The organism is Phreatobacter aquaticus (assembly GCF_005160265.1).
GTDB lineage: Bacteria > Pseudomonadota > Alphaproteobacteria > Rhizobiales > Phreatobacteraceae > Phreatobacter > Phreatobacter aquaticus.
Genome location: NZ_CP039865.1, coordinates 2,602,500 through 2,658,298 on the forward strand (window position 1 = coordinate 2,602,500; position 55,799 = coordinate 2,658,298).

The window sequence follows — 55,799 nt, forward strand, 5'->3', positions numbered from 1 at the left end:
GCCGGTCTCGACCGTCCCGATCGCGGCCGCATAACGCTCGACGACACCGTCCTGCTCGATACGGCTGCTGGCACCGACGTGCCGCCCCATGCCCGCCGCATCGGCCTGGTCTTTCAGGACGCGCTGCTGTTTCCCCATCTCTCGGTGAAGGCCAACCTTACCTATGGCCGCTGGTTCACCGATAAGGCCGAGCGGCGCATCGGCTTCGATGCGGTGATCGAGGTGCTGGGGATTGGCCATCTTCTGGACCGGCGTCCGGCCACTCTTTCCGGCGGCGAGCGCCAGCGCGTCGCCATCGGCCGTGCGCTGCTCACATCGCCGCGCCTCCTGCTGATGGACGAGCCGCTGGCCGCCCTCGACGAAGCCCGCAAATACGAGATCCTGCCGTTCATCGAGCGCCTGCGCGACGAGTTCGCACTGCCGATCCTCTATGTCAGCCACGCGGTCGAGGAGGTGACGCGGCTTGCGTCGCGCGTCGTCCGGTTCGAAGCCGGGCGCGTGGTTGCAACAGGAACGCCGTCGGAGGTTCTGGCTGCCGTGGGCCTGGGCTCCACGGCCGAGAGGCTGGCGGCGCTCTCGCTGGTCACCGGGACCATTGCCCGCCACAGGCCGGATTTCGCCGTGACCGAGATCGCCCATCCCGCCGGCACCCTGACTGTTCCGGGTCTCGTCGGCAGTCTCGGCCAGACGCTGCGGGTGGCGATCCGCGCAACCGATGTGGCGCTGGCCGTCGGCCATCCCGGGCAGGTCAGCGTGCGCACCCAGCTCGCCGGCACCATTGCGGCCGTCGATGCGGGCGAGGGGCCCGCTGCCATGGTGACGATCGCGCTCGCTGGCGGTGAGCGCCTGGTCGCTTCGGCCACGCGGCTGGCCCTCGCCGATCTCGGCCTCGATGTCGGAGACCGCGTGACGGCTCTGGTCAAATCGGTCGCGATCGACGAGCGTGGCCTCTCGCGCATCGGCACGGGAACGACAGGATGAGGCTCTGGATCTGGCCCTTGCTGGGCGTGCTGCTGGCTGGTTGCGTCATCACAAGCGATCCGGAGTGCCCGCCGGGCGGCCGCCCGCGTCTCGTCGCCGAGCTCCTGTTCGGCCGCAACATCAACGATCGGCTCGGTGTGTCGGAAGGCGATTTCCGCGCCTTCACCGATCACGAGGTGACCCCGCGCTTTCCCGCGGGTTTCACGGTCACGGATGCGCGGGGGCAGTATTGCGACAGCGCGCGCGGCGTCATCGTTCGCGAGCCGAGCAAGGTCCTGATGATCGTGCTGGAGGAGCCGGCCCGCGACCTGCCGCGCCTCGCCGAGATCGCCGAGGCTTACAAGCGGCGGTTCAGCCAGCAAGCGGTCGGCATCGTGACGCGGCGCGCCTGCGCGGCGTTCTGAACCCCAGCCTCACGGCCATTTCACCACGGGCGGGTTGCCACTTTCGTCATGCCCGCCCTTGTGGCGGGCATCCACGTCTTTGAGTTCCGCTCGCTGAGGGGAAGTCGTGGATGGCAGGCACAAGGCCTGCCATGACGCGGATGGTGCAGTCCGGAACCGGGCATCACCCTTCCGTTTCGATCCACCCCGGCCTCAGGGCCATTTCACCACGGGTGGCATGGACGAGAGGATGCTCTCGACATTGCCGCCGGTCTTCAGGCCGAAGATCGTGCCGCGGTCGTGCAGCAGGTTGAACTCGACATAGCGCCCGCGCCGGATGAGCTGCTCGTCGCGGTCGGCCTCGGTCCAGGCCGTGCCGAAATTGCCGCGCACCAGCGCCGGATAGATCTCCGCGAAGGCCGTCCCGACGTTCTGCGTGAAGGCGAAATCGGCATTGCGGTCGCCGGTGTCGAGATAGTCGAAGAAGATGCCGCCGATGCCGCGCGGTTCATTGCGGTGCTTGAGGAAGAAATAGTCGTCGCACCAGGCCTTGTAGCGGGCGTAGTCGGCTATTTCGTGCGCGGCACAGGCCTTCTCCATTGCCGCATGGAAGGCGATGGTATCAGGATCGGTCTGGGTCCGCCTGCGGTCGAGCACAGGGGTGAGATCGGCGCCCCCGCCGAACCAGGCCCGCGTCGTGACGACCATGCGGGTGTTCATGTGCACGGCGGGCACGTTCGGATTGCGCGGGTGGGCGATCAACGAGATGCCCGAGGCCCAGAAGCTAGGATTGTCGCTGGCGCCGGGGATCTGCCCGCGGAATTCCGGTGCGAATTCGCCATGCACGGTCGAGACGTGGACGCCGACCTTTTCGAACACGCGGCCGGTCATCATGCCCATGACGCCGCCGCCGCCCTTGGCGCCGGAATGGTCGGTGCGCGACCAGGGCTTGCGGGTGAAGCGGCCCGGCGGCAGGTCCGAATGGACGGTGCCCGAGGGCAGGTCGTCCTCGAGCGCCTCGAAGGCCGCGCAGATGCGATCGCGCAGCGATTCAAACCAGGCCTTCGAGGCGGCCTTGCGCGCCTCGAGGTCGAACGGCAGGGGCGAGGGATCGGGGCGGGGCGTCTGGCTCATGGCGACGGGTCTAACCCCGCCGCCATTCCGCATCAAGCCGACGCAGTGACCTCAGTGGTGGTGATGGCCGCCGGCGGCGGCGCCTGCAGGCGCGCCCGCGCCGATCGCATTGATCGCGAAATCGAGCTCGACCGAACCGGCCTTCTCGAACACCAGCGTCGCCTTGAAGCTCTGTCCCTGGGCGAGCGGCCGGGTCAGGCCCATCAGCATGATGTGCAGGCCGCCGGGCTTCAGCTCCACCGTCTGGCCGGGAGCGATCACGATCCCATTGGCCAGCGGACGCATGGTCATCACGCCATTGGTGGTCGCCATCTCGTGGATCTCGACCCGCTCGGAGACGCTGGTTGCGCCGCTCACCAGCCGGTCGGGCTCGGTGCCAGTATTGGTGATGCGGACGTAACCACCGGCAACGCGGGCGCCGCCGGGCGTGGCCCGTGACCAGGGCTGCTCGATGCGCAGGTTGCCGACGCGCACCGCAGGCGGGGCGCTCGGGGCTGCCGCCAGCACAGTCAGCGACGGAGCCGGGCTTGCCAGATGCGCCGTAGCGCCGGGAGCCGGAACCTCAACCCAGCGGTTCTCGCCATTGGCGCAGGTCTGCACCACCGGGAAATAGAGCGGGCCGGCCGGGACGCTGGCATCAATCTGGCCGACGAGCACGAATTCCTCGTAATGCTCGTTCGGCAGGTTGCCGCCGGACCAGGTGATCTCGCGCGCGCCCTGGCGGATTTCGCGGCCATGCGACGAATAGACCTTGGCATAGGCGCCATTGGTGATCGCCAGCGTCCAGCCGGTCTTCGGCTGCGGCCGGGCCGAGATGAAGCCCTCCGGCAGGGTCACGCGGACCGATGTGGTCGGCTCGCGACCGCAGCCATGGGGCACGCCGAGCACGGCCTTGTAATAGCTGCCGGCGGGCGCCTCACGACGCTCCAGCGTCACATGGGCGGAAGCGGCGGTGGCGGCGAGGCCGAGGCCTGCGAGGGCGAGCGAGAAGGCTGTCTTGCCAGTGATCGTCATGGCGATCTCCTTGTCAGCGGAAATTGATGGGCACGGTGAGGGACATGCTGCCGGGAGCGAACTCGCTCGGCAGCGGCGGGAAGGGGGAAGCGCGCCGGACCATGGCGGTCGCGGCCTGATCGATGGCGGCCACGCCCGAGGATCGAGCCAGCGACACGCCGGTCGCGGCGCCCGAGCGCAGGATGGCGAAGGAGACGACGGCGCGACCATGCTCACCCGAGCCGGCGGGTTTGGCGCGGTGGAGCTGGGCGATGACCAGCGCGAGATAGCTTGGCGGCGGCGTCGATGTGCGCTGGCTCTGTTCGGAGGACACGCCGCGCCCGGCCGATGCCGTGGAAGGCGCAGCGGCAGCACGCACCGGCGGGCGGCGCTCGGCCCGCTCGACAGGGCGGCGCACTTCGCGGGGCGGTTCGCGCCGCGGCGGAACAGTCGCGACACGACGGGGCTGGACCACCGGCGGCGGTCGTTGCACGACCGGCTTCGGTTCCGGAGGTTTGGGTTCGGGGGGCGTTGGCGGAATGAGCTCGGCCGGCAGCGGCAATTCGGCGACCGGGGGCGGATCCAGAACGATCTCGGGCGGCGGTTCCGGCACGGGCGGTGCCTCGGCCATCTGCTGCTCGACGGGCGGCGGCTCCTCGACGGGCGGTGGCGGTGTCTCGACGACCGGCTCGGGCGGCGTCGGTTGGGCCTCGGCCTGGGGCTCGGCCACCGGTTCCGGCGAGGCCTCGGCGGCAGGCGCGGGCGGCGGTTCGGCCGGTGCCACGAGCTCGATATCGACGGAGGGCAATTCCATCGCCTGTGGCGGTTTCGGCTCGAACATGTAGAACGCCGCCGCCGCCACCGAGGCGTGGATCAGAGCGGAGAGGAGAGCGCCCCAGGGGGCGAGGCGCATGGCGGCAGGCGCGATCTGCCAGGACTCGGGCTTGATCGTGAGGGCTGGCGCCAGATTTTCGTCGGCGGTTGCTCCCGGCACCAGGACGGGCAGGGGACCCTGACCCTCCCCCATCAGGTCGGCCGGCCGCAGGGCAAACAACGCGCGCAGGCTCTCGTCCACCGGGGCGGTGGCGTCGGGCACTGCTGCTGCTGCGGCGTCGGCAAACATGCTGCGGATGGGCTCCATCGGAGGGAGCCGCCAGCCCGCGAGGACTGGCGGCATTGTGATATTATTACATTAGAACTGGTAGCGCACGCCCCCATAGATCGAGCGGCCCGTGCCCGGATAATAGCCAGCCGCCGTCGTGTTGTTGTTCACCACCGGGCTGATGTCGCTGATGTAGCGGCGATCGAGCAGGTTGCGGGCGTCGACGAACAGGGTCGCATTGTTCGGCAGGTTGACGCTCGCCTGCAGGCCCAAGAGCCAGTAGCCGCCGACCTTGAACGTGTTGCGATAGTCGACGAAGGCCCCTTCCGGGACGATGTCGACGGTCGGCGTCACGCTGAACTGGGGATGCGTGTAGGTCAGCGCCGTGCGCAGCACGTGGGTCGGGACGACCGGCAGGCGGTTGTTGCCATAGGTCGGGTCATTGACCATCCGGAAGTCCGAATACGTCCAGACCTGGCGGAGCGTCAGCTTGTCGTCGGCCGAGGCCAGATTGTTGAACAGGTCGACGCTGCCGGCGAATTCCACGCCCTGCAGGCGGGTGTGGGGCGCGTTGAAGGTGGCGGCGGGAATGCTGGCCGCCGGGTTAACGCCGAACTGCAGCAACTGGTTGCGGACATCCGAGGAATAGACGACTGCCTCCCAGCCGAACCGGCCCGAGCGGCCACGCGTGCCGATCTCGAAGGTTGTCGCAGTCTGTGCCTTGAGGCTCGACTGGAAGGTGGAGATGCCGAGCGAGTTGCTCTGCACCAGGTCGGAGAAGTCGGGCAGGTCGGCGCTGCGGGTGACGTTGGCGAAGACCTGAATGTTCTTCACCGGCTCCCACAGCACGCCGACGCGCGGATTGACGCCGCCATAGGTGATCGTCTGGTTGATAAAGGCGATGTTGGCGTTGTTGAGGTTGGTTCCGCCATTGAAGCTGCGCTCCGACTGGAACAGCTTGGCCCCAGCCGTGATGGCAAAAGTCGGCAGCACGAAGAACCGGTTCTCGAACCAGGCTTCGTAGTTGCGCGAGGTCTGGCGGGCATTGGTCGTCAGCACGCCGCGCGTGGCATTGCCGAGATTCTGGTACTGCAGTGCGTCATTGGTGCCGTTGAAGATGCGCGCGCCGATGACGACATCGTTGCGGAAGCCGCCGAGATTGAACGAGCCGTTGAACCGGGGCGAGATGCCATAGGTCCAGCCATCCTGGTCCAGCACCTGGAAGATCGGGTGGTTCAGGTGCTTGTGAACGACGAAGCTGGTGATATCCAGCTGGCCTGAATCGAGCTTGAAGCTCGTCACATTGGCGAAGCGCTGGACATAGGTGTTGCGCGCCTGGTCGCCTGAGACCGCGCCCGCATTGGCCATGCGCGGATTGGTCATGGCCTGGTTGTAGGTCAGCGTGCCCGGCAGCTTCACGTCGGTGTAATAGGCGCCCGCATAGAAGCGCGTCTCGACCCGGTCGGAGAAGCGATAGCCGGCATTGGCGTTGAAATGGCCGAGGTTCTGCTGCTCGTGGGCTCGCCAGCCGTCGGAATGGGTCACCGTCCCGCCGACATGGAAATCCCAGTTGCCGATGACGCGCGACACCTCGCCATGGGCGCGGATCGTACCGAAAGAGCCGCCATCGATGCGGAAGATGTTGGGGGCCGCCGCCGTATAGGCGGTCGGCGTGACGAAATTCACCGCGCCGCCCAGCGTGGAAGCGCCGAAGGGCAGGGCATTGCCGCCGCGGAACACTTCGATGGCCCTGAGCCCCATCGGGTCGATCTGGTAGAAGTCGCCCGAGCCATCCGCGAGGTTGGTCGGAATGCCGTCCTGCAGGATCTCGACGCCGCGCGTGTGGAAGGCGCGCGCGATGCCAGAACCGCGGATCGAGAGGCGGATCTCCTGGCTGTAGCGGTTCTGCACGAAGACGCCGGGGCTCTCCTGAAGCACGTCGCGCAGGTTGCTGGCGTAGGTGTTGCGATAGGTCTGCGCGTCGATGAACGACACAGCGCCGGCGGTGGAGTTCACCTGTTCGCGCTGGCGGTCGACCCCGGGCTGGGTGAGCGAGCCACCGCCTGCGCCGGAACCGGCCGGGCGACCATCGACGTCGATCTGGGGAAGCTCAAGGCTCTGAGCGAAGGCCTGAGGTGCTGAAAGAATGGCAAGACCCGTCAGGGCCGCCCGGAGGATTCTGGACATGGGGAACATTCAACGCTGGATGAGATCATGCGCGGGGCCGGCTCACGCCGGTCAGCCCGCTGGCTGGACATCACTCAGGCGGTGAAAGGTGGTGCTCGCGGCGATCGCGTCCCGAGCCAGCCAGTAAAGGCATAGGGCGGCAGGATCGCGTCATAGGTCCTGACGAAGATCGTAGCAGTGGCGACCGGCTCGACCGTGACGCTGGCGGTAACCTCGGCGGCGGCCGGTGCAACGCTGATGCCCGAGCAGAGCAGGCAATGATCGGCCGCCAGCGGCTTGTGGGCCGGCACCGATCCGTCGTCGCGAACGGTGGTCATGCCCTCCATCGTGCAGAGCACGAGAAGGCCGCCGGGGGCCGCAACCGCCGAGGAATGGCTGACCGCTCCCAGAAGACCTGTCGCCGCGATGACATAGGCCATGGCCGCCACCACGAGGGTGCGCACATGCCGATATCGGGCGCTGCGAAAGAGGTTCATGGTCTTGATGTGCTCCGGTGTGAAACAGGAGTCAATTGTCTCTTGGGCATCAGTGCTTTTCATCTCAACCTTGCTGGTGGACGGCAGTATGCTTGCCCCCTCCAAGGCTGTTGGACAGGCGATCAATGACTCCCGACGACCCGAAGGTTCCGCCGCGCCGCCGCCTCGCCGACGCGCGCCCACGCATCCGCATCGTGTTCGGCGAAGGCCTGCGCCTCGGCCCGGGCAAGATCGAACTGCTGGAGGCGATCGACAAGACAGGCTCGATCTCGGCGGCGGGACGGTCTCTCGGCATGTCCTACCGGCGGGCCTGGCTCTTGGTCGATGCGATGAACACCATGTTTGCAAGCCCGGTGACCACGGCAGCGGCCGGCGGCGCGCAGGGCGGCGGCGCACATATTACCGACTTCGGCCGGCGCCTGATTCTCGCCTACCGGTCGGTCGAGCGGAAGACCGGCGAACTCGTGCAGCAGGAACTCGCTGATCTGGACGGGGACATGGGCCCCGCGCCCTGATTGCGAAACCGTGATCACGCGGGGGCCTGCGTCCGGTCCTGTGGGCTTGGCATGTCTCCATGCCCATGCTTGTCTCAGCCGCATAACAAACTGGGAGGTTCACCATGGCCGCTTCGCGTCGCCATTTCATCGCCGGATCGGCGGCCGCAGCCGCCGGCTCGCTTGCCACGCCGGCCGCTGCCCAGGCCGCAAAGCCGGTCTTCGCGGTGGCGCAGACCACCATCCCGATCGTCGGCACGACGGATGTCTTTCCGGTCCGCCGCATCTATTGCATCGGCCGCAACTACGCGGCTCATGCCCGCGAGATGGGGTCTGATCCGACCCGGGAGCCGCCCTTCTTCTTTCAGAAGCCGACCGACGCGATCCAGTTCGTTGCCCCCGGCACGGTCGCCGACCATCCCTATCCGACGCTGACCAGCAACTACCATTACGAGGTGGAACTGGTTGCAGCGTTGAAATCCGGCGGTCGCGACATTCCGATCGAGAAGGCGCTCGACCATGTCTATGGCTATGCGCTGGGCCTCGACATGACCCGCCGCGACCTGCAGCGCGCCATGGGGAACGAGAAGAAGCCGTGGGAAATCGGCAAGAGCTTCGATCGCTCCGCGCCGATCGGGCCGCTCCACAGGGTGGAACAGGTCGGCCATTTCGCCGATGGAGCGATCTCGCTCGCGGTCAATGGCACGGTGAAGCAGAACGCCACGCTGAAGCACATGATCTGGTCGGTGGCCGAGCAGATTTCCCGGCTCTCCGCCGCCAACGAGCTGTTTGCCGGCGACATCATCTATTCCGGCACCCCGGAAAATGTCGGTCCGGTGGTCAAGGGCGACGTGATCCTCTGCAAGCTCGACAAGCTGCCGGACCTGTCGATCAAGATCGTCTGACGCGTCACGCATGAACAACGACCGGCGGGGCCATGCATCCCGCCGGCGCAAGCGGCCAATGCGCCGCATTCCAGGAGGACGTCCATGATCCGCGCACTCGCGCTCGCCGGCCTTGCCTTGTCTGCTCTCGCCGGGCCACTCCATGCCCAGGCCTTCCCGTCGCGCGCCGTGACCATGATCGTGGTCTTCGCGCCGGGCGGCCCGACCGATGTGCTCGCCCGCATCGTCGCCGACCACATGAGCCGCACGCTCGGCCAGCCCGTGGTGATCGAGAATGCCGCCGGTGCCGGCGGGACGCTCGGCGGTGGCCGCGGCGCGCGCGCCGCACCCGACGGCTACACGCTCACCGTCGGCAGCCTCGGCAGCCATGCGGCGGCGCCCTCGCTGTACAAATCCATGCCCTACGATCCGCGCGAGCTGGAGCCGGTCGGTGTCATCGCCGGCACGCCCGGCTATGTCGTTGTGCGCAAGGAATTCCCCGCGCAGACCTTCGCCGAGCTGATGGCCTATATGCGCGCCAATCCCGGCAAGGTGACGCTCGGCCATGCCGGTGTCGGCTCGACGCCGCATCTCGGCTGCCTGTTCCTCGAATATCTGACCGGTCAGAAGACCCTGCAGACGCCGTATCGCGGTTCGGGTCCGGCGATGAACGATCTCGTCGCCGGCCACATCGACCTGATGTGCGATCTCGCGCCCACGGTGGTCCCGCAGATCCAGGCCGGGACGATCCGCGGCCTGATGGTCGCCCAGCCCGAGCGCCTGAGCGTCACCCCCAATGTGCCGACCTCGCGCGAGGCGGGGCTGGAGCGCTATCTGTTCACCGGCTGGAATGCGATTTTCGCGCCGAAGGACACACCGAAGCCGGCGATCGAGGTGCTGTCGCGCGCGCTGCAGGCAGCGCTCGCCGATCCAGCCGTGCGCGCCAAGATCCAGGAGATCGGCTCGCTGCCGCCAAAGCCCGAGGAGCAGACGCCGGACCATCTGCGCCAGCTGGTGCGCGCCGAGGTCGATCGCTGGGCACAGGTGATCAAGGCTGCCGGCGTCGAGCCGCAATGACCGCAACACCGCATCGGATGTCCGCATGACCGAGACCAGCATTCCCTTCTGCGCCGCCTATGATCCGTCGCCCCGCGCGCCGGCCTTCAAGGCGCCGCCGAAATCCTGCGACACCCATGCCCATGTCTTCGGGCCGGCGGACCTCTATCCCTATTCGCCGAAGCGGGGTTACACGCCTCCGGATGCGAGGCTCGCGGCCTATCAGCACCTCCATCAGGTGCTCGGCATCGAGCGGGCAGTGCTGACCCAGCCCAGCGTCTATGGCACCGACAACCGCGCGATCCTCGATGTCGTTGCGACCGATCCCAAACGCTATCGAGCGGTGGTGGCGGTCGGCCGCGATGTGACCGATGCCGAGCTGAAAGCGCTCGACAAGGCGGGCGCCCGCGGCATCCGCATCAATCTTGTCGACAAGGGCGGCATGCCTTTCGACACATGGGACGATTTCGAGGCGGTGGCGAAGCGCATCGCCGATCTCGGCTGGCACGTGGAATTCCTGGTCCACGTCCATTCCTTCGAGGGCCTGACCGAGAAGCTCCGGCGTCTGCCGGTCGACAGCGTCATCGGGCACATGGGCTATATGGCGACGGGGGAGGGGCTCCAGAACCCGGCCTGGCGGCGCTTCGTCGATCTGGTCGCCGAAGGCCGCACCTGGGTCAAGCTCACCGGACCCTATCGGATCACAGCCGAGAAGCAGGCGCCCTATCCCGACGTCGTGCCATTTGCCCGCGATCTCGTTGCGGCGCGGGCCGACCGCATCATCTGGGGCACCGACTGGCCGCACCCAGCGTGCAAGATTGCCATGCCCAACGATACCGACCTGTTCGATCCGCTGACCGAATGGGTGCCGGATGCACCCACCCGCCACGCCGTGCTGGTCGACAATCCCGCCCGTCTCTACGGGTTCTGACGCCATGAAGGAGCGACTGCCATGCCAAGTGCTTCGCCGTCCCGCCGTTCCTTCACCCTCGGCTCGCTGGGGGCAGCCGTGACGTTTGGCTCAGCCGGGGCCCAGCAGCCGCCGGCAAAGCTGGTGCTCGGCACCGCCACGCCCGGCGGCGGTTTCCCGCTCTTTGGCGCGGCTGTCCAGGCCGGCGTGCAGGAGGCCGATCCCACCCTGACGCTGGAGACGATCAACACCAAGGGCAGCACCGAAAATGTGCCCCTGCTGGAGGCGGGCCGCATCGATCTTGGCCTCTGCACCGGCGAAGTCGCCTATGAGGCGATGGCGGGCATCGGGCGGACGGCCTCGGGCGTGCGCATCGCCGCCGCCATGTATCCGACCGCCGGCATGTTCGTGGCGCGTGGCGACAATCCCGCCCGTACGATCCGCGATCTCGTCGGCAAGCGGGTGATCTTCGGCGCGCGGGGCTCGGGGCTCGTCGTGCTGGCCCGCTATGCCCTCGACGGCCTGGGGCTCGATCCCGACAAGGATTTCACGCCGGTCTATCTGGAACGCGCCGGCGATGGTCCGGCCATGGTGCTGGACGGCTCGGCCGCGGCGCTCTGGGGTGGCGGTATCGGCTGGCCGGGCTTCGAGACCGTCGCCAAGGGGCCGCAGGGCGCGCGCTTCATCGTGCCGGACGCCTCCGAGATCGACCGGATCACCACGAAACACGCGTTCCTCAAGCGGCTTTCCATGCCTGCCGGTGCCTATCCGGGAATTGCGGCGGACCTGCCGTCTGTGGGCTCGTGGAGCGTCATCCTCGCCCGTCCTGGCCTTGATGACGCTCTGGCCTACCGCTTCGCGAAGGCGCTGCATCAGGCCGAAGGCGGGCTCGGCCGTCGCCTGGCTCAGGCCGCGGCGACGACTGCGCGCAACACGCTCGCCGCCGCGCCGAAGCCTGACTTCATCCATCCCGGTGTCGTCCGCTACCTCCGGGAAGCGGGGATCACCGGCTGAGGGCAGATGCTAGCTGCGGCTGGCCGGCAGGAACGGCACCATCCGGCCGAGCGTACCGTCGCGCAGCCAGAACTGGTGCCCGATGGCTGCGGCCGCATGCAGGCCGGCGAGCAGCACCAGCATGTGGGCCGCAATCTCGTGCACTTCTTCCAGACCCTTGCCGAGCGGGCGGTTCGCCGCCATCGGCGAGGGCAGGGTGACCAGGCCAAAGACACTGACGTCGCGACCCTTGGCGAAGATCAGGGCGAGCCCGATCAGGGGCACCGCCACCATGGCGGCATAGAGCGCGAGGTGTGCCATGCGCGCAGCCCAGGCGATCAAGGGCTGGGACGCGGGCACGGAATCGACCTTCGGCGCCACGGCGTGCCAGCCGAGTCGCACCGCAGTCAGGCCAAGCACCACGACGCCCAGCGACATGTGGTTGCCAAGCATCAGGGCCTTGGTCGGACCCTGGAGGTCCTCCATCAGCAGGCCCAACGCATAGGTACCGACAATGGCGATGGCCACCAGCCAATGGAGGGTCTGGGTGATCGGATCATAACGGTCGCGGGTCATGGAATGTCCCCTTGGTTGTCGTCTGGCAGAGCGGCTGCCGACCGCGGGGGTGCCCGGTTCTTCTCAGCCGGGGCGCCATCCTGTCGAGTTAAACAAGTGTAATGGAGCGCCGGATGCGGCGCGGTGATGCCGATCAAGGATGCGTCGTTGGAGACGTTGCATCTTTTCGCTTAACACGTTAATCAATGACGCAAGAACAGCTCTCGGGAGGAGCGCGCATGCCCCATCTTGTCATCGAGTATTCGGCCAATCTCGACCCGCTGGTCGACATGGCCGCGCTGTGCGAGGCAGCGCGCACCGCCGCCGTCGAGGCCGGCATCTTCCCTGTCGGTGGCATCAGGGTGCGGGCGCACCGCTGCGATCATGCGGCGATCGCCGATGGCAATCCCGCCCATGCATTCCTCGATGCCACGCTGAAGATCGGCCAGGGTCGTGACCTGGCGACCAAGCGGAAGGCGGGCGACCATGTTTTCGCGGCCCTCTCTCGCGCGCTCGATCCGGCCTTTGCCGCGACCACGGTCGCGCTCTCCTTCGAGATCCGCGAGATCGACGAGCTCAACTGGAAGCGCAATTCCATCCACGATGCCCTGAAGAGGAGCGCCTGACATGGCAGCCCCGGCCCCCGCCAATGCCTTCGCCACCAACCAGGCCCGTGCCCGCGTGCTGCTCGACAAGCTGAAGGCGGACGGCATCGGCCATCACATTGCCGGCAAGCGCGTGGCCTCGGCGAAGACCTTCGAGACGTCGTCGCCGATCGACAAGTCGATCCTCGCCGTGGTGGCGGAGGGCGGCGTCGCCGAGATCGACCAGGCGGCGGAGGCGGCTCACAAGGCCTTCAAATCCTGGCGCAATCTCAATCCCGACAAGCGCCGCGCCATCCTGCACAAGGTGGCCGACGTGATCGAGGCCCATGCCGATGACATCGCGCTCATGGAATGCGTCGATACAGGCCAGGCGCATCGCTTCATGGCCAAGGCGGCCATCCGCGGCGCCGAGAATTTCCGCTTCTATGCCGACAAATGCGCCGAGGCGCGCGATGGCCTGAACCTGCCGGCGCCCGATCATTGGAATGTCACGACGCGCGTGCCGATCGGCCCGGTTGGCGTGATCACGCCCTGGAACACGCCCTTCATGCTCTCGACCTGGAAGATCGCCCCCGCGCTGGCGGCCGGCTGCACGGTCGTCCACAAGCCGGCCGAATGGTCGCCGGTCACCGCCGACCTTCTGCCCCGCCTTCTGGCCGAGGCCGGCGTGCCCGACGGTGTGCTCAACACCGTGCATGGTTTCGGCGAGACGGCGGGCCGCCTGCTCACCGAGCACCCGCTGATCAAGGCGATCGGCTTTGTCGGCGAGAGTTCGACTGGCTCGGCCATCATGGCCCAGGGCTCAAAGACCCTGAAGCGCGTGCACTTCGAGCTCGGCGGCAAGAACCCGGTCATCGTCTTCGACGACGCCGATCTCGACCGGGCGCTCGATGCCGTCGTCTTCATGATCTACTCGCTGAACGGCGAACGCTGCACCTCGTCGTCGCGCCTGCTGGTGCAGGAGGGGATCGCGGCCGAGTTCACGGCCCGACTTGCTGAACGTGTTAAGAAACTCAAGGTCGGTCATCCCCTCGATCCGGCGACCGAAATCGGCCCGCTGATCCACGAGCGCCATTTCCAGAAGGTCTGCTCCTATTTCGACATTGCCCGCACCGATGGCGCGGTCATCGCGGCGGGCGGCAAGCCTTACGACGGGCCGGGCGGCGGCTTTTATGTCGAGCCGACCCTGGTGACGGGCGGCAACCCGACCATGCGGGTGGCGCAGGAAGAGGTCTTTGGCCCCTATCTGACCGTCATTCCGTTCAAGGACGAGGCGGAGGCGGTCGCGATCTCAAACAATGTCGATTATGGCCTCACCGGCTATGTCTGGACCGCCAATATGGAGCGGGCGCTGCGCGTCGCCGACGATCTCGAAGCCGGCATGATCTGGCTGAACTCGGAAAATGTCCGCCACCTGCCAACGCCCTTCGGCGGCATGAAGGCCTCCGGAATCGGTCGCGACGGCGGCGATTATTCGTTCGATTTCTACATGGAGACCAAGAACATCTGCCTCGCCAAGGGCAGCCACAAGGTGCCGAAACTGGGGGCGTGAAGTCAAAAGTGTCCTTCGAGGCTCGCTGACGCTCGCACCTCAGGATGAGGTGTGGATGGATGGTGCAGCAAGTCTCGTTGGCCATTTTCGCAGAAGGCGGATGCTCTTCTTACCTCATCCTGAGGTGCGAGGCGAAGCCGAGCCTCGAAGGACCTCCTTCTTCGAACCAATCCGACCAACCAACAAAAACAAATCCACCCGAGGACACGCCGATGCCGGTACCCACCCACATCTTCGATCCGCCCTTCCACATCGTCCGCTGCAGCCATGTCGTGCTCGATGTCGCCGACCTCGCAGCGAGCCGCGCCTTCTATGAGGGTGTGGTCGGCCTGCGGGTGACGGACGCTGATGCAGATGCTGTCTATTTGCGCGGCGTCGAGGAGCGCCAACACCACTCTCTGGTGCTTCGCAAGGCGGCCGGCGCGGCCTGCCGGCGCATCGGCTTTCGAGCCGGAACGGAGGCCGACCTCGACAAGGCCGCGGCGCATTTCTTGAGGCTCGGCCTGCCAGCGACCTTCGTCAATCTGCCGTTCCAGGGGCGTACCCTGCAGGTGACCGATCCCTCGGGCTTCCCGCTCGAATTCGTGGCGTCCATGGAGAAGCGGCCGTCATCACTCCAGAAATATGCCGACTATCAGGGCGTGCGCGCCCAGCGGCTGGATCATTTCAACGTGCTGGCGCCCGAGGTGCAGCAAAGCCTCGATTTCTACGCGACGCTGGGCTTCCGCCTGACCGAATATGCCGAGGAGGACGGGCCGGACGGCCGCATCGCCGCAGGCTGGATGCATCGCAAGGGCAATGTCCACGACCTCGCCTTCACCAATGGCCGCGGCCCTCGCCTGCATCACTTCTGCTACTGGGTGCCGACCGCCCTCGACATCATCCATCTCTGCGATGTCATGGCGACCTCCGGCTATCTCGCCAATATGGAGCGGGGTCCCGGCCGCCACGGCATTTCCAATGCCTTCTTCCTCTATATCCGCGACCCCGATGGCCATCGCCTGGAACTCTACACCTCCGACTACCAGACCATGGACCCGGACCACGAGCCGATCCGCTGGTCGCTGCGCGATCCCCGGCGGCAGACACTCTGGGGCTCGCCCGCGCCGAAATCCTGGTTCGAGGAGGGCAGTGCCTTCGCCGATCAGCCGCAGCGCGATGCCGCCTTCGTCGCCAATGTCATCGTCGCGAGCTGAACTCGGATGAATGCCAGGCCCGCCCAGGCACCAACGAGCCGCGTGCGCCTGCGCGATTTCTCGCGTTCGCTGCCCATGGGTCTGCTGCGGGCGCGCGAGGCGGTGATGCGTCACTTCCGGTCGGCGTTGCGGCGCTACGACCTGACCGAGCAGCAATGGCGCGTGCTGCGCGCGCTGTCCTCCGTCGACGAGATCGAGGCGGCCGATCTCGCACGCTCCACCTTCCTGCTGGCGCCGAGCCTCTCGCGCATCCTGCGCGACCTCGAGGCGCGCGTGCTCATCCGGCGCCGCGTGCCGCAGGAGGATCAGCGCAAGAGCCTGATCGCCATCGCCCCGGAGGGGATCGCCTTGATGGAGATCGTCGCGCCCCATTCCGAGGCGATCTATGCGGATATCACCCGCCGCTTCGGTGCCGACAAGCTCGCGGTTCTGCAGGACCTCCTGCGCGAGCTTGAGCGCGAGATGAACAGCTTCGGTCCGAACGGCGAAGAGGGCCAATGACCATGCAGGAGAACCAGCCGATGACAGGCCCCAGGACCCGCCGCATGACCGGAGGCGAGGCGATCGTCGCGGGCCTTCTCGCCCAGGGCGTGGACACCCTCTTCGGCCTGCCGGGCGCCCAGATGTATCCGCTGTTCGATGCGCTGGCGCAGGTGCCCGACCAGATCCGCACCATCGGCGCGCGCCACGAACAGGCCTGCGGCTACATGGCTTTCGGCTATGCCCGCTCCACCGGCCGCACCGGCGTCTATTCGGTCGTGCCGGGGCCGGGCGTGCTGAACACCACGGCAGCGTTGGCCACGGCCTGGGGCTGCAACACGCCGGTGGTCTGCCTCACTGGTCAGATCCCATCGGCCTTCATCGGCAAGCGGCGTGGCCACCTCCACGAGATCGCCGACCAGCTCGGCACGCTCCGCTCGGTGGTCAAATGGGCCGAGCGGATCGAGCGGGTGGAGGATGCGCCAGCGCTTGTGGCCGAGGCCTTCCGGCAGGCGCAATCCGGCCGGCCAGGCCCCGTCGCGCTGGAAATGGCCTGGGACGTGATGGCCTCCTCCGCCGATGTGCCGGAAGCTCTCCCGGCCGTTCTCGATCCGCACCCGCAAATCGACCGTCAGCAGCTGGCCGGAGCGCTGGCACTGGTCGCCAAGGCCGAGCGGCCGATGATCATGACCGGTTCGGGTGCCCAGCATGCGAGTGCTGCCGTGACCGAACTCGCCCGTATGATCGGTGCGCCTGTCGCCGCCTTCCGCGGTGGGCGCGGCGTCGTCGATGAGACGTCCGCACTCGGCATGTCGTCCTATGCGGCCTCGCGCTACTACGCCGATTGCGACCTGGTGATCGGCATCGGTACCAGGCTTGAAATGCCCACCATGCGCTGGGGCGACATGATGCGCGTGGTCGACCGGCTCGAGAGCGCGAAGCTCATTCGCATCGACATCGACCCGGCCGAAATGGACCGGCTGAAGGCCGATGTCGGACTTGTGGCCGATGCAGCCTGCGCCGCCGAAGCGCTGGTCGCGGCCCTCACGATCTCGGGCCATCGGGCAGCCGAGAACGGTGCGAAGATCGCGGCAGTCAAGGCGCAGGCCGCCCGCGAGACGGCAGGCGTGCAGCCGCAGCTGGCCTATCTCGATGTCATCCGCGACGTGCTGCCGCCGGACGGCCTGCTGGTGGAGGAGCTCTGCCAGGTCGGTTTTGCCAGCTATTTCGCCTATCCCGTGCAGCGGCCGCGAACCTATGTCTCCACCGGCTTCCAGGGCACGCTCGGCTTCGGCTTCCAGACCGCCCTCGGCGTCAAGGTGGCCCATCCCGACAAGCCGGTCGTCTCGATCACCGGCGATGGCGGATTCCTGTTCGGCGTGCAGGAACTGGCGACCGCCGTCCAGTACGGCATCGGGCTGGTGACGGTGGTCTTCAACAACGAGGCCTATGGCAATGTCCGCCGCGACCAGGAAACCCGCTATGGCAACCGACTGATCGGCGCCGATCTGGTCAATCCGGACTTCCTCATGCTGGCGAAAGCCTTCGGTCTCGATGGCCACCGGGTCCATGCGCCGGCCGAGTTGAAACCGGTGCTGGCCGCAGCTCTGGCCAAGGGGGAGCCGGCGCTGATCGAGGTGGTGCTGCCACGCGGATCGGAGGCCTCGCCCTGGCCGTTCATCCACCCGGTGAAGAGCTATTGAGACGGCGCCGTTCCTTTCTCCCCCTCTGTCATTGGAGAGAGGTCCTTCGAGGCTCGCTTCGCTCGCACCTCAGGATGAGGTAGGGATGAAGTCCGAGATCCGAGACGGGTCTCAGGCCAGCGGTTGGATTGATCCCGGCGAGCGGAATGCTGCAGGCTCCTCATCCCGAGGCGTGAGCGCTAGCCAGCCTCGAAGGATCATCTTGGGAGGCGTGTCGTGACTACAATCAAGCCCATCCGCATGCTGACCCGCCGCACCGTTCTCGCCGCCGGTGCCTCCGCCCTGGCCGCCCCCGCGCTGCGCGCGCAATCCGGGCCCTTACGCTTCATCTTCCCCTTCGCAGCTGGCGGGGCCGGGGACGCGCTCGCCCGCATCGTTGCCGACGAGGTCGGTCGAGCGCTGGGCGAGACGACGCTCGTCGAGGCACGGCCGGGTGCCGGCGGACAGATCGGCACGCAGGCTGTGATCAACGCCGCGCCCGACGGCCGCACCTTCCTGGTGACGCCGGTCGCGCCCATCATCATCCACCCGATCGTGTTCCCGCAGTTGCCCTATGATCCGTTCAAGGATCTGGCTCCGATCAGCCTGGTGACCACCTTCGACTTCGCCCTTGCGATCAATCCCGAAACGCCGGTGAAGACCTTGGCCGAGCTTGTCACCTGGATGAAGCAGGACAGTCGCCGCGCCACCTATGGATCGCCAGGCGTCGGCAACCTGCCGCACTTCTTCGGCGCGCTGATGGCGGACAAGATCGGCGTACCCATGCAGCACGCGCCCTATCGCGGCTCGGCCCCGGCTTTGACCGATCTGATGGGCGGCCAGGTGCCCATGGTCATGACCACGACCTCGGATGTCACCGAACTCGCGCGCGGCGGGCGCATTCGCGTGCTGGCAGTCTCAGGCCGCGAGCGGTCGCCCTTCCTGCCGGATGTGCCGACTTTCACCGAGGCCGGCATCCCGATTGCCGGCGGCGCCTGGTACGCGTGCTACACCAAGGCCGGCGCTCCTGCGGACATGATCGGCAAGGTCAGCCGCGCCATCATGGCGGCGATGCGCGCGCCGGCCGTGCGCGAGAAGGTGCTGGGCCTCTCCATGGTGCCGACCGGATCGACGCCGGAAGAGCTTGCCACCATCCAGAAGGCCGATCACGACGCCTGGACGCCGGCCGTGCGGGCCTCCGGCTTCAAGCCGAGCTGACGAAAGCAGATCCGCATGGCCCACGCGCCCAAGAATGTGCTCTTCATCATGTGCGACCAACTGAGGTTCGACTACCTCGGCTGCGCCGGCCATGCCCGTCTCGAAACACCGAACATCGATGCGCTCGCCGCGAGGGGCGTCCGCTTCGACCGCGCCTATGTCCAGTCGCCGGTCTGCGGCCCGTCGCGCATGAGCTACTACACCGGCCGCTACATGCGCTCGCACGGCGCCAACTGGAACAATTTCCCGCTCCGGGTCGGCGAGCCGACGCTCGGCGATCATCTGAAGAAGCTCGGCGTGCGCACCGTGCTGGTCGGCAAGACCCACATGACCGCCGATGACGAGGGCATGGCGCGGCTCGGCATGGACCGGGATTCCGTCATCGGCGTGCAGACCGCCGAATGCGGCTTCGAGCCCTATGAGCGCGATGACGGTCTCCATCCGAGCCGGCCCGGCGCGAAGCGGCCAGCCTATGATCGTTATCTCGAACAGCAGGGTTTTGAGGCGCCGAACCCCTGGGAGGATCTCGCCAATTCCGGCGCCGATGCCGACGGCGAGAAGCAGAACGGCTGGTTGCTGGCCCATGCCGACAAGCCGGCCTTGATCCCGGACGAGCATTCCGAGACGCCCTACATGACCCGGCGCGCGATGGATTTCATCCGCGAGGCCAAGGACGACGGCCGGCCCTGGTGCCTGCATCTCTCCTACATCAAGCCGCACTGGCCCTATATCGCGCCGGCCCCCTATCACGCCATGTACAGCGAGAGCGACGTCCAGCCGGCGATCCGCTCGGATGGCGAGCGGCAGAACCCGCATCCGGTCTATGGCGCCTTCATGGATATGCGGGTGTCGCGCAACTTCTCCCGCGAGGACATCCGCCACCGCGTCATTCCGACCTATATGGGACTCATCAAGCAGATCGACGACCAGCTCGGCCATCTCTTCCGCTTCCTCGACGAGGAGGGATTGACCGACAAGACGATGATCGTCTTCACCTCCGACCACGGCGACTATCTCGGCGACCATTGGCTCGGCGAGAAGGATCTGTTCCACGAGGTCTCGGTGAAGGTGCCGATGATCGTGGTCGACCCCTCGCCCGAGGCTGACGCGACCCGCGGCACCGTCTCCTCCGCACTGGTCGAGGGCATCGATCTCGCGCCGACCTTCATCGAGTATTTCGGCGGAACCGTGCCGCGCCACATCATCGAGGGGCGCTCGCTCGCACCCCTGCTGCGCGGCGCGCCAGCGCTCGATGGCCGCAAGTTCGTCGTTTCGGAATATGATTATTCCATGCTCGACGTGCGCCGCACGCTCGGCCGCAAGGCCGATGAATGCCGCCTGTTCATGATCTTCGACGGCCGGTTCAAATATATCCATGCGCCGGGCTTTCGCCCGATGCTGTTCGATCTCTCAACCGATCCGAACGAATATCGCGATCTCGGCGATGATCCGGATTTCGAGGCCGAGCGCACGCGGCTCAAGGAATGGCTGCTCGGCTGGGCGCTGACCGACCACAGCCGCATCACCATGCCGGACGCCCGCATCGAGGGCTATGGCCCGGGGCCCCAGCTGAAGAACGGCTTCGTCATCGGTTATTGGGACGAGGACGAGGTCGCGAAAGCGCGCAAGGATTACGGCCTCGACTAGGCTCTATTCGGGCATCGTCTCGAAAAGGGTCAGACCTTCGGGGAGGGCCGCCCAGTCCGGGCGGTCGCGGGTGAACAGCGCGATCGTCGGCTTGAAGACGCGTGGGTCGTCCAGCGAGCCTGCATAGATCGTGTGGGCGTCGTCCTTGCCATACTCCCCGCCGAACACCAGGCTCCCGCAGGTCGGGCAGGAATTGCGCACGGCATCCGTGCCGCGGAACGATCTTGTCTGGAATTGGCGGCTCTCGCCTGTGATGGTCAGGGCGTCGCAGGCAAAAACCATGAACGGGCTGAAGCCGGAGCCCGAGGCCCTGCGGCAATCGGGGCAATAGCAATGGCCGCTCATGGAGGGTTCGCCGACCGCCTCGTAGCGCAGCGCGCCGCAAAGGCATCCACCGGTGAATCGCTTGCCGACCTCGTCCCTCATGCCGCATTGGTAGGCCGCTGGCAGGGCCGGCGGCAAGACGTGGGCTCGCATAGGCAGCGCCCGCATTCTCGCGTAGGATTTCTGCTCCCGTCGACTTCAGCCCGCGAGTTGCGTGTGACGCCATCGTCGCCCGAGATCCCGTCCCATCCGCTCCGGCGGCAGGTCCTGGACGAGTTGCACGCCCGCCCTTTCCAGGCTGTGGTGACGCCGCGACGGACCCTGTTCCAGGCCTTTGCAACCCGCGAACTCCCCACCACCGAAGAACGCTCGGCCCTTGATGCCTGGTGCGGCGAGACGGGCGCGGCCAGGCCCGACGAGGGCGCGAATTTTCACCGGGCTGTCTTCCCTTCGGCCCGGCTGCGCTGGGAACGGCATAGCGAGTTCTCGACCTATGGCTGGGACACGGCCCAGCCGTCGACCGAGCCCTTTGCCTGGCCGGTTGGCGAACCCTCGCCGGTTGGCCATGCGCTCGCCCCTCCGGGTCCCTTGCTGGTGGCGGTTGACCTGTCCCTGGTGCGCGGTGATGCGCTGAGGCCCGAATGGGCCGCCTTGTTCGATCCAGCCTCGCTCTGCCTCTCCGAGGTCAATGATGGCGCGGCGCTGATCGCGACCGACTTCCGCCAGGATTCGCGGGGTTTCACGCGCATCCTGGTGGTTGACCGATCTCTCAATCCCACCGGCGCGGGCGCGCTGATCCAGCGTCTCCTCGAGATCGAGACCTATCGCACCTTTGCCCTGCTGGGCTTGCCTGAGGCACAGCGCATGGGGCCGGTCATCGGCCGGATCGAGGCGGAACTGGTCCAGGTCGCCTTGCGGATGAAGACCGCGACCGGGCTTGAGAGCAATGCCGCCCTCCTCGACACGCTGGTCGCACAGGCCGCCGAACTGGAGGCGGAGGCGGCGACATCGAGCTTCCGGTTTGGCGCCACCCGTGCCTATGACGCGCTCGTCCATGCGCGCCTGCAGGTGATCCGCGAACGGCCCGTGGAGGGCTATTCCACCTGGGCGGCCTTTCTCGATCGCCGCTTCGCGCCGGCCATGCGCACCTGCCAGACGGTCTCCGACCGGCAGGCGGAACTCTCCGAGAAGCTCGCTCGGTCGTCCAACCTGCTGCGGACCCGTGTCGATATTGCTCTCGAACAGCAGAACAAGGCGCTGCTGCAGACCATGTCGGACCGCGCGCAATTGCAGCTGCGCCTGCAGCAGACGGTTGAAGGGCTGTCGGTTGCGGCCGTCTCCTACTATGTGCTCGGCCTGATCGGCTATCTCGCCAAGGGGGCTAAGGATGCCGGCCTCTTTCCCGTCGATCCGTCCATTGCCACCGCCGTCGCCTTGCCCTTCGTGATCCTCGCGACGGCCCTTGTCGTGCGCCGGATCCGGAGAACCCATGGCGGCCACTGACGCAGGGCTCACGGCTGGGATAGCACTGGCGTCCATTCTCAGACGGAGCGGCGTCCGCTAGAGAAGAGGGCCAACCCGCGCCCCGACGGAGACGTGCCATGGACTATGCGAAGCTCGGCCGCACCGGCCTCGACATTTCCCGCCTCTGCCTTGGCTGCATGACCTATGGCTCACCCGACAAGGGCACCCATCCCTGGTCGGTGGGCGAGGCCGAGAGCCGCCCCTTCATCAAGAAGGCGCTCGATCTCGGCTTCAACTTCTTCGACACGGCCAATGTCTATTCGCTCGGTTCCAGCGAGGAGATCGTCGGCAAGGCGCTGAAGGACATGGCGAAGCGCGATGACATCGTGATTGCCACCAAGGTGTTCAACCGCATGCGTCCCGGCCCCAACGGTGCCGGCCTGTCGCGTAAGGCGATCATGACCGAGATCGACCATTCGCTGAAGCGGCTCGGCACCGACTATGTCGACCTCTACCAGATCCATCGCTTCGACCATCAGACACCGATCGAGGAGACGCTGGAGGCGCTCCACGACGTCGTGAAGGCCGGCAAGGCGCGCTATATCGGCGCCTCCTCGATGCATGCCTGGCAGTTCATGAAAATGCTGAAGACGTCGGAAGCCAACGGCTGGACGCGCTTCGTCACCATGCAGAACTACGTCAACCTGCTGTACCGCGAGGAGGAGCGCGAGATGCTGCCGCTCTGCCGCGAGGAGGGGATCGGCGTCATTCCGTGGAGCCCGTTGGCGCGTGGTCGGCTGACCCGCGACTGGGACGAGGCGAGCGCCCGGTCCGAGACCGACGAATTCGGCAAGACGCTCTATGCCGCAACCGCCGATGCCGACCGCAAGGTCGTCGAGGCGGTGGCAAAGGTCGCCAAGGCGCGCGCCGTGCCGCGGGCGCAGATCGCGCTCTCCTGGGTCCTGTCGAAGTCGGTCATCTCGGCGCCGATCGTCGGCGCGACCAAGATGGCCCATCTCGACGACGCGGTGGCGGCGCTCAAGATCACGCTGACTGCAGATGAGATCGCCACATTGGAAGCGCCCTACGTGCCCCACGCGGTGATGGGGTTCAAATAGCCGAGGCGGGCCGGGCGCTCAGGCCGGCTTCACAATGTCCCGCCGATGCGGAGGCGGAATTGCTGGCGCTCGAAATTGACCAGATCGAGAGTGCCGGTAACGCCACCGGCCGCGCGGCCCCAGACCTGGGGCGTCCAGGCGGCTGACATGAACACGCCCCTCAGGCGGCCGATATCGCCAAACTCGTGAAAGAAGGTTGGGCCGACCATCACCGCGTGGCCTGTCCACTGGTTGAAAAAGGCGCCGGTATAGGCGGCAAGGTAGCGCGCGTTCAGCCCGACAAATGTCCGGCCTCGCGGCCGCAGCCGGTAGGTCAAGGCCACACCGGCCTCGATGCCGGAATCGTTCACATAGGTCTGCGTGAAGCGAAGCCGCTCGGTGCCGGGGCCAAGGTTGAAGTTGAACGAGCCATAGATCCGGTCCGTATAGAGCGCCATGTCGATGGCGCTCTTGAGCGTGACGGCGACACGTTCCGCTGAAATGCCCGCGCCCTCCGAGAACCGGCCCCAGCGATATTCGACACCCACCGCGAAGCCGGGATCGAACGTTCCCTCGCCGCGTTCGCGAAACTGATAGTCGACCTGGAACGCCAGTCCGTCGAAGGCGGACCGGTCCTGGTTAGGATAGCCGGGCACGGTGTTGTCCCGGATGGAGTGATAGGCGTGCCAGAGTGCGACGGAAACCTGCCAGCGCGGGGCTGCAAGGAAGCTTGCCTCGATCTTGGAATTGACCCCGCGATAGGCGCCGTCACGCTTGCCAAAGCGTCCGGTGATCTCCGTCTGGGTGTCGAGGTCGCATCGCTCACTGAACGCGGTCCCGTCGACGAAGCCGAAAGCGTCGTCCGGTTCCGTCTGATCCGGCAGCTGCCCCGGCTGGACGGCCGGTACGGGAGGGCGCTGACAGGTAGCGGCCTCCGCGGCAGCCGCGGACACCGTGATCAATGTCGCGGCAAGGAGGAACTGGACGATCTTGGCCATGGAAGATTGATTCTGAGAGACCTTGCCGCAACGTTATCGGACTGCAACGGGCTGGCAAGGGCTCGCCGTCTCCTGCGGGGAAGTATCCGAGCCAGAGGTGCCAGATGACAGAAGGTTGCGGCCCTGCCGGTCCCTTCACCGGATCGGCGAGAACCGGGTCGGACGCAGGAAGCGGTTGTTCTGGACCTCCACCAAACCCTTCACCTTGGCGAGATAGGCGCCCCAGCGCGGATCGGCCATCATCCGGTCGCGGCGCGCCTGCCTGTCGTCCAGGCTCTCATAGGACCAGAGCGCGACAACATGGTTGAGCTCACCCACTTCGGAGGTGAAATAGCCGTGGAACGTGCCAAGCAGCTCGATCTGGATCGGCAGGCCGAACTCCTCGTAGAGTGCGACGAAGTCCGCCAGCGAGCCGGCTTTGATGCGGTAGTCGCGTTCCTCGACGATCATGGCTTGTCCTTCGCGTGGGATTGATCGGCCCAGCCGAACACCGTGCGCTTCTCGATCTCAGCGACATTGTCGGGCCGGGGAAAAGGCTCCGGCGCCGGCTGACCCGCTGTCCGGGGCCGGCCAATCTCGGCGAAGAAATCCTCCAGGCCACCCGGCATCAGGAACCAGACGAAGCTCATCGGCTCCGGGCCCGGATTGACGAAGCCGTGCTTGCGGTCGAAGCCGATGAACACGGTGGATCCCGCCTGCATCGGCTGGTCGACGCCATCGATCCGCGCAAATCCCGCGCCGGACGTGACGTGGATCACCTCCTCGTGGCGGTCATGGGTATGCTCGCGGATATGGCAGCCGGGCGCCACGGTCTGGGTGCCCATGGCGAAACGCGCGGCGCTCTCGATGGTCTTGGGGTTGAGGATGCATTGAACGAAGCCATTGGCCGGCACCGGTTGCCAATAGGACGGCGATTCATCCGGCCCGAAGATTTTCACCTCGCCCGGGGGTGGTTTTGGGGCAGTCATGGTCAGATCTCCTGCGCGTCGAGCCGGCGGTAGAGCGGCAGCGCGAAGGGCGCGATGCGGCGGAGCAGCGGCTGGAACGGCTGAGGCTTCGGCTCGGAGAGCGGCAGGCCGAGTTCGTCGAGCGAGATGCCCTGCGTCGCCTTGGCCAGTTCGCGGCCCAGAGAGATGGACAGCGCGACGGCGCGGCCATTGCAGCCGGTCCAGGCATAGCCATTCGGCCCCAGCGTGTGGATGCGAGGATAGCCCGGCACCTGCGGCTGGAACACGCTGTCCGGCGTCATGCCGACATAACCCGACCAGACATAGTCGAACTCGACATCGCCGATCTGGGGCCAGAGCCGCTTCAGGCGCTCGGCGACGGCATGGCGGAGGTTGGTGCCACCGGCGCCGGGGAACATCGCGGCGCCGCCGGTGACCAGCCGGTTGCGGGCATCCCAGCGGGCGAAATAGAGCTCGCGATGGGTATCCGACATGGCTTGCCGGTCCGGGATGATGGTCTTGGCGACATTGTCGGAGATCGGCTTGGTGGCCATCTGCCAGGACAGCACTGGAATCACCTCATGGGCGATGTCGGGCGCGAGCTGGTCGGAGAACTCGCCGGTATAGGCATTGGTGGCGAGCACCAGCGCCTTGGCGGTCACCGACCCCTTGGCCGTCTTCGCCGTCCAGAGGTCGCCCGTCCGCGCCGTCGAGATGACGGGCGAGCGCGCATGGATCACCGCGCCGAGCTTCAACGCGACCTCGGCCAGGCCGCGCGCCAGGGCCAGCGGATTGATATGCCCGCCGGTACGGTTCCAGAACCCGCCGAACCATGCGTCCGATCCCAGCATTTTCGCCATGGCGGGGGCGTCGAGCAGTTCCACCGGCGCACCGATGGCTGACCATTCCTTCACCCGCTTCTCGGCGATCTTCATGCGGCCCGGCGAATGAACCGGCTGCACCCAGCCCGCCTGTTCGGCCTCAGCCGGGATCTGATATTTGCGCACGACGTCGAAGAGATAATGCGCGCTGTCGCGCAGCACCGCATTGAACCGTTCGCCGGCCTCGCCGTGGCGCTTCACCATGGCCGAGGGGTCATGACCGGCCAGCGTCGGGATCACCTGGCCGTTGTTGCGGCCCGACGCCCCCCAGCCGGGCTCGGCGGCCTCGATCACGGTCACCGCGATGCCCATCTCGCGCAGATGGATCGCCGTCGACAGGCCGGTAAAGCCGGCGCCGATCACCACCACATCGCTGGTCTGGTCACCGACAAGCTCCGGCAGGACCGGTGCCTCGGGCGCCGTGGCCGCCCACAGCGACGGGGGCCAGACGACGGTTTCAGAAGCGGACATGGCGTGACCTTCATTCCTGTGTGATGATCCATCAAAGCGCGCGTCCCGGCAGGCGACAAGGCCCGCCAGTTGCATGGCCGAGTGTCTCATGTGGAGGGGTTCTGTGAAACTCCCCGGTTTCACCTCATTAAAGAATTAAATTCTACAGAATTCTTGTTATGCAGTATGATTGTTCCAAGTATCATCGCACTTGAACTTTCCAGTAAAAAATTCCACTCTTTTCAGCCATGAGTGCATTGCAACAGAGACCCGGTGCCGATGCCGGTCTCGCGCTGTTGCCTCGTGCAACGGGTTGAGTTGAACTCAGCCAACTGTCCGCCGTGCCTTGAGGGGGTTCCCATGCCGATGCCACACATTCTCGGTGCCGACCACGTGGTCGTGACCGTCCGCGATCTCGATGCCTCCGCCGCGGCCTGGGCGAAGCTCGGCTTCACCGTCTCGCCGCGCGGCACCCATTCGCCGCATCTCGGCACCGGCAATTACACGATCATGTTCCAGGACGATTATCTGGAGCTGCTCGGGGTGCTCACCCCGACCGACCAGAACAAGCCGACCCAGGACTTCCTGGCGGCGCGTGAAGGCATCGAGCGCACGGCCTTCACCACCGACAGCGCGGCCGGTGGCGCAGCCGAACTCAAGAAGCGCGGCCTTGAGCCGCTCGGTCCCGTCCATTTCGGCCGCCCCGTCGATCTGCCGGGTGGTGGCACGGGCGAAGCCAAGTTCAATGTGTTCCGCTGGCCGCTTCTCGAAAATCCCGGTGGCATGCGCATCTTTGCCTGCGAGCATCTGAGCCGTCACACGGTCTGGATCCCGGAACTCATGGTCCACGCCAACGGTGCCAAGGCGATTGCCCGCATCGAGATCCTCACCGCCGATCCCAAGGCTGCCGCCGAGCATATGAGCCGCCTGATCGACGAGCCCGCAATTGCCGATGGCGCCGTCTGGAAGGTGCCCTCGGGCGGCAGGCGCGCAGACTTCGTGTTCCTCGACGCCGCGGCCTTCGCGGCGCGCTATCCGGACGCCGTCCGCGCTGGCGCGACGACGTCGGGTGCCGCGGCCCTTGTTCTGGTCACCGACGATCTCGCCAAGGCTAAGGCCATTCCCGGCGCGGTGACCACAGGCTCCGCGGTTTCCATTCCCGCCAGCGCCGCCAATGGCGTGGTTGTCAGCTTCGTGGCGCGATAAGCGGCACGACGTCTCACTCCGCATTCGACAATTGACGGGTTGACCCCCGTTTTCCATCGTAAGGGCGATCACGCCCCAGAAGGAGATGTCCCCATGGATTTCACCCGCCGCGCCGCCCTCATGACCTCGGCTGCCATTGCTGCCAACGTTCTCGATCCCACCCGCGCCTTCGCGCAACAGACGCCGCGCAAGGGTGGCGTGTTCACGGTTCATTATGCTGCCGAGCAGCGCCAGTTGAACCCCAGCCTCCAGGCATCAACCGGCGTCTACATCATTGGCGGCAAGATCCAGGAGCAGCTGGTCGACCTCGACGCCGCGGGCAATCCGGTGGGCGTGCTCGCCACCAGCTGGGAGGCGGCCCCAGACGGCAAGACCATCACCTTCAAGCTGCGCTCGGGCGTGAAATGGCATGACGGCCAGCCCTTCACCTCAGCGGACGTCCAGTTCACCGCCATGGAGATGTGGAAGAAGATCCTGAACTACGGATCGACGCTGCAGCTGTTCCTCACCGCCGTCGATACGCCGGATCCGCTGACCGCCGTGTTCCGCTACGAGCGGCCGATGCCGCTCAACCTGCTGCTGCGCGCGTTGCCGGACCTCGGCTACATCTCGCCGCGCCATCTCTATGAGGGCAAGGGCGATATCCGGAGCAATCCGGTCAACCTCGCGCCGGTGGGCACCGGTCCGTTCAAGTTCGTCCAGTACGAGCGCGGCCAGCATGTCATCGCCGAGCGCAACAACGACTATTGGCGCGGCCCGGCCAATCTCGACCGCATCATCTGGCGCGTCATCACCGACCGCTCGGCTGCCGCCGCCCAGATGGAGGCCGGTCAGCTCCAATACGCGCCGTTCTCCAGCCTCACGCTGTCCGACACCGCGCGTCTGGCCAAGGACCCGCGCTTCGTCGTGTCCACCAAGGGCAATGAGGGCAATGCCCGCACCAACACGCTGGAGTTCAACTTCCGGCGCAAGGAACTGGCCGACATCAAGGTGCGCCAGGCGATCGCCCACGCGATCAACGTGCCGTTCTTCATCGAGAACTTCCTCGGCGACTTCGCCAAGCTCGGCACCGGCCCGATCCCCTCGGTCTCGACCGACTTCTACCCCGGCGCCAACACGCCGCAATATCCCTACGACAAGGCGAAGGCCATCAAGCTGCTCGACGAGGCTGGCCTCAGGCCGGGCGCCGGCGGCGTCCGCATGACGTTGCGCCTGCTGCCGGCTCCCTGGGGCGAGGACATCTCGCTCTGGGCCACCTTCATCCAGCAGTCGCTCTCGGAAGTCGGCATCAAGATCGATGTCGTGCGCACCGATGGCGGCGGCTTCCTGAAGCAGGTCTATGCCGACCACGCCTTCGATCTCGCCTCCGGCTGGCATCAGTACCGCAACGATCCCGCCGTCTCGACGACGGTCTGGTATCGCTCGGGCCAGCCCGCCGGCGCGCCCTGGACCAACCAGTGGGGTTGGAAGGACGATGTCATCGACAAGGTCATCGACGATGCCGCAACCGAGGTCGACCCGGTCAAGCGCAAGGCGCTCTATGCCGAGTTCGTCACCAAGGCGAACGCTGCCCTGCCGCTGTGGATGCCGATCGAGCAGATCTTCGTCACCACGATCACAGCCAAGGCGCGCAACCATTCCAACTCGCCGCGCTGGGGCTCGGCGTCCTGGCACGATCTTTGGTTGGCAGAATGAGCCGGGGGGCCTCCCCCCCGTCTCGGCCCTTGTCCTGCGGACCCGTGTGAACAGATGCGCATCCTGACCCTTGCGGGGCGGCGGCTCGCCGCCTCGATCCCCACCCTGTTCCTGATCCTGATCGGGGTGTTTCTGCTGCTGCAATTCGCGCAAGGCGCTCTATGCCGAGTTCGTCACCAAGGCGAACGCTGCCCTGCCGCTGTGGATGCCGATCGAGCAGATCTTCGTCACCACGATCACAGCCAAGGCGCGCAACCATTCCAACTCGCCGCGCTGGGGCTCGGCGTCCTGGCACGATCTTTGGTTGGCAGAATGAGCCGGGGGGCCTCCCCCCCGTCTCGGCCCTTGTCCTGCGGACCCGTGTGAACAGATGCGCATCCTGACCCTTGCGGGGCGGCGGCTCGCCGCCTCGATCCCCACCCTGTTCCTGATCCTGATCGGGGTGTTTCTGCTGCTGCAATTCGCGCCGGGCGACACGGTCGACGCGATGATGGCGCAGATGGGGGGCGGCGATGCCGCGACCGCCCGCGAACTCCGCCGCTTCTACGGGCTAGACCTCTCGGTGCCGGCCCAGTTGGGCAATTACCTATGGCGTCTCGTGCGCTTCGATCTCGGCTTTTCCGCCATCTACGGCAAGCCGGTGGCCCTGGTCATTGCCGAGCGGCTGCCCGCGACCATCCTCCTGATGACGGCATCGCTGTCCTTTGCCTTCTTCTTCGGGCTAATCTTCGGCGTCATCGCGGCGCGCGGCGTCAACCGCTGGCCGGACACGCTGGTTTCCACGCTCGGACTGGTGTTCTACGCCACGCCCACCTTCTGGTTCGGCCTGATGGCGATCGTGGTCTTCTCGGTCTATCTGCAATGGTTGCCGCCTGGCGGCTTCGAAGACATCACGAACACCTACACAGGGCTGCGCCGCACGCTCGACATCGCTCGGCACCTCGTGCTGCCGACGTTGACGCTCGGCCTGTTCTATCTGGCGATCTATCTGCGCATCATGCGCGGCTCGATGCTTGAGGTCCTCAACCTCGATTTTGTCCGTACCGCGCGCGCAAAGGGCCTCGACGAGACGCGTGTCGTGGTGCGCCACGTGCTGCGCAACGCGCTGCTGCCCATGGTCACACTGATCGGCCTGCAGGCCGGCACGATGCTCGGCGGTTCCGTGGTGGTGGAGAGCGTGTTCTCGCTGCCGGGGCTTGGCCGACTCGCCTATGAATCGGTGGTCCAGCGCGACCTGAACACGTTGCTCGGCATCGTCTTCGTCTCGGCGCTGCTGGTCATCTCGGTCAACTTCCTGGTCGACCTCATCTATGCCCGGCTCGACCCGCGCATCTCGACGGGAGCCTGAGCGGTGGACGTCCTCAAGCGCTATTTCAAGAGCCCGCCGGCCGTCATCGGCCTCATTCTGCTGATCGTCGTTCTGTTCATGGCGGCCAGTGCCGGCTGGCTCTATCCGCGCGATCCGCTGGCGCTCGCCGGCCGGCCGCTGGTCTGGCCGGGCGACAATCCGCGTTTCCTGCTCGGCACCGACAATTCCGGCCGCGACATCGCGGCACAATTGTTCCATGGCGCGCGCATTTCGCTGCTGATCGGCGTGGTGGCCACCGTCATCGCCATTTTCATCGGCATCGTCATCGGCGCCGTCGCGGGCTTCTACGGCGGCACGGTCGACACCGTGCTGATGCGGATCACCGAGGCGTTCCAGACCCTGCCGAACTTCCTGCTCCTGCTGGTGCTGGTGGCGGTCTTCGGCTCCAACATGACAACGGTGACCATCGCCATCGGGGTCGTCTCCTGGACCGCACCGGCGCGGCTGACGCGCGCCGAGTTCCTGTCGCTGCGCTCGCGCGAATTCGTCCAGGCTTGCCGCACCCTCGGAATGAAGGACGTGCAGATCATCTTCCGCGAGATCCTGCCGAACGCCCTGCCGCCGGTCATCGTCTATGCGAGTGTCGTGATGGCGGTGGCCATCCTGCTGGAAAGCGCGCTGGCTTTCCTCAGGCTCTCCGATCCCAATGTCGCCTCCTGGGGCAACCTGATCGGCCTCGGCCGCGATGTCCTGCGCGTCCAGTGGTACGTCTCGGCCATTCCGGGCCTTGCCATCCTGTTCACTGTGCTCGCCGTCTCGCTGGTGGGCCAAGGGCTCAACGATGCCTTGAACCCGAGGCTCAAGAGCCGATGACTGCCATGCCCCCCATGTCCACCGATGCCGTGCTGACCCTCGACCGCCTGAGCGTCAGCCTGCCCAAGGGTGCCGACCGTTCGCATGCCATGCAGGACGTGTCGCTGGCCATTGCCGCCAACGAAATCCTCTGCGTGGTCGGCGAGAGCGGCTCCGGCAAGTCGATGACCGCCAATGCGATCATGCGGCTCCTGCCCAGCGGTGTCGCCATCGACGGCGGCCGCATCCTGTTCGAGGGCCGTGATCTCGCCCAGGCCGACGAGGCCGAGATGCGGCGCGTCCGCGGCGCCGGCATCGCCATGATCTTCCAGGAGCCGATGACCGCGCTCAATCCGCTGCGCACCATCGGCGACCAGATCGGCGAGATGTTCCAGATTCATTCGGATCTCTCGCGGTCCGAGATCGCGGCCAGGGTCCAGTCGCTGCTGGAAGAGGTGCGCATCCCCGAGCCGAAGACGGCGGCCAAGGCCTATCCCCACGAACTCTCGGGTGGGCAGCGTCAGCGCGCCATGATCGCCATGGCGCTCGCCCTCGACCCCCGCGTGCTGATCGCCGACGAGCCGACCACGGCCTTGGATGTCACCACCCAGGCGCAGATCCTCGCCCTCATCAAGGATCTGCAGAAGCGCAAGGGCACGGCTGTGCTCTTCATCACCCACGATTTCGGCGTGGTCGCCGAGATCGCCGACCGCGTGGCGGTGATGCAGCATGGCCGCGTCGTGGAGGAGGGCACCGCCAAGGCGGTGCTGAACAATCCGCAGCATGCCTATACCCGCCAATTGATCGCGGCCGTGCCGCCGCTGGCAGCTCCCGCGCCGCGCGTCTTCTCGGACGAAGCGATCCTGTCGATCGAGCATGTCTCGAAGACCTATCGCAATGGCGGGTTCCTCGGGCGCGGCGCCCGCGTCACCCATGCGGTGAAGGATGTGTCGCTGACGCTGCCCAAGGGCGGCACACTCGGCATTGTCGGGGAGAGCGGTTCGGGCAAGTCGACGCTCGCCCGTTGCATCGTCCGGCTGATCGATCCGGAGACAGGCGTCATCCGGCTCGGTGACACCGATCTCCTGAAACTCACCCGCGCCGAAATGCGCGAGGAGACGCGGCATATCCAGATGGTGTTCCAGGATCCGTTCGGCTCGCTCAATCCGCGCCGCAAGGTCGGTGAACTGGTGGCGCAGGGCCCCATTGTCCACGGCACGCCGCCAGCCGAGGCGCTGACCCGCGCCAAGGACCTGTTCAAGCTGGTCGGCCTCGATCCCGCATCGATCGACCGCTACCCCCATGAATTCTCCGGCGGCCAGCGCCAGCGCATCGGTCTGGCTCGTGCGCTCGCGCTTGAGCCGGAAGTGCTGGTGGCCGACGAAGCGGTCTCTGCCCTTGATGTCTCGGTGCAGGCGCAGGTGCTGCGGCTCCTGGCCGATCTGCGCGCCCGTCTCGGTCTCTCCATCGTGTTCATCACCCATGACCTGAGGGTCGCAGCCCAGGTCTGCGACCTTGTGGCCGTGATGAAGAATGGCGAGGTGGTGGAGGCAGGCCCCATCGGCGAGGTCTTCGGCAATCCGCAGCATGCCTATACCCAGGCGCTGCTCGCCTCCATCCCCGGGCAGGGTTTCGAGCGTGACCGGGCCGCGGCTGCGGGGCCGGCCTAGCGGCCCGGCCTCCATCACACCATCGGGTTGTCGTCGATCGTATAGGTGCCGGCCAGTGGGAGGCACGCCTGCCCCCAGAGGTCGCGGATCTCGACGGTCGTCGAAATGGCCCTGTGAAGATCGGCGATGATATCGCGCTGCACGTCCAGACCGAGATGCGTGCTCAACTGATCGCGTGCCGAGACCGCCTCGTCATCGACACTCCAATGCTCATCGAGAATGGCGGCGGCGCGGCGCATCTCGTCGAGACGCCCGCCGCCCGAATATTTCAGGACGGACTGCCATTCGGGACACCGCACGATCAGCGTCATCAGCCCGTCGAGGTCGTCGGCGAGCAGCCCGGCCTGCCCCTCCGATGAACAATAGAAAAGTCTTGGCTGAGACGCCGTCCTGATGAACTGTCCGCCAGAGCCGGTCCTCGCGACGATGATGACATCGGTCTCGCCATCGATTGTGGAAAGCAGCGGCTTGTCCCCATCGTAGGGCGGCTCGATCTCGGACAGAAGTCCAAGGTGAACAGTCAAGTCGTCATCAGCAAAGATCGCGCCCAGATTGATGGCCATGACAGGTCCCTTGCTTGAGTGGCGAACCAAAATCCTGGTTGCCGGGACATGTGTCTCACGATCGAGCGGGAAGGTTCAGGACAGCCGGCGGACAATTGAAGAAGGCCACTCGCCGACCACGAGGTCCTAGTCGTCCTGGAAAGCCACTTCGCGTGTCTTGCGGATCGACGGCAGGACCATGACCAGCACCAGAAGAACGCTGGTGGCGAGCAAACCGGCGCTGATCGGACGCTCGAGGAAGATGATCCAATCGCCACGCGACAGCACCAGCGAGCGGCGGAAATTGTCCTCCAGCATGGGTGCCAGGATGAAGCCGAGGATGAGCGGTGCGGCCTCGCAGCCGATCTTGGGCAGCAGGTAACCGATCACCCCGAACACCGCCATGATCACGATGTCGGTCGCCGACGAGTTCACCGAATAGACGCCGATGCAGCAGAACACGAGGATGATCGCGTAGAGCCAGCGATAGGGGATGGAGAGCAGCAGCACCCAGATGCGCACCAGCGGCAGATTGATGATCACCAGCATCAGGTTGCCGATGAACATCGAGGCAATCATGCCCCAGAAAAGGTCCGGCCGTTCCACCATGACCTTCGGTCCCGGCACGATGCCGTGAATGGTCATGGCGCCGAGCATCAGCGCCATCACCGCATTGGGCGGGATGCCAAGGGCCAGCAGCGGAATGAACGAGGTCTGCGCGCCGGCATTGTTGGCGCTTTCCGGTCCCGCCACCCCTTCGACCGCACCCTGACCGAAGCGGCTGGGGTCCTTCGCGATCTTCTTTTCCAGCACATAGGAGGCGAAGGCCGCGACCAGCGCGCCGCCGCCGGGCAAAACACCGAGGATCGCGCCGAGCCCCGTGCCACGCAGCACGGCGGGAATGGCCGAACGCGTTTCCTCTCGGGTCGGCCAGAAGCTGGTCAGCGGCTGACGGTCGCCGCGCCCGGCATGCTTTTCCAGATTGCGGACGATTTCGGCGATGCCGAACAGGCCCATGGCGACCGGCACGAAGCCAATGCCGTCGGACAAGGCCGCAATGTCGAATGTGTAGCGCGTCTGGCCGGTACCGCCATCGGTCCCGACCAGGCCGAGAAACAGGCCGAGCGCCACCATGGCGATGGCGCGCACCACCGACCCCTGCGCCAGCACGACCGCTGCCACCAGGCCGAACACCATCAGCGCGAAATAGTCCGGTGAGCGGAAGGTCTCCGCTACCTTCACAAGCGGCCCGGAAAAGGCGGCAATCACCAGCGTGCCGACGCAACCGGCGAAGAACGAGCCGAGCGCAGCGATGGTGAGGGCGGCGCCCGCCCGGCCCTTGCGGGCCATCTGGTGGCCGTCGATACAGGTGACGACGGAGGAGCTTTCGCCGGGAATGTTGACCAGGATCGCGGTGGTCGAGCCGCCATATTGCGCGCCATAGTAGAGCCCGGCCAGCATGATCAGCGCGGCTATCGGCGGCAGGGTGAAGGTGATCGGCAGCAGCATGGCGATGGTCGCCACCGGGCCGAGGCCCGGCAGGACGCCGACCAGCGTGCCGAGCAATGCGCCGAGGAAGCAGAACAGCAGGTTCTGCCCCGACAGCGCGATGCCGAAGCCGAAGGCGAGGTTGGCGATCATCTCGGTCATGCGGCGTCCGCCATCACGGCATCCAGACAGGGATCGGCAGGCCCAGTCCCTTGACGAACAGCGCCCAGGAGAAGAAGGCGAGGGACAGGCCGAGCACGACAGCTGAGCGCCAGCCATTGTCGGGCGAGGCGAAGCTCGCCAGCCCGACGCTTGCGACGACCGCGACGATCAGCCCGGCCGAGTTGAGCAGGGCCGCAAAGGCCAGGACCGAGCCCACGATGACGACCAGCGGCCGCCAGGCAATCGTCAGTTCTGCTTCGTCATGGGTGAACGGCGAGCGGACCGCCAGCAGCACGCCGATGCCGATCAGGACAAAAGCGAGCAGGCGTGGCGCATAGCCCGCGCCAAGGCGTCCGGCTCGTCCAAGTGGCAGGTCGTATCCCGCAGCCAGCGCGAACAGGCCCCAGGCGATGAACATTGCGCCGGCCCAGAGGTCGGCGCGCTTCCAAAGCGGCAGGGCGGCGGCAGGCTCAGGGGAGGGGGGCGACATCGTGCGGGGTCAATCGACTGTCGCACCCGAGGCGCGCACAACCTCTCGCCATTTCAGGCGGTCGGCATGAATGGTCTGGCGGAACTGCGCGACCGATTCCCAGCGCGGCGTGTTGCCCATGTCAGCCAGGCGCTGCTGGATGACCGGCTCGGCCAGCACCTTCTTCATCGCCGCGTTGATCCGCTCGGCAATAGCGGGATCGAGCCCCTTCGGCCCCATCAGGCCAAACCAGATATAGCTCTCGAACGTCTTGAGGCCCGCCTCGTCGATGGTTGGCACATCCGGCACGGCCGGCACGCGGGTCAGTGTGCTGACGCCGAGCAGGCGGACCCGGCCGGCGCGCACCTGGCCGAGCACGGTCTGGACCTGATTGAAGATGCAGCAGACCTCGCCGGTCACCACGGCCTGGATCGCGGCCGGGCCGCCGCGATAGGGCACGTGGATCATGTCGAGCCCGGCCATCTGGTTGAACTGGGCGAAGGCGAGATGGGTGCCGGTGCCATTGCCGGTGGAGGCGTAGTTGTACTTGCCGGGGCTGGCCTTCACCTTGGCGATGAAATCGGCGATCGAACTGGCGTCGATCACCTGCGGGTTGATGGTCAACACGTTCGACACATCGACCATCGGTACGATCGGTGTGAAATCGGCTTCCACGTCGAAGGGCAGCCGCGGATAGAGCGCGGCATTGACGCCATGTGTGGCCGCGGTCGCGAGCGCCAGCGTGTAGCCGTCCGGCCGGGCGCGGGCGACGAATTCGGAGGCGACATTGCCGGCGGCGCCCTGCTTGTAGTCGAGCACGAAGGTGGCGCCAAGTTCGCGTTCCAGCGGCTCCTGCAAAAGGCGCATCACCACGTCGACGCCGGAACCGGGAGCAAAGCCGAGCACCACGGTGATCGGCTTGGACGGCCAGGCCTGGGCCAGCGCCGGCAGTGCCTGGAGGCTCGATCCGACCAGCAAGGCGGCCAGAAGGGCAAGGCGGCGGGAGAAGGGGATCAGCATGGGGGCGGCTCCGTTGTCCCCGAACGGTAGCCCCATTTGCTGCGCCTGCGAAAGGGCGAAAATCCATCGTTTGGCATGCCGTTCGCGCAAGGACCTTCCTCAAACCGGTGGATCTGCGCTATAGCTGGTCGCATACAACGATTGCGACAGGCGGAATGCTGACAGATGATGGCCCTGACGCCTGAGGAATGGACGGCCATCCTCCTGTCGCTGCGCATCGGCTTCTGGGCAACGCTCTGGGCGCTTCCGCCGGGCATCGCCATCGCCTGGCTGCTGGCCAGGCGCTCGTTTCCCGGCAAGGCGCTGGTCGATGGACTGGTCCATCTTCCGCTGGTTCTGCCGCCTGTGGTCACCGGCTACGCGCTGCTCCTGCTGATGGGCCGGCGGGGGCCGATTGGCAGCTTTCTCGCTGAGCAATTCGGTATCGTTTTCGCCTTCCGGTGGACCGGGGCGGCGCTCGCCTGCGCCATCATGGGCTTCCCGTTGCTGGTGCGCGCGATCCGCCTGTCGATCGAGGCGAGCGATGTGAAGCTCGAACAGGCGGCCGCCACTCTTGGCGCTCGTCCGCTCTGGGTCTTCGCCACCGTCACGCTGCCGCTGGCACTGCCCGGCATCGTCGCCGGCATGGTGCTGTGCTTCGCCAAGGCACTGGGCGAATTCGGCGCGACCATCACCTTCGTGTCCAACATTCCCGGCGAGACGCAGACCATTTCGGCGGCCATCTACACCTTCACCCAGTCACCGGATGGCGACGCCGCGGCTCTCAGGCTGACCCTGGTGGCGGTCGTCGTGGCGCTGGCGGCGCTAGTGCTGTCGGAATGGTTTGCCCGCCGCGTCGGTGCCCGCGCCCACGGCTTCTGACCGGCCACGCAGGCGAGCCTTGCGATAATCAGCCCCTCGGGCGAGTGTTCAGGGTGCCGACCCCCTTGCTATGGTCCCGCCCCCGGACGAAGCGCCTTCAGGACCGCCATGGTCGACATTGCCACCCGCGTCTACAATCACACGTGGAAGCTCGACCCGATCATCCGGTCGCTGCTCGATTCCGACTATTACAAATTCTCGATGCAACAGCTGATCCGCCGGTTCCATCCCGATGTGACAGCTACCTTCGCGCTGACCAACCGGACGAAATCCGTGAGGCTTGCCGATGCGATCGACGAGGGCGAACTGCGCGAGCAGCTCGACCATGCGCGCGACCTGCGCTTCAGCCAGCGCGAACTCATCTGGCTCGCCGGCAACACGTTCTATGGCCGCGAGCGCATTTTCGGGCCCGACTATCTGGCCTTCCTCAAGGATTTCCGGCTTCCCGACTACGAGCTGACCAAGCGCGATGGCCAGTATGAGCTGACCTTTGCAGGCAACTGGGCCCACACCACCATGTGGGAGGTGCAGTCGCTCGCCATCGTCAACGAGCTGCGCGCCCGCGCCATAATGCGCACGCTGTCGAAGCTCGAACTCGACATCCTCTATGCCAATGCCAAGGCCAAGGCCTGGGAGAAGATCAAGCGGCTGCGCAAGCTGAAGGACGAGGTCGGTTCGCTGAAGATCTCGGATTTCGGGACCCGTCGTCGCCACGGCTTCCTCTGGCAGCACTGGATCATGGAGGCCATGGCCGATGCGCTGGGGCCGGACGTGTTCACCGGCACGTCCAACATGAAGCTCGCCATGGACCTTGGCCTCGAGGCCATCGGCACCAACGCCCACGAACTGCCCATGGTCTATGCGGCGCTGGCGAAGAACGACGCGGACCTCTTGGCCTCGCCCTACAAGGTGTTGGAGGACTGGGCGCGCATCTACGACCAGAACATGCGGATCATCCTGCCGGATTGTTTCGGCACGGCACATTTTCTGGCCCATGCGCCGGATTGGGTAGCGGACTGGACGGGTGCCCGCCCCGATTCCAAGGAGCCGATCGAGGGAACTGAGGAACTGATCGCCTGGTGGCAGGCCAAGGGCCGCGATCCCCGCAAGAAGCTGGTTATCCTCTCCGATGGCATGGACATCGATTCCATCGAGCAAAGCGCGCGCCATTTCAAGGACCGCGTGCGCATAGGCTATGGCTGGGGCACCAATCTCACCAATGATTTCAAGGGCTGTGTTCCGCGTGGCGACCCGGATGCGCTCGCGCCGATTTCGGTCGTCTGCAAGGTGATCGAGGCCAATGGCCGCCCGGCGGTCAAGCTCTCCGACAATCCGGTCAAAGCGACCGGCCCCGCCGACGAGATCGAGCGCTACCGCCGTGTCTTCGGCACGGCCGGCATGAAGGCGCACGCCGTTCTGGTCTGACCGACCAGGATATTCACTTCAAAAAAACTCAACGGGATGAACGCCATGCATGATCTGACCGGCAAGGTCGCCTTCATCTCCGGCATGGGCTCGGTTGGCGAGGGCTGGGGCAACGGCAAGGCCACTGCCGTCCTGCTCGCCCGACAGGGGGCGACCATCTATGGCACCGATATCGGGCAGGCCGCTGCCGACGAGACCAAGCGCCTGATCGAAGCCGCGGGCGGCAAGGCTTTCGCGCGCGAGGTCAACATGACCCAGGCCGCAGAGGTCGAGACGGCCGTGCGCGATTGTCTCGCCCGCTTCGGGCGGATCGACATCCTGATCAACAATGTTGGCGGCTCGGCGCCCGGCGATCCGGTCACGATGTCGGAAGAGGTCTGGGACGCCCAGCTCGACCTCAACCTCAAGACCGCGTTCCTGGCGGCGAAATACATCATCCCCGTGATGGAAGCCCAGGGCGGTGGTGCGATCGTCAACCTCTCGTCGATCGCTGGCGTGCGCATCCTGCCCGACCGCCCGCATGTCGCCTACACCACGACCAAGCTTGGCATTCTCGGCTTCTCGCGCTCGATCGCGGTGACCTATGCCAAGAAGAACATCCGCTGCAACACCGTCATTCCCGGCCTGATGCACACGCCGCTCGTCGAGCACCGCCTGGCGAAGACCGTTGCTGGCGGCGATGTCGAGGCGCTGATCGCCTCTCGCAATGCGCAGGTGCCGACCGGCAAGATGGGCGACGCCTGGGACGTCGCACAGGCCGTGCTGTTCCTGGTCTCGGACGAAGCGCGCTATGTCACCGCCGCCGAGATCGCGGTGGACGGCGGACTATCGGCCGCGAGCCGGTAGGCCTATTCCGCCGCCTTGACGTCGTCGAACGAGCCGCGCGCGTGGCGCTTCGGCTTGGCGGCGATCTTCAGCGTCTCGAAGTCACTGCGCTCCTTCACCGCATTGCGCATCGCCTGGTCCTTGCCAGGCTGATATTGCGGCGGCTGATAAGCATCGACTCCATACCAGGCGGCGGCCTTCAGCATGAAGGACGGATCAGCGAGATGCGGCCGCCCGAGCGCCACCAGATCGGCGCGGCCGGCGGCGAGGATCGTGTTCATCTGGTCGGCTGATGTGATGTTGCCGACGCACATCGTCTTCACATCGGCCTCGTTGCGGATCGCATCCGAGTACGAGGTCTGGAACATGCGGCCATAGGTCGGCCGGCTCTTCGGCGAGGTCTGGCCGGTCGAGACATCGACAAGATCGACGCCGGCTTCCGCGAAGGCGCGTGCGATTGCGATCGAGTCCGCTTCGGAAATGCCACCCTCGGCCCAGTCGGTCGCTGAAATGCGCACCGCCATGGGCTTCTCCTTTGGCCAGGCCGTGCGCATCGCCGTGAACACCCGCAGGGGGAACCGCAGGCGGTTGTCGAGCGAACCGCCGAATTCATCGCTGCGCGTGTTGGTCAGTGGCGAGAGGAAACTCGCCAGCAGGTATCCGTGGGCTGCGTGCATTTCCAGCATGTCGAAGCCGGCGCGCGCGCCGCGCTCCGTTGCCGCGACGAATTCGGCCACGATGCGATCCATGCCGGCACGGTCGAGCTCTGCCGGGACCTGACTCTCCGGATAATAGGGGATGGGGGATGCCGATACGACCGGCCAGGCGCCATCCTTGAGCGGGCGGTCCATGCCCTCCCACATCAGCTTGGTTGCCCCCTTGCGGCCGGCATGGCCGAGCTGCAGGCAGATCTTGGCCTTCGAATGGGCGTGTGCAAAGGCGACAATCCGCGTCCAGGCGGCTTCCTGCGCGTCCGACCAGAGGCCGGCGCAACCGGGTGTGATCCGGGCGTCCGGCGCCACGCAGACCATCTCGGTATAGACGAGGCCCGCGCCGCCGACGGCCCGCGCCCCGTAATGGACCAAATGCCAGTCGTTCGGCAGGCCGTCCTCGGCGGAATACATGCACATGGGCGAGACGACGCCGCGGTTCTCAAGGGTCATGCCGCGCAGCTGAAGCGGCTGGAACAGCGGAGGCCTGGGCCGCGCGGTATCGGCACCGGCCACGCCTTCGGCGAACATCCTGTCAGCTGTCGCCACGAAGTCCGGCGCGCGCAGACGCAGATTGTCGTAGGTGATGGCCTTGGAGCGGGTCATCAGGCCGAAGGCGAACTGGCGCGGATCCATGTCCCAGAAGCGGTCGAGATGTTCGAACCATACGAGCGACACGTCGGCGGCATGCTGGGTGCGCTCCACCTCATCGCGCCGGTCGGTCTCGTAGGCCGCAAGCGCGGGGGCGACCGTGCCGTGGGCGCGGAAGGCGTCGAACAGCGCGATCGCATCCTCCATCGCGAGCTTGGTGCCAGACCCGATGGAGAAATGGGCGGTGGCCTTGGCGTCCCCCATCAGCACCACATTGCCCTTGCACCAGCGACGCGTGCGGATCATCGGGAATTGCCGCCAGAGCGAGCGGTTGGTGATGAGCGGGTGGCCCGCGAGTTCCTCGGCGAACACGCCCTCGAGAAACCGCGCGGATGCATCCTCGTCCATGCGGTCGAGACCAGCCCGCGCGAAGGTCTCCGGATCGGTTTCGATCACCCAGGTCGAGCGGCCCGGCGCATATTGATAGGTATGCGCGATGAACTTGCCGAACTCGGTCTCGCGGAAGAAGAAGGTGAAGGCATCGAGCGGCTTGGTCGAGCCGAGCCAGGTGAACCGGTTGGGGCGAAGGTCGACCTCGGGCAGGAAATGGTCGCGGTCGGCCTCGCGGATGCGCGAATTGATGCCGTCGGCGCCAACCACAAGGTCATAGCCTGCGCAGAAGTCCGGCGTGACATCGACCTCGGTCTGAAAGCGCATCTCGATGCCCAGTTCGCGGGCGCGATCCTGCAACAGAACCAGCAGGGTCTGGCGCGAACAGCCGCAGAAGCCGTTGCCGCCGATGCGGTGGACGCTGTCCTTGAAGTGGATCTCGATATCGTCCCAGTAGGCGAAGTTCTCGGTGATCGCCCGGTAGCTCTCGGCGTCATAGCGCTCGAAAATGTCGAGCGTCGCATCGGAGAACACCACGCCGAAACCGAACGTGTCGTCCGGGCGGTTGCGCTCGAACACCGTGATCTCCGCCTCGCGGCGCCACTTCTTCATCAGGATGGCGAAGTAGAGGCCGGCCGGTCCGCCGCCGATCACCGCGATGCGCATGGGTCACTCCGTGGCTTGCCGGGCCGAACGTGTCGTCAGCCGCAGCGGAAATTAGTTTAAGCCTAAAATAAATTCCGGCAAGCGGGCCAAGCCTCTTGCTCCGGAATATTTGAAGCCTAAACTAATTTGCGAGGAGGCCGTGATGGTCGCTGCAAGCTCCCCTTCGCCCGCATTGTCGGGACGTCGCGCGCTGGTCACCGGTGGCGGCCGCGGCATCGGTCTCGCCGTTGCGCGGGCGCTGACACAGGCCGGCGTTGAAGTGACCGTGCTGGGCCGAACCGCAGCCTCGCTCGACAAGGCCGTGAGTTCCGGCGCTGCAGCCCACGCGATCGTCGCCGACGTCACCGACGCCTTGGCGCTGGAAGCAGCCATCCGTGCTGTTGAGGCTGCAGGCCCGCTCGATATCCTCGTCAACAATGCCGGCCACGCCGAGACCGCGCCGATCCGAAAAATGGACCGGGCGCTGTTCGACCGGATGATCGCGCTGAACCTCACTTCCGTCTTCGATGGCATTCGCCTGGCCTTGCCCGGCATGTTGGCGCGCGGCCAAGGCCGCATCGTCTCCATCGCCTCGACCGCAGGCCTCACCGGCTACCCCTATGTCTCGGCCTATTGTGCCGCCAAGCACGGGGTCGTCGGCCTGACGCGGGCGCTCGCCAGGGAGGTCGCGACCTCCGGCGTGACCATCAATTGCGTCTGCCCCGGCTTCACCGAGACCGACCTCGTCGCCGGCTCCATCGACACCATCGTTGCGAAGACCGGACGGACCGCCGAGGCGGCCCTCGCCGATCTGACCAAGTCCATGCCCATCGGGCGGCTGATCAAGCCCGAGGAGGTGGCATCGGCCGTGCTTTGGCTGGTGTCGGACGCGGCAGCCGCCGTCACCGGCCTGGCCCTGCCTGTCGCCGGTGGAGAGATCTAGGAGCACGCCATGGCAATCCCCTCGGCCCATGTCGATACCTTCGCTGCCCGCGGCCTGCCGCCGATCGAGATGCAGCCGCAATTCCTCTTCGACCGGCCGGAGCTGCGCTATCCCGACCGGCTGAACTGCGTCACCGAATTCATCGATCGCCACCTGCGGGAAGGCCGGGGCGGCAGCGTCGCCATTCTGGCGCCGGGCGGGCTCACCTGGACCTATGCCGATCTCGCGGCCGAGGTGAACCGCATCGCCAATGTGCTGACCAGAGAGCTGGGCCTTGTGCCGGGCAATCGCGTTCTGCTGCGCGCGCCCAACAATCCCACCATGGTCGCGGCCTATCTCGCCGTCATCAAGGCCGGCGGCATCGTGGTTGCCACCATGCCGCTCTTGCGCGCCAAGGAACTGACCGAGATCGTCGACAAGGCCGAGATCGGACTGGCGCTCTGCGACGACCGGCTGATGGACGAACTGGCCAAGACCGGCGCCTCCTCGGCCTTCCTCAAGCGCATTGTCGGTTTTGCCGAACTGTCCTCGCTCGCAGCCGCTGTGTCCCCTGAGTTCGCTCCAGTCGATACCGTCCGCGACGATGTCTGCCTGTTCGGTTTCACTTCCGGCACCACCGGCAAGCCGAAATGCACCATGCATTTCCACCGCGATCTGTTGGCGATCTGCGATGCCTATTCCGGCAATGTTCTGAAGCCGCAGGCGACGGACCGCTTCATCGGCTCGCCGCCGCTGGCCTTCACCTTCGGTCTTGGCGGCCTCGTGCTGTTCCCGTTCCGGGTCGGCGCCTCGACGGTCCTGCTGGAAAAGGCCTCGCCGGGCGATCTCTTGCCGGCGATTGCCGAATTCAAGCCGACCATCTGTTTCACCGCGCCGACCGCCTATCGCGCGATGATCCCGGCGCTGTCGGAGCACAATTGGCGTTCCTTGCGCAAATGCGTCTCGGCCGGCGAGGCCCTGCCGAAGGCGACGTTTGATGCCTGGAAGGCGGCGACCGGCCTGGAGCTGATGGACGGCATCGGCGCAACCGAGATGCTGCACATCTTCATTTCGGCCCCCGAGGGCGAGATCCGCCCGGGCGCCACGGGCAAGCCGGTGCCTGGCTATCAGGCCAAGGTGATCGGCGATCATGGTGAGGATCTGCCACCCGGCACGCCCGGCCGCCTCGCGGTCCGTGGACCGACCGGCTGCCGCTATCTCGCCGATGACCGGCAGGCCAAATATGTCCTCGCCGGCTGGAACATTACCGGCGATACCTACATGGCCGATGCCGACGGCTATTTCTGGTATCAGGCCCGCAACGACGACATGATCGTCTCGGCCGGCTACAACATCGCCGGACCTGAGGTCGAGGCTGCGCTCTTGGCCCATCCGGCGGTGGCGGAAGCCGGCGTCGTCGGCAAGCCCGATCCCGAGCGCGGCATGATCGTCCAGGCCTATGTCGTGCTGAAGCCCGATTTCCCGGCTGTTCCCGCCATGGCGGTGGAGCTGCAGGTCTATGTGAAGGCCGAGATCGCGCCCTACAAGTATCCGCGTGCCATCAGCTTCGTGGACAAGCTGCCGCGCACCGAAACCGGCAAGCTGCAGCGCTTCACACTGCGCGAGATCGCCAAGGCCGAAGCGGCATCAGCCGAAGCGGCATCAGCCGACGACAAGAACACGGCCGCCAAGGCCGCGGAGTAGCACCATGTCCAAGGACCCTATCGTTTCGCCTTCGCCAACAGCGGAGGGCGGTCGCCCCGTCACCCTGAATCCGCCCGGCTGGCCCGAGCCGCGCGGCTATGCCAATGGCATGTCGGCCACCGGTCGCATCGTGGTCACGGGCGGTGTGGTCGGGTGGGATGTGGCGGGCCAGTTTCCCGTCGACTTTGCCGGCCAGGCGCGCCAGTGCTTCGAGAATATCGCGGCCATTCTCGCCGCCGGTGGCGCGACCCCCGGCCATATCGTGCGGCTCACCTGGTACGTGACCGACATCGAGGAGTACCAGGCGAACCTCCGGCCGCTCGGCGCGGCCTATCGCGAGGTCTTCGGCCGGCACTTTCCAGCCATGGCTGTGGTGCAGGTGGTGCGCCTCGTCGAGAAGGCGGCCAAGATCGAGATCGAGGCAACGGCGGTGATCGGGGAGTAGGCGAGGCCGCTTGAAATTGGCGGGTGCTGTTCTGACGGAGAGAGCCCCTCACCCTTGCCCTCTCCCCGTAGGAGGGGAGAGGGGATTCAAACACCTGACCTCAATCGACGATCGTCTTGGACCGGCCGCATCGCCTGGAATGTGTCACCAAGCAATTGGTGCGTAAACGAGGCTGGAGGGTGCCGCGTACCCTCTCCCCGCCTGCGGGGAGAGGGAAGGGTGAGGGGCCATACGCGCTGACCATCGTTCATCGAACGAGGCCTTCCACCCCTTCCTCAGTCGTGAATCCGGATCACCGCTTCCACTTCCACAGTGATCCCCATCGGCAGCGATCCCATGCCCACTGCCGAACGGGCATGGCGGCCGCGGTCGCCGAGCACGGCCACCATCAGGTCGGAAAAGCCGTTGATGACGCGCGGATGGTCGCCGAAATCGGGCGCGGCATTGACCATGCCCAGCACCTTGAGGAACTCGACCTTCGAGAGGTCGCCGCCTGCCGCCGCCTTGGCCGAGGCGAGGATCTGCAGGCCTACCAGCTTGGCGTGTTCATAGGCCGTCTCGACCGTGACATCGCTGCCGACCTTGCCGGTGTGGAGGGAGCCGTCCGGCTTGAGCGGACCCTGTCCGGCCAGATAGGCGATCTGGCCGTCCCGCTTGAACGGCACATAATTGCCGGCCGGCGTTGGCGTCGGTGGCAGCGTCAGGCCGAGTTTGGCGAGATTGTCTTCCGGGCTCATTCAGGCCTCCTGCGGGATCGATCGGGCGCCCATCTCAGCGCAATTTGCCGCGCGCCGCCACCGGGAGGATACCGACGATCTCCTGGCCGCGCACCATCACCACCTCGTCCACCATGTTGACCACGACGCAGACATGGTTCGGCACGATGCGCACGACATCGCCAACCTTCGGGCGCTCGTTGCACTTCGCGAGATCGAGAAATCCGTGCTCCTCGGCGAAGCGGGCGATGCGGGCTTCCGGGTGCTCCAGAATATAGCCATAGCCGTCGATGCCGCCGCCCGGATCGGAGGTCAGCGTCTTGGAGCCTGAATCGAGAATGCCGCGGTCGACGCCGGCGCGGCTGACGACCGTCGCATAGACGTGCAGCGCGCAGTCGTCGAAGGTCGCAACGCCCGCCGCCACTTGCATCCGGTCATTGTAGATATAGGTGCCGGGGCGATGCTCGGTGGCGCCGGCGAGACGGCCGACATTCTTCATGTTGGGCGAGCCGCCGGTGGAGACGATGGTCGGCTCCAGCCCCTCGAGCCTGACACCGGCCAGCGCCGTGTCGAAGAACTTCTGTGCTTCCGGCCAGCCGTCCTCGGTCGGATAGAGCATGAAGCCCTTGAACGAGAGGCCGGGGGAGGCCGCCACCAGCTTGGCAAGCTCGATCGCCTCAGCCGGCGTCTCGACGCCCGCGCGCTTGCGGCCGGTATCGCACTCGATGACGACGCCAAGCGGCCGCCCGGCGAGCGCCGCGGCCTTCGGCAGATCGCCAATCACCACGGGATTGTCGGCGGCGACCGTGACATCGGTTGATTCCAGAAGCCGGCCGAGCCGGTTCATCTTCTCCTCGCCCAGGAGATTGTAAGAGATCAGAATGTCGTCGATGCCGGCTTCCGCCATCACCTCCGCTTCGCCGATCTTCTGGCAGGTGATGCCCTTGGCTCCTGCCGCGATCTGCAGCTTGGCGAGCAGCGGGCTCTTGTGCGTCTTGATATGCGGACGATTGGCCACGCCCGCCGCATCACAGGCCGCCTGCACGCGGGCGATATTGGCCTCCACCCGGTCCATGTCGATGACGACGGCCGGCGTGCCATATTCGCGGGCAATCTTTGCGGCAAGCGGGCTTGTCATACGGCAACTCCGGCGAATGGCTCAGACGTGGAGATAGCGGTCCTTCAGGTCGGGGCTGGCGAGGAAATCCGCGCTGGTCCCTTCCCAGACGAGCCGGCCCTTCTCGAGGATCAGGTGCCGGTCGGCCAGTTTGACCAGAGCATCGACATTCTTGTCGATCACCAGGATCGATTGGCCGTCCTGCTTGAGGCGGGCTAGACAGGCCCAGATCTCCTGGCGGATCACCGGCGCGAGGCCTTCAGTAGCCTCGTCCAGAACGAGGAGCTTGGGGTTGGTCATCAGCGCCCGGCCGATCGCCAGCATCTGCTGCTCGCCGCCGGAAAGCTGGGTTCCCATGTTGCGCCGCCGTTCCTTCAGCCGCGGGAAGAATTCATAGACCCGCTCCAGCGACCAGGGCTTGGCCGCGCGGTCGCGATCGGCTGCTGTTGCGATCAGGTTTTCCTCAACCGTCAGGTTCGGGAAGATCTGCCGCCCCTCCGGCACCAGGCCGAGGCCTGCCTGCGCCGCCCGGAACGGCGGCTTGCCGGCAAGCGCGACCTCGTCCATGGCGATGGTGCCGCCGCTGGGCTTCACCAGCCCGAAGATCGACTTGATCGTGGTGGTCTTGCCCATGCCGTTGCGGCCGAGCAGGGTCACGACCTCGCCCTGCGCGATCGAGAGCGAGATGCCGAACAGCACCTGCACGTCGCCATAACCGGCCTCGAGGCTTGAAACGGTCAGCATTATTCCGCCGCCTCCGCTCGCTCGGTTGTGGCGCGGGCGACCGACGCCTTGGTCTTGCCGAGCAATCCCATCAGCAACTCTCGTTCGGTCGGATCGAGACCGGCCAGCAGTTCGGTGATCCAGAGGCCGTGCTGACGCGCCATGGCCGAGAATTGCGTCCGGCCCTTGTCTGTCATCACGATGCGCTGCGCGCGCCCGTCGGAGGCGTCGCGGCGGCGCTCGACAAAACCTTGCTCGGCGATGCGGGCGACAAGCCCTGTTACATTGCCGTTGGTCACCATCATGCGCCGCGAGATGTCACCGAGCGTCAGGCCTTCCGGCGACTTGTCGAGCTGGGCCAGGAGGTCGAAGCGCGGCAGCGTGATGGCGAAGCGATCGGCAAGCCTGCGGCGGATCTCCCGTTCGATCATCGTCGTGCAGGTGAGCATGCGCAGCCAGAGGCGGAGCTCGGGGCGTGCATCGCGCGGCTGCTGGGCGAGCCGGCTCTCGGCGTCGAGGATGTCGTTGGCGCGGACCTCGCTCATGCGAAATCCTCCTCGCCGAGATATGCCTCGCGCACGGCGGGATCGGCCCGCACCTCATCTGGCGTGCCCGAGGCGATGACCCGGCCATAGACCAGCACGGAGATGCGGTCGGCGAGGCGGAACACCGCGTGCATGTCGTGCTCCACCAGCACCATAGGATAGCGACCTTTCAGCGCCATCAGCACCGCGACCAGGCTCTCGGTCTCCTCGCGGCCCATGCCGGCCATCGGCTCGTCGAGCAGCAGGAGCTTCGGCTCCGACACCAGCGCCATCGCGATCTCGAGCTGGCGCTTCTCGCCATGCGACAGGCTGGTCGCGGGAAGCTCGGCCTTGGGCCTGAGACCCACCTGGTCGAGGGCGGCGACAGCCTTGTCGTTGAGCCTTGCGTCGCGCGACACCTGACGGAAAAAGCGGAACGACGACCGGTCATGCGCCTGCGCGGCGGTGGCGACATTTTCCAGGACCGTGAAGGCCGGCAGGATCTGGGTGATCTGGAACGAGCGCGTCAGGCCGCGCAGCGCGCGGGCATGGATCGGCAGGCGGGTGATGTCCTCGCCGGCGAAGGTCACCTGGCCGACATCCAGCGGCACCTCGCCGGTGATCTCGCCGATCAGCGTGGTCTTGCCGGCACCGTTGGGGCCGATGATGGCGTGGAGCTCAGAGGCACCGATGTCCAGCGTCACGTCATCGGTGACCTTCAGCGCTCCATAGGACTTGGAGAGGCCTCTGAGCGACAGGATCGGCGCGGTCATCGTCCGGCTCCCCGGTCAATGAGCTTGACGAGGCCGCCGCGGGCGAAGATCGCCACCAGCACGACCAGCGGACCAAACAGTGCCTTCCAGTGCTGGGTGAGTTCGGCCAGCCATTCCTCGATCAGCAGCACGCCGATGGCGCCGATGATCGCACCGTTGAGGGTGCCGAGACCGCCGGCTACCACCATCGCGATCATGTCGCCGGAACGCTGCCAGCTCATATAGGCCGGCGAGACGAACAGGGTGAGATTGGCGAACAGCGCGCCGGCCAGCGCACAGATCGCACCCGAGATCACATAGGCAGCCAGCCGATAGCGGAACGGATCGAAGCCGAGGGCCCGCATCCGGCGCTCGTTCTCCTTGGCGCCGCGCAGCACACGCCCGAAGCGCGATCCGACGATGGCGCGCAGCAGCAGATAGACGCCGAGCAGGACGCCCAGCACGACGAAATAGAATGAGGTCTCGTTGCGCAACAGCCGCGTGCCGAACACGTCGGAGCGGCTGAACATCCTGAGACCATCATCGCCGCCATAGGCCGACAGCGATGTGGCCGTGAAGAACGCCATCTGCCCGAAGGCCAGCGTGATCATGATGAAATAGACGCCGCGCGTCTTGAGCGAGATCGCGCCTGTCACCAGTGCGAAGGCCGCCCCCACCAGCATCGCGACAGGGAAAGAGATGGCGGCTTCATCGATGCCATGGGCCGACAGGATCGCGACCGCGTAGCCGCCAAGCCCAAGGAATGCCGCATGGCCGAAGGACACCATCGCGCCATAGCCGAGGATCAGGTCGAGCGAGAGGGCGGCGATGCCGAAGACCATGGCTCGTCCGACCAGCGACAGCACGTAGCGCTCCGGCCAGATGAACGGCACGACGGCCAGCGCCGCAAAGATCACGAGAGCAATGGCATGGCGCCGCCAGAGGGGGGCGGGGATGGATGCGGGCGCGCTGGTGGCGATGTCGGCCATATCCGTCAGCCCTTCGCCGGGAACAGGCCGGTCGGACGGAAGAACAGCACCGCCGCCATCAGGATATAGATCGACATGGAGGCGATGGCCGGACCGATGGTGCGGGCATCGCCGGCCGACAGTCCGCCAAGGCGCAAGAGATCGACCGAGAAGGAACGGAGCAGCGTGTCGGTCAGGCCGACGATCAGCGCGCCGACGAAGGCGCCGCGGATCGAGCCGATGCCGCCAATGACGATCACCACGAAGGCGAGGATCAGGAGATTGTCGCCCATGCCAGGCTCGACCGAGAGCACGGGTGCCGCCATGCAGCCGGCAAAGCCGGCGAGCATTGCCCCGAAACCGAAGACGATCATGAACAGCCTGCGGATGTCGACGCCGAGCGCAGAGACCATCTGTGCATTGGAGGCACCCGCCCGGATCAGCATGCCGACACGGGTCTTGGCCACGACGAGATAGAGCCCGAGCGCCACGCCGAGGCCGGCCCCGATGATGGCAAGCCGCCAGACCGGATAGAGGACGCCGTTGGCAATCACGATGGAGCCCGTCAGCATGTCCGGGACAGGCACCTGCAGCGGCGCCGCGCCCCAGATGATCTTCACGGCCTCGTTGAGGAACAGGATCAGACCGAAGGTCGCCAGCACCTGCTCCAGATGGTCGCGATCATAGAGATGGCGCATCACGACGATTTCGAGCAGCAACCCGAAGGCAAGCGCCGAAATGAGCGCCAGGATCAGTCCGATGACGAAGGACCCGGTCCAGGCGACGAACATGGCGGCGAGATAGGCGCCCAGCATGTACTGCACGCCATGGGCGAGATTGATGAAGTCCATCACGCCGAACACCAGCGTCAGGCCTGCGGCAATCAGGAACAGCAGCACGCCCAGCTGCAAGCCGTTCAGCGTCTGGATGATGAGCAGCGTGGAGGACATGGGATAAGGGGGCCTGTCGCTCTATCCGGCAAAGGGCTGCCGACGGAACCTGCTGAACCGTCACCCCCGGCGAGCCCGAAGGGCGAGGGAAGGGGGTCCAGGAATGCCGACCGTGATCTCGCGGCCCCTGGATCCCCTTCCCTCGCTTCGCTCGCCGGGGATGACGTCTGTGCTGTGTTGACGGGGCTCGCCTCGGCGAGCCCCGATCACCTCACCAGCGCATCTGGCACTGGGCGGCGTAGACGTCGGTGTAGTCGGTGAACACCCGGTCGACGATCTCCGTCTGGAACTTTCCGTCGGCGCGCTTGGCGGCACGGACCGTGTAGAAGTCCTGGATCGGATAATGGTTGTTGGCGAAGCGGAACTTGCCGCGCAGCGACACGAAGTCGGCCTTGCGGAGCGCCGCGCGGACCGCATCGCGGTTCGACAGGTTGCCGCCGGTGGCGCGCGCCGCGCTGTCGATCAGCATGGCGGCATCATAGGCCTGCATGGCGTAGGAGCCGGGCACATAACCGAAGGCCGCCTCGAAATCGGCGACGAACTTGCGGTTCTGCGGGTTGTCCATATTGGGCGCCCAGGTCATGCCGGCGAGCATGCCGATGGCGGCGTCCTGCTGGGCCGGCAGCGTCGATTCATCCACCGTGAAGGCCGAGAGGAACGGCACGCGCTGGACGAGACCAGCCTGGCGATACTGGCGGACCAGGTTCACGCCCATGCCGCCGGGCATGAAGGTGAACAGGCCATCGGCATTGGACGAGCCGATGCGGGCAAGCTCTGCCGCGAAATCGAGATGGCCGAGGGGCGTGAAGATCTCATCGACGATCTCGCCGCGGAAGTGGCGCTTGAAGCCGGCCATGGCGTCGCGGCCTGCCTGGTAGTTCGGCGTCATCAGGAAGACGCGGCGCAGGTTGCGGCTCTGCGCATAGGCGCCGAGTACCTCGTGAACCTGATCGTTCTGGTAGGACGTGACGAAGAAGTTCTCGTGGCAGCCGCGGCCCGCATAGGTCGAGGGGCCGGCATTGGCCGAGATCAGGAAGGCGCGCTGCGAATTGACAACGGGGGCGTGGATCGCCTGCAGCACGTTGGAGAAGATCGGGCCGACGACGAAATCGACCTTGTCGCGGTCGAGCATGGTCTGAACGCGCTGCACTGCGACGTCCGGCTTCAGCTCGTCATCGACCACGGTGACCTGCACCTCGCGACCGGCCATGCGGCCGCCGAGTTGGCGAACAGCGAGCAGAAAGCCGTCGCGGGCATGCTGGCCGAGCACGGCCGAGGGACCGGACAGCGTCTCGATCACGCCGATGCGGATCGGCTCCTGTGCCTGGGCAGAACCGAGGGCGAGACCCATCCCCAGAGCCAGCCCTCCGGCGATTGTCTTCAGAACGCGAGTCATGGAATACCTCCCACCAAGTGCCGCCCCGGCTTTGCCTTGGGATGCGGCCACTGACGGGGCATTATTGCTGGGGATTTGGCGCCGACAACCCCGTTCGTGAAAAATATTTTAAGTGTAAAATAATTCGGCAGGAGAAGGTCATGCTGCTCACCGATCATGCAGACGGAAAGCCGCGTTGCTGGTGGCCTGGGCACGACCCTCTCTATGTCGCCTATCACGACACCGACTGGGGCGTGCCGGAATATGACGACCGCGCGCTGTTTGAGAAGCTCATTCTCGACGGCTTCCAGGCCGGCCTCTCCTGGATCACCATCCTCCGCAAGCGCGAGCACTTCCGCAAGGTGTTCGACGGCTTCCGGCCCGAGGTCATCGTCACCTATGGCCCCGACAAGGTCGAGGCGCTGATGAACGATGCCGGCATCATCCGCAACCGCGCCAAGATCGTCGGCACGGTGAAGTCGGCCGGTGTCTATCTCGACATGCAGGCGAGGGGCGAGGGCTTCTCCGACTATCTCTGGGGGCATATCGACGGCAAGCCGCTGCAGCCCAATCATCGTGACCGGTCCACCGTGCCGACCGAGACAGAGATTGCGCAGAAGATCTCGAAGGATCTCAAGAAGCGCGGCTTCACCTTCGTCGGCCCGACCATCGTCTATGCCTTCATGCAGGCGGTCGGCATGACCAACGATCATCTCGTCGGCTGTTTCCGGCATGAAGAGGTCAAGGCGCTGGGGTGAGGTCTTGCCGCCGCCGCCCGAAGCAGCCAAAACCGCTTCATGCCGCCGCGCCCTCCTGCCAAGTCCGTCAAGAACCAGCCGCCGCGCGCCTGGCAGCGCATGCTGTCCGGCCGACGCCTCGACCTGCTCGATCCCTCGCCCTTCGATGTCGAGATCGAGGACATAGCCCATGGCCTTGCCCGCACAGCCCGCTGGAACGGCCAGACGATCGGCGATCACATCTATTCGGTCGCCCAGCATTCTGTCCTGGTCGATGACATTGCAGCGATCCTTGATCCCGGGATCGGCAACCGCTGGCGCCGCGTGGTCCTGCTGCACGACGCGCCGGAATATGTCATCGGCGACATGATCTCGCCGTTCAAGGCGGTGATCGGCGGCGATTACAAGGCCGTGGAGGCGCGCCTGATGGCGGCGATCCACATCCGTTTCGGCTTGCCGGCATCCGCGCCTCCCGAAATCACAGCGCTTGCCAAGAAGGCCGACCGTATCGCGGCCTTTCTGGAGGCAACCCAGCTTGCCGGCTTCAGCGTGGAGGAGGCCGGCCTCCTGTTCGGCGCGCCCAACGGCCTGTTCGGCGGCGCTGCCGGCCCGGTGCCGCGCCTCGTGCCGCTGGCCGCGGATCGGGCCAAACAGACGTTCCTCGAGCGCTTCGCAGATCTCGATACGTGAAGCCCTCGCAAGCGGCGCCGGCTTGCGGCACACTCGCGTCAGAGTTCGGAGGGTTCAACCGTGCAGGTCCATGTCTGCTCGCTGTCGCGCATCGCCAGCACCGTCGAGGCAACCGGCGCGCGCCATCTGGTGACCCTCATCAACCAGGGCACGCCGGTGCCGCGGCCGCCGCAGATCGATCCCGATAACCACCTGTTCCTCGGCATGAACGACATCGTCGAGCCGGTGGAGGGCTATGTCGCGCCGGGCGAGGCCCATGTCGGACGGCTGCTCGGCTTCGTCGACGGCTGGTGGCGCGCCCATGGCGCCGAGAGCCCGATCGTCATCCATTGCTGGGCCGGTATCAGCCGCTCCACGGCTGCTGCCTTCATCACGGCCTGCGCGATCAATCCCGCCGATGACGAGGCCGCGATCGCAGCGGACATCCGCGCCCTCAGCCCCAGCGCGACGCCCAATGCCCGGCTCGTCGCCATTGCCGACGGCATGCTGCGCCGCGACGGCCGCATGATCGAAGCGATTGCCCGTATCGGTCGGGGCCAGGATGCCTTTGAAGGCGAGCCCTTCTCGCTGTCGCTGCTGCGCTGAGCCAGCGACATCAGCCCGATCCGCCGCCATCGCGCAGAAACAGAAAGGGGTCATTAGCGACCTGTCACACAGATTGTTGCGGTTGATCCTGCATTTTCGCTGATCGTGCCTGGGCCCTGGAGGCCACCTGATGGAAATCGTCCTTGGCGTCTTGCTCGTCGCAGGCCTCATCCTGGTCGTGCCGGTTCTGGCGATCATCGCCTTCATTCGCACGAGCGATCTGACCCGTCAGATCGGCGCGGTCGGAATACGCCTGGTCCAGGCCGAAGGCGAGGTGCTGGCACTCCGCAGGGCGCTGGCGCTCGGGCAGCCGGTGGCCATGCCGCCAGAGGCGCCGGTCAGCCCGGACATGCCTCTCTCTCCGGTGACTGATGCACCGGTGGCGTCCCATGTCGCGCCCGAGCCGCCGCAGATCGTCACCGAAGCCCCGCCTGTTGCGGAGCCGCAACCGGTCGATCCCGGGTTGCGCCCGTCGCGTGGCGGCATTCCCGCCATTTCCACGTCGGCTCCGCTGGAAGCGATCGATCCGATCGTGTCGGAGCCTGCCCCCGCTCCGGCCAACCTCATTCCGCAGCCTGCCCGCACCCAGTCGCTCGAAGAGATGATCGGCTCGAAATGGTCGGTCTGGGTCGGCGCGCTGGCGCTTGGCCTCGGCGGCATCTTTCTCGTGCGCTATTCGATCGAGCAGGGCCTGGTCGGCCCCGGTGTCCGCCTCATGCTGGGCGCGATCTTCTCCATGGCACTGCTGGCCGGGGGCGAATGGCTCCGCACCGCCGACAAGGGCCTGCCGACGCTGCCGGCTGCCGATATTCCCTCGGCGATCACCGGTGCCGGCGTCGTCACGGCTTTCGGCACGATCTGGGCGGCTCATGCGCTCTATGGCTTCATCGGCCCGGCCTTCGCCTTCTTCGCGCTGGGAGCTGTGGGCATTGGCGCGCTCGTGCTGGCTGGCCTTCACGGCCCGCTGCTCGGCGGTATCGGACTGGTCGCCGCCTTCGGCGCGCCGTTCCTGGTCTCGACCGACCAACCGAGCCCCTATGCC

At 66.2% G+C, this 55,799-nt stretch carries 55 protein-coding genes and 2 pseudogenes (2 of these 57 cut by a window edge); 33 read left to right on the plus strand and 24 right to left on the minus strand.

Annotated elements, in window-relative coordinates; genetic code table 11:
• Together modC and E8L99_RS12170 are read left to right on the plus strand one after the other, a co-directional pair.
• Positions 1-981, plus strand: partial view of a molybdenum ABC transporter ATP-binding protein gene (modC, locus tag E8L99_RS12165; RefSeq protein ID WP_137099786.1) — the 3' portion only. 129 nt of this gene lie to the left of the window's left edge; 981 of the gene's 1,110 nt are visible here — the last part of the coding sequence; the start codon falls outside the window, past its left edge; it ends in the stop codon at positions 979-981.
• On the plus strand, positions 978-1,385 hold the full coding sequence (locus E8L99_RS12170; RefSeq protein WP_137099787.1) for a DUF3574 domain-containing protein: 408 nt from the start codon (positions 978-980) through the stop codon (positions 1,383-1,385). The genes modC and E8L99_RS12170 overlap by 4 nt, the downstream gene beginning before the upstream one ends.
• Before the next feature lie 192 nt (positions 1,386-1,577).
• On the opposite strand, the gene hemF is transcribed toward E8L99_RS12170, so the two are convergent.
• The 5 genes from hemF to E8L99_RS12195 all read right to left on the minus strand — a co-directional run bounded on the left by hemF (position 1,578) and on the right by E8L99_RS12195 (position 7,256).
• Positions 1,578-2,498 carry an oxygen-dependent coproporphyrinogen oxidase gene (gene hemF, locus E8L99_RS12175; RefSeq protein ID WP_137099788.1) on the minus strand — a complete coding sequence of 307 codons (921 nt, stop codon included), beginning with the start codon at positions 2,496-2,498 and terminating at the stop codon, positions 1,578-1,580.
• A gap of 51 nt (positions 2,499-2,549) precedes the next feature.
• On the minus strand, positions 2,550-3,512 hold the full coding sequence (locus E8L99_RS12180) for a DUF1775 domain-containing protein (protein ID WP_137099789.1): 963 nt from the start codon (positions 3,510-3,512) through the stop codon (positions 2,550-2,552).
• 13 nt (positions 3,513-3,525) lie between these two features.
• On the minus strand, positions 3,526-4,614 hold the full coding sequence (locus tag E8L99_RS12185) for an energy transducer TonB family protein (RefSeq protein WP_168201658.1): 1,089 nt from the start codon (positions 4,612-4,614) through the stop codon (positions 3,526-3,528).
• 69 nt (positions 4,615-4,683) lie between these two features.
• Positions 4,684-6,789: a TonB-dependent receptor family protein gene (locus tag E8L99_RS12190; protein WP_137099791.1), complete on the minus strand. Its 2,106-nt coding sequence runs from the start codon at positions 6,787-6,789 to the stop codon at positions 4,684-4,686.
• 65 nt (positions 6,790-6,854) lie between these two features.
• Positions 6,855-7,256 carry a DUF2946 family protein gene (locus E8L99_RS12195; protein ID WP_137099792.1) on the minus strand — a complete coding sequence of 134 codons (402 nt, stop codon included), beginning with the start codon at positions 7,254-7,256 and terminating at the stop codon, positions 6,855-6,857.
• A 125-nt stretch (positions 7,257-7,381) separates the two neighbouring features.
• On the opposite strand from E8L99_RS12195, the gene E8L99_RS12200 reads away from it, so the two are divergent.
• The 5 genes from E8L99_RS12200 to E8L99_RS12220 all read left to right on the plus strand — a co-directional run bounded on the left by E8L99_RS12200 (position 7,382) and on the right by E8L99_RS12220 (position 11,614).
• Positions 7,382-7,771, plus strand: coding sequence for a winged helix-turn-helix domain-containing protein (locus E8L99_RS12200; protein WP_137099793.1), 390 nt, complete (start codon positions 7,382-7,384; stop codon positions 7,769-7,771).
• Positions 7,772-7,875: 104 nt separating this feature from the next.
• Entirely contained in the window at positions 7,876-8,655 is a 780-nt protein-coding gene (locus E8L99_RS12205; RefSeq protein WP_137099794.1) for a fumarylacetoacetate hydrolase family protein, read from the plus strand.
• Between the two features lie 84 nt (positions 8,656-8,739).
• Positions 8,740-9,711, plus strand: a complete 972-nt coding sequence (locus E8L99_RS12210; protein WP_137099795.1) for a tripartite tricarboxylate transporter substrate-binding protein — start codon at positions 8,740-8,742, stop codon at positions 9,709-9,711.
• 25 nt (positions 9,712-9,736) lie between these two features.
• Positions 9,737-10,621 carry an amidohydrolase family protein gene (locus tag E8L99_RS12215; RefSeq protein WP_137099796.1) on the plus strand — a complete coding sequence of 295 codons (885 nt, stop codon included), beginning with the start codon at positions 9,737-9,739 and terminating at the stop codon, positions 10,619-10,621.
• 21 nt (positions 10,622-10,642) lie between these two features.
• The gene (locus tag E8L99_RS12220; RefSeq protein WP_137099797.1) at positions 10,643-11,614 is read left to right on the plus strand and encodes a TAXI family TRAP transporter solute-binding subunit; all 972 of its coding nucleotides are present in this window, start codon (positions 10,643-10,645) and stop codon (positions 11,612-11,614) included.
• Positions 11,615-11,623: 9 nt separating this feature from the next.
• Here E8L99_RS12220 and E8L99_RS12225 read toward each other — a convergent pair whose 3' ends face one another.
• Complete coding sequence (locus E8L99_RS12225; RefSeq protein WP_137099798.1) at positions 11,624-12,169, minus strand: cytochrome b; 546 nt, start codon at positions 12,167-12,169, stop codon at positions 11,624-11,626.
• A 218-nt stretch (positions 12,170-12,387) separates the two neighbouring features.
• Between E8L99_RS12225 and E8L99_RS12230 the strand changes: the two genes are divergently transcribed.
• The 7 genes from E8L99_RS12230 (at position 12,388) to E8L99_RS12260 (ending at position 20,528) form a co-directional block, all read left to right on the plus strand.
• Positions 12,388-12,774, plus strand: coding sequence for a 5-carboxymethyl-2-hydroxymuconate Delta-isomerase (locus E8L99_RS12230; RefSeq protein WP_137099799.1), 387 nt, complete (start codon positions 12,388-12,390; stop codon positions 12,772-12,774).
• 1 nt (position 12,775) lies between these two features.
• Positions 12,776-14,305 (plus strand): 5-carboxymethyl-2-hydroxymuconate semialdehyde dehydrogenase, encoded by a 1,530-nt coding sequence (hpaE, locus tag E8L99_RS12235; protein ID WP_137099800.1) that lies wholly within the window; start codon positions 12,776-12,778, stop codon positions 14,303-14,305.
• 212 nt (positions 14,306-14,517) lie between these two features.
• Entirely contained in the window at positions 14,518-15,501 is a 984-nt protein-coding gene (gene hpaD, locus E8L99_RS12240; protein ID WP_137099801.1) for a 3,4-dihydroxyphenylacetate 2,3-dioxygenase, read from the plus strand.
• 6 nt (positions 15,502-15,507) lie between these two features.
• Positions 15,508-16,002 carry a homoprotocatechuate degradation operon regulator HpaR gene (gene hpaR, locus E8L99_RS12245; RefSeq protein WP_168201659.1) on the plus strand — a complete coding sequence of 165 codons (495 nt, stop codon included), beginning with the start codon at positions 15,508-15,510 and terminating at the stop codon, positions 16,000-16,002.
• Positions 16,003-16,022: 20 nt separating this feature from the next.
• On the plus strand, positions 16,023-17,684 hold the full coding sequence (locus E8L99_RS12250; RefSeq protein ID WP_252511095.1) for a thiamine pyrophosphate-dependent enzyme: 1,662 nt from the start codon (positions 16,023-16,025) through the stop codon (positions 17,682-17,684).
• A gap of 216 nt (positions 17,685-17,900) precedes the next feature.
• A complete protein-coding gene (locus tag E8L99_RS12255) occupies positions 17,901-18,881 on the plus strand; it encodes a tripartite tricarboxylate transporter substrate-binding protein (RefSeq protein WP_137099802.1) in 981 nt (326 codons plus the stop codon).
• 15 nt (positions 18,882-18,896) lie between these two features.
• On the plus strand, positions 18,897-20,528 hold the full coding sequence (locus E8L99_RS12260) for an alkaline phosphatase family protein (protein WP_137099803.1): 1,632 nt from the start codon (positions 18,897-18,899) through the stop codon (positions 20,526-20,528).
• A 3-nt stretch (positions 20,529-20,531) separates the two neighbouring features.
• Here E8L99_RS12260 and E8L99_RS12265 read toward each other — a convergent pair whose 3' ends face one another.
• The gene (locus tag E8L99_RS12265; protein ID WP_137099804.1) at positions 20,532-20,954 is read right to left on the minus strand and encodes a GFA family protein; all 423 of its coding nucleotides are present in this window, start codon (positions 20,952-20,954) and stop codon (positions 20,532-20,534) included.
• 114 nt (positions 20,955-21,068) lie between these two features.
• Between E8L99_RS12265 and E8L99_RS12270 the strand changes: the two genes are divergently transcribed.
• Together E8L99_RS12270 and E8L99_RS12275 are read left to right on the plus strand one after the other, a co-directional pair.
• Positions 21,069-22,355 carry a DUF3422 family protein gene (locus E8L99_RS12270; protein WP_252511096.1) on the plus strand — a complete coding sequence of 429 codons (1,287 nt, stop codon included), beginning with the start codon at positions 21,069-21,071 and terminating at the stop codon, positions 22,353-22,355.
• Between the two features lie 98 nt (positions 22,356-22,453).
• Positions 22,454-23,434, plus strand: coding sequence for an aldo/keto reductase (locus E8L99_RS12275; protein WP_137099806.1), 981 nt, complete (start codon positions 22,454-22,456; stop codon positions 23,432-23,434).
• Between the two features lie 29 nt (positions 23,435-23,463).
• On the opposite strand, the gene E8L99_RS12280 is transcribed toward E8L99_RS12275, so the two are convergent.
• The 4 genes from E8L99_RS12280 to E8L99_RS12295 form a co-directional block, all read right to left on the minus strand.
• Positions 23,464-24,411, minus strand: a complete 948-nt coding sequence (locus E8L99_RS12280; protein ID WP_137099807.1) for a hypothetical protein — start codon at positions 24,409-24,411, stop codon at positions 23,464-23,466.
• Between the two features lie 135 nt (positions 24,412-24,546).
• Positions 24,547-24,861, minus strand: coding sequence for an NIPSNAP family protein (locus tag E8L99_RS12285; RefSeq protein WP_137099808.1), 315 nt, complete (start codon positions 24,859-24,861; stop codon positions 24,547-24,549).
• Positions 24,858-25,379, minus strand: coding sequence for a cupin domain-containing protein (locus E8L99_RS12290; RefSeq protein WP_137099809.1), 522 nt, complete (start codon positions 25,377-25,379; stop codon positions 24,858-24,860). The genes E8L99_RS12285 and E8L99_RS12290 overlap by 4 nt, the downstream gene beginning before the upstream one ends.
• 2 nt (positions 25,380-25,381) lie before the next feature.
• On the minus strand, positions 25,382-26,710 hold the full coding sequence (locus tag E8L99_RS12295; protein ID WP_137099810.1) for an NAD(P)/FAD-dependent oxidoreductase: 1,329 nt from the start codon (positions 26,708-26,710) through the stop codon (positions 25,382-25,384).
• 339 nt (positions 26,711-27,049) lie between these two features.
• Here E8L99_RS12295 and E8L99_RS12300 point away from each other — a divergent pair, with 339 nt between their 5' ends.
• The 7 genes and pseudogenes from E8L99_RS12300 (at position 27,050) to E8L99_RS12330 (ending at position 33,421) form a co-directional block, all read left to right on the plus strand.
• Positions 27,050-27,895, plus strand: coding sequence for a VOC family protein (locus tag E8L99_RS12300; RefSeq protein ID WP_137099811.1), 846 nt, complete (start codon positions 27,050-27,052; stop codon positions 27,893-27,895).
• Positions 27,896-27,988: 93 nt separating this feature from the next.
• A complete protein-coding gene (locus tag E8L99_RS12305) occupies positions 27,989-29,590 on the plus strand; it encodes an ABC transporter substrate-binding protein (RefSeq protein ID WP_137099812.1) in 1,602 nt (533 codons plus the stop codon).
• 54 nt (positions 29,591-29,644) lie between these two features.
• A pseudogene (locus E8L99_RS24180) lies at positions 29,645-29,746 on the plus strand (ABC transporter permease); the annotation flags it as partial.
• Positions 29,739-29,906, plus strand: a pseudogene (locus E8L99_RS24185) (ABC transporter substrate-binding protein); the annotation flags it as partial. The pseudogenes E8L99_RS24180 and E8L99_RS24185, both read left to right, overlap by 8 nt.
• A gap of 54 nt (positions 29,907-29,960) precedes the next feature.
• On the plus strand, positions 29,961-30,938 hold the full coding sequence (locus E8L99_RS12320) for an ABC transporter permease (RefSeq protein ID WP_137099813.1): 978 nt from the start codon (positions 29,961-29,963) through the stop codon (positions 30,936-30,938).
• Positions 30,939-30,941: 3 nt separating this feature from the next.
• Positions 30,942-31,772, plus strand: coding sequence for an ABC transporter permease (locus tag E8L99_RS12325; RefSeq protein WP_137099814.1), 831 nt, complete (start codon positions 30,942-30,944; stop codon positions 31,770-31,772).
• Between the two features lie 14 nt (positions 31,773-31,786).
• On the plus strand, positions 31,787-33,421 hold the full coding sequence (locus E8L99_RS12330) for an ABC transporter ATP-binding protein (protein ID WP_137102096.1): 1,635 nt from the start codon (positions 31,787-31,789) through the stop codon (positions 33,419-33,421).
• 14 nt (positions 33,422-33,435) lie between these two features.
• Here the strand turns inward: E8L99_RS12330 and E8L99_RS12335 are convergent, their stop codons facing one another.
• The 4 genes from E8L99_RS12335 to E8L99_RS12350 form a co-directional block, all read right to left on the minus strand.
• Positions 33,436-33,984 carry a hypothetical protein gene (locus tag E8L99_RS12335; protein ID WP_137099815.1) on the minus strand — a complete coding sequence of 183 codons (549 nt, stop codon included), beginning with the start codon at positions 33,982-33,984 and terminating at the stop codon, positions 33,436-33,438.
• 126 nt (positions 33,985-34,110) lie between these two features.
• Complete coding sequence (locus E8L99_RS12340) at positions 34,111-35,613, minus strand: tripartite tricarboxylate transporter permease (RefSeq protein WP_137099816.1); 1,503 nt, start codon at positions 35,611-35,613, stop codon at positions 34,111-34,113.
• A gap of 13 nt (positions 35,614-35,626) precedes the next feature.
• Positions 35,627-36,103, minus strand: a complete 477-nt coding sequence (locus E8L99_RS12345; RefSeq protein WP_137099817.1) for a tripartite tricarboxylate transporter TctB family protein — start codon at positions 36,101-36,103, stop codon at positions 35,627-35,629.
• 9 nt (positions 36,104-36,112) lie between these two features.
• Complete coding sequence (locus tag E8L99_RS12350) at positions 36,113-37,102, minus strand: Bug family tripartite tricarboxylate transporter substrate binding protein (RefSeq protein ID WP_137099818.1); 990 nt, start codon at positions 37,100-37,102, stop codon at positions 36,113-36,115.
• Between the two features lie 165 nt (positions 37,103-37,267).
• Here E8L99_RS12350 and modB point away from each other — a divergent pair, with 165 nt between their 5' ends.
• The 3 genes from modB to E8L99_RS12365 all read left to right on the plus strand — a co-directional run bounded on the left by modB (position 37,268) and on the right by E8L99_RS12365 (position 40,234).
• On the plus strand, positions 37,268-37,963 hold the full coding sequence (gene modB, locus E8L99_RS12355) for a molybdate ABC transporter permease subunit (RefSeq protein WP_137099819.1): 696 nt from the start codon (positions 37,268-37,270) through the stop codon (positions 37,961-37,963).
• A 108-nt stretch (positions 37,964-38,071) separates the two neighbouring features.
• On the plus strand, positions 38,072-39,388 hold the full coding sequence (gene pncB / locus E8L99_RS12360) for a nicotinate phosphoribosyltransferase (protein ID WP_137099820.1): 1,317 nt from the start codon (positions 38,072-38,074) through the stop codon (positions 39,386-39,388).
• A 45-nt stretch (positions 39,389-39,433) separates the two neighbouring features.
• On the plus strand, positions 39,434-40,234 hold the full coding sequence (locus E8L99_RS12365) for an SDR family NAD(P)-dependent oxidoreductase (RefSeq protein ID WP_137099821.1): 801 nt from the start codon (positions 39,434-39,436) through the stop codon (positions 40,232-40,234).
• Between the two features lie 2 nt (positions 40,235-40,236).
• On the opposite strand, the gene E8L99_RS12370 is transcribed toward E8L99_RS12365, so the two are convergent.
• Positions 40,237-42,570, minus strand: a complete 2,334-nt coding sequence (locus E8L99_RS12370) for a bifunctional salicylyl-CoA 5-hydroxylase/oxidoreductase (protein ID WP_137099822.1) — start codon at positions 42,568-42,570, stop codon at positions 40,237-40,239.
• A 142-nt stretch (positions 42,571-42,712) separates the two neighbouring features.
• Between E8L99_RS12370 and E8L99_RS12375 the strand changes: the two genes are divergently transcribed.
• From E8L99_RS12375 to E8L99_RS12385, 3 genes are read left to right on the plus strand one after another with little or no spacing between them, the layout of a single operon-like run.
• A complete protein-coding gene (locus E8L99_RS12375; RefSeq protein WP_137099823.1) occupies positions 42,713-43,492 on the plus strand; it encodes an SDR family NAD(P)-dependent oxidoreductase in 780 nt (259 codons plus the stop codon).
• Between the two features lie 9 nt (positions 43,493-43,501).
• Entirely contained in the window at positions 43,502-45,175 is a 1,674-nt protein-coding gene (locus tag E8L99_RS12380; RefSeq protein WP_137099824.1) for an AMP-binding protein, read from the plus strand.
• Positions 45,176-45,179: 4 nt separating this feature from the next.
• Positions 45,180-45,620 (plus strand): RidA family protein, encoded by a 441-nt coding sequence (locus E8L99_RS12385; RefSeq protein WP_137099825.1) that lies wholly within the window; start codon positions 45,180-45,182, stop codon positions 45,618-45,620.
• A gap of 275 nt (positions 45,621-45,895) precedes the next feature.
• Here E8L99_RS12385 and E8L99_RS12390 read toward each other — a convergent pair whose 3' ends face one another.
• The 8 genes from E8L99_RS12390 to E8L99_RS12425 all read right to left on the minus strand — a co-directional run bounded on the left by E8L99_RS12390 (position 45,896) and on the right by E8L99_RS12425 (position 52,766).
• Entirely contained in the window at positions 45,896-46,357 is a 462-nt protein-coding gene (locus E8L99_RS12390) for a RidA family protein (protein WP_137099826.1), read from the minus strand.
• A gap of 34 nt (positions 46,358-46,391) precedes the next feature.
• Complete coding sequence (locus E8L99_RS12395; RefSeq protein WP_137099827.1) at positions 46,392-47,474, minus strand: alanine racemase; 1,083 nt, start codon at positions 47,472-47,474, stop codon at positions 46,392-46,394.
• Between the two features lie 21 nt (positions 47,475-47,495).
• On the minus strand, positions 47,496-48,197 hold the full coding sequence (locus E8L99_RS12400) for an ABC transporter ATP-binding protein (protein ID WP_137099828.1): 702 nt from the start codon (positions 48,195-48,197) through the stop codon (positions 47,496-47,498).
• On the minus strand, positions 48,197-48,721 hold the full coding sequence (locus E8L99_RS12405; protein ID WP_137099829.1) for a MarR family winged helix-turn-helix transcriptional regulator: 525 nt from the start codon (positions 48,719-48,721) through the stop codon (positions 48,197-48,199). Before E8L99_RS12405 ends, E8L99_RS12400 begins: the two co-directional genes overlap by 1 nt.
• Positions 48,718-49,473, minus strand: a complete 756-nt coding sequence (locus E8L99_RS12410) for an ABC transporter ATP-binding protein (protein WP_137099830.1) — start codon at positions 49,471-49,473, stop codon at positions 48,718-48,720. The genes E8L99_RS12405 and E8L99_RS12410 overlap by 4 nt, the downstream gene beginning before the upstream one ends.
• A complete protein-coding gene (locus E8L99_RS12415; RefSeq protein ID WP_137099831.1) occupies positions 49,470-50,441 on the minus strand; it encodes a branched-chain amino acid ABC transporter permease in 972 nt (323 codons plus the stop codon). Before E8L99_RS12415 ends, E8L99_RS12410 begins: the two co-directional genes overlap by 4 nt.
• A 5-nt stretch (positions 50,442-50,446) precedes the next feature.
• The gene (locus tag E8L99_RS12420) at positions 50,447-51,370 is read right to left on the minus strand and encodes a branched-chain amino acid ABC transporter permease (RefSeq protein WP_137099832.1); all 924 of its coding nucleotides are present in this window, start codon (positions 51,368-51,370) and stop codon (positions 50,447-50,449) included.
• Positions 51,371-51,581: 211 nt separating this feature from the next.
• Entirely contained in the window at positions 51,582-52,766 is a 1,185-nt protein-coding gene (locus E8L99_RS12425; RefSeq protein ID WP_137099833.1) for an ABC transporter substrate-binding protein, read from the minus strand.
• 140 nt (positions 52,767-52,906) lie between these two features.
• Between E8L99_RS12425 and E8L99_RS12430 the strand changes: the two genes are divergently transcribed.
• The 4 genes from E8L99_RS12430 to E8L99_RS12445 form a co-directional block, all read left to right on the plus strand.
• A complete protein-coding gene (locus tag E8L99_RS12430) occupies positions 52,907-53,503 on the plus strand; it encodes a DNA-3-methyladenine glycosylase I (protein WP_137099834.1) in 597 nt (198 codons plus the stop codon).
• A gap of 39 nt (positions 53,504-53,542) precedes the next feature.
• On the plus strand, positions 53,543-54,172 hold the full coding sequence (locus tag E8L99_RS12435; RefSeq protein WP_137099835.1) for an HD domain-containing protein: 630 nt from the start codon (positions 53,543-53,545) through the stop codon (positions 54,170-54,172).
• A 60-nt stretch (positions 54,173-54,232) separates the two neighbouring features.
• Positions 54,233-54,757 carry a tyrosine phosphatase family protein gene (locus tag E8L99_RS12440; RefSeq protein ID WP_137099836.1) on the plus strand — a complete coding sequence of 175 codons (525 nt, stop codon included), beginning with the start codon at positions 54,233-54,235 and terminating at the stop codon, positions 54,755-54,757.
• Between the two features lie 130 nt (positions 54,758-54,887).
• Positions 54,888-55,799 carry the 5' portion of a DUF2339 domain-containing protein gene (locus E8L99_RS12445; protein ID WP_137099837.1) on the plus strand. The gene runs 1,914 nt beyond the window's last position, so the window shows 912 of its 2,826 coding nt (coding positions 1-912); the start codon lies at positions 54,888-54,890; its stop codon lies beyond the right edge, outside the window.

Coding starts and splice junctions, on each gene's coding strand:
- E8L99_RS12320 (WP_137099813.1), top strand. CDS start 29,961: ATGCGCATCCTGACCCTTGCGGGGCGGCGGCTCGCCGCCTCGATCCCC.
- E8L99_RS12295 (WP_137099810.1), bottom strand. CDS start 26,710: ATGTCCGCTTCTGAAACCGTCGTCTGGCCCCCGTCGCTGTGGGCGGCC.
- E8L99_RS12395 (WP_137099827.1), bottom strand. CDS start 47,474: ATGACAAGCCCGCTTGCCGCAAAGATTGCCCGCGAATATGGCACGCCG.
- E8L99_RS12265 (WP_137099804.1), bottom strand. CDS start 20,954: ATGAGGGACGAGGTCGGCAAGCGATTCACCGGTGGATGCCTTTGCGGC.
- E8L99_RS12290 (WP_137099809.1), bottom strand. CDS start 25,379: ATGACTGCCCCAAAACCACCCCCGGGCGAGGTGAAAATCTTCGGGCCG.
- E8L99_RS12400 (WP_137099828.1), bottom strand. CDS start 48,197: ATGCTGACCGTTTCAAGCCTCGAGGCCGGTTATGGCGACGTGCAGGTG.
- E8L99_RS12180 (WP_137099789.1), bottom strand. CDS start 3,512: ATGACGATCACTGGCAAGACAGCCTTCTCGCTCGCCCTCGCAGGCCTC.
- E8L99_RS12250 (WP_252511095.1), top strand. CDS start 16,023: ATGACAGGCCCCAGGACCCGCCGCATGACCGGAGGCGAGGCGATCGTC.
- E8L99_RS12195 (WP_137099792.1), bottom strand. CDS start 7,256: ATGAACCTCTTTCGCAGCGCCCGATATCGGCATGTGCGCACCCTCGTG.
- E8L99_RS12410 (WP_137099830.1), bottom strand. CDS start 49,473: ATGACCGCGCCGATCCTGTCGCTCAGAGGCCTCTCCAAGTCCTATGGA.
- hpaE (WP_137099800.1), top strand. CDS start 12,776: ATGGCAGCCCCGGCCCCCGCCAATGCCTTCGCCACCAACCAGGCCCGT.
- E8L99_RS12430 (WP_137099834.1), top strand. CDS start 52,907: ATGCTGCTCACCGATCATGCAGACGGAAAGCCGCGTTGCTGGTGGCCT.
- modB (WP_137099819.1), top strand. CDS start 37,268: ATGATGGCCCTGACGCCTGAGGAATGGACGGCCATCCTCCTGTCGCTG.
- E8L99_RS12230 (WP_137099799.1), top strand. CDS start 12,388: ATGCCCCATCTTGTCATCGAGTATTCGGCCAATCTCGACCCGCTGGTC.
- E8L99_RS12205 (WP_137099794.1), top strand. CDS start 7,876: ATGGCCGCTTCGCGTCGCCATTTCATCGCCGGATCGGCGGCCGCAGCC.
- E8L99_RS12275 (WP_137099806.1), top strand. CDS start 22,454: ATGGACTATGCGAAGCTCGGCCGCACCGGCCTCGACATTTCCCGCCTC.
- E8L99_RS12375 (WP_137099823.1), top strand. CDS start 42,713: ATGGTCGCTGCAAGCTCCCCTTCGCCCGCATTGTCGGGACGTCGCGCG.
- E8L99_RS12330 (WP_137102096.1), top strand. CDS start 31,787: ATGTCCACCGATGCCGTGCTGACCCTCGACCGCCTGAGCGTCAGCCTG.
- E8L99_RS12335 (WP_137099815.1), bottom strand. CDS start 33,984: ATGGCCATCAATCTGGGCGCGATCTTTGCTGATGACGACTTGACTGTT.
- E8L99_RS12390 (WP_137099826.1), bottom strand. CDS start 46,357: ATGAGCCCGGAAGACAATCTCGCCAAACTCGGCCTGACGCTGCCACCG.
- E8L99_RS12380 (WP_137099824.1), top strand. CDS start 43,502: ATGGCAATCCCCTCGGCCCATGTCGATACCTTCGCTGCCCGCGGCCTG.
- E8L99_RS12365 (WP_137099821.1), top strand. CDS start 39,434: ATGCATGATCTGACCGGCAAGGTCGCCTTCATCTCCGGCATGGGCTCG.
- E8L99_RS12280 (WP_137099807.1), bottom strand. CDS start 24,411: ATGGCCAAGATCGTCCAGTTCCTCCTTGCCGCGACATTGATCACGGTG.
- E8L99_RS12210 (WP_137099795.1), top strand. CDS start 8,740: ATGATCCGCGCACTCGCGCTCGCCGGCCTTGCCTTGTCTGCTCTCGCC.
- E8L99_RS12415 (WP_137099831.1), bottom strand. CDS start 50,441: ATGGCCGACATCGCCACCAGCGCGCCCGCATCCATCCCCGCCCCCCTC.
- E8L99_RS12220 (WP_137099797.1), top strand. CDS start 10,643: ATGCCAAGTGCTTCGCCGTCCCGCCGTTCCTTCACCCTCGGCTCGCTG.
- E8L99_RS12425 (WP_137099833.1), bottom strand. CDS start 52,766: ATGACTCGCGTTCTGAAGACAATCGCCGGAGGGCTGGCTCTGGGGATG.
- E8L99_RS12260 (WP_137099803.1), top strand. CDS start 18,897: ATGGCCCACGCGCCCAAGAATGTGCTCTTCATCATGTGCGACCAACTG.
- E8L99_RS12420 (WP_137099832.1), bottom strand. CDS start 51,370: ATGTCCTCCACGCTGCTCATCATCCAGACGCTGAACGGCTTGCAGCTG.
- hpaD (WP_137099801.1), top strand. CDS start 14,518: ATGCCGGTACCCACCCACATCTTCGATCCGCCCTTCCACATCGTCCGC.
- pncB (WP_137099820.1), top strand. CDS start 38,072: ATGGTCGACATTGCCACCCGCGTCTACAATCACACGTGGAAGCTCGAC.
- E8L99_RS12170 (WP_137099787.1), top strand. CDS start 978: ATGAGGCTCTGGATCTGGCCCTTGCTGGGCGTGCTGCTGGCTGGTTGC.
- E8L99_RS12215 (WP_137099796.1), top strand. CDS start 9,737: ATGACCGAGACCAGCATTCCCTTCTGCGCCGCCTATGATCCGTCGCCC.
- E8L99_RS12190 (WP_137099791.1), bottom strand. CDS start 6,789: ATGTTCCCCATGTCCAGAATCCTCCGGGCGGCCCTGACGGGTCTTGCC.
- hpaR (WP_168201659.1), top strand. CDS start 15,508: ATGAATGCCAGGCCCGCCCAGGCACCAACGAGCCGCGTGCGCCTGCGC.
- E8L99_RS12350 (WP_137099818.1), bottom strand. CDS start 37,102: ATGCTGATCCCCTTCTCCCGCCGCCTTGCCCTTCTGGCCGCCTTGCTG.
- E8L99_RS12185 (WP_168201658.1), bottom strand. CDS start 4,614: ATGTTTGCCGACGCCGCAGCAGCAGCAGTGCCCGACGCCACCGCCCCG.
- E8L99_RS12200 (WP_137099793.1), top strand. CDS start 7,382: ATGACTCCCGACGACCCGAAGGTTCCGCCGCGCCGCCGCCTCGCCGAC.
- E8L99_RS12345 (WP_137099817.1), bottom strand. CDS start 36,103: ATGTCGCCCCCCTCCCCTGAGCCTGCCGCCGCCCTGCCGCTTTGGAAG.
- E8L99_RS12225 (WP_137099798.1), bottom strand. CDS start 12,169: ATGACCCGCGACCGTTATGATCCGATCACCCAGACCCTCCATTGGCTG.
- E8L99_RS12340 (WP_137099816.1), bottom strand. CDS start 35,613: ATGACCGAGATGATCGCCAACCTCGCCTTCGGCTTCGGCATCGCGCTG.
- E8L99_RS12435 (WP_137099835.1), top strand. CDS start 53,543: ATGCCGCCGCGCCCTCCTGCCAAGTCCGTCAAGAACCAGCCGCCGCGC.
- E8L99_RS12385 (WP_137099825.1), top strand. CDS start 45,180: ATGTCCAAGGACCCTATCGTTTCGCCTTCGCCAACAGCGGAGGGCGGT.
- hemF (WP_137099788.1), bottom strand. CDS start 2,498: ATGAGCCAGACGCCCCGCCCCGATCCCTCGCCCCTGCCGTTCGACCTC.
- E8L99_RS12285 (WP_137099808.1), bottom strand. CDS start 24,861: ATGATCGTCGAGGAACGCGACTACCGCATCAAAGCCGGCTCGCTGGCG.
- E8L99_RS12405 (WP_137099829.1), bottom strand. CDS start 48,721: ATGAGCGAGGTCCGCGCCAACGACATCCTCGACGCCGAGAGCCGGCTC.
- E8L99_RS12305 (WP_137099812.1), top strand. CDS start 27,989: ATGGATTTCACCCGCCGCGCCGCCCTCATGACCTCGGCTGCCATTGCT.
- E8L99_RS12370 (WP_137099822.1), bottom strand. CDS start 42,570: ATGCGCATCGCGGTGATCGGCGGCGGACCGGCCGGCCTCTACTTCGCC.
- E8L99_RS12300 (WP_137099811.1), top strand. CDS start 27,050: ATGCCGATGCCACACATTCTCGGTGCCGACCACGTGGTCGTGACCGTC.